At 60.6% G+C, this 56,479-nt stretch carries 52 protein-coding genes and 1 riboswitch (2 of these 53 only partly in view); of the genes, 21 read left to right on the top strand and 31 right to left on the bottom strand.

Going from position 1 to position 56,479, the window contains the following annotated elements:
* The 3 genes in view from cysW to ASD32_RS23535 are tightly spaced (at most 6 nt apart) and all read right to left on the bottom strand, a layout consistent with a single transcriptional unit that may run on beyond the window.
* Positions 1 to 826: the 5' portion of a sulfate ABC transporter permease subunit CysW gene (gene cysW, locus ASD32_RS23545; RefSeq protein WP_060640464.1), read on the bottom strand. The gene continues 62 nt to the left of window position 1, outside the view; only the first 826 of its 888 coding nucleotides appear in the window; it begins with the start codon at positions 824 to 826; its stop codon lies off the left edge, out of view.
* Positions 816 to 1,673 (bottom strand): sulfate ABC transporter permease subunit CysT, encoded by an 858-nt coding sequence (gene cysT / locus ASD32_RS23540; protein ID WP_060640463.1) that lies wholly within the window; start codon positions 1,671 to 1,673, stop codon positions 816 to 818. The genes cysW and cysT overlap by 11 nt, the downstream gene beginning before the upstream one ends.
* A 6-nt stretch (positions 1,674 to 1,679) precedes the next feature.
* Positions 1,680 to 2,705: a sulfate ABC transporter substrate-binding protein gene (locus tag ASD32_RS23535; protein WP_060640462.1), complete on the bottom strand. Its 1,026-nt coding sequence runs from the start codon at positions 2,703 to 2,705 to the stop codon at positions 1,680 to 1,682.
* Positions 2,706 to 3,156: 451 nt separating this feature from the next.
* On the opposite strand from ASD32_RS23535, the gene ASD32_RS23530 reads away from it, so the two are divergent.
* The 7 genes from ASD32_RS23530 to ASD32_RS23500 all read left to right on the top strand — a co-directional run bounded on the left by ASD32_RS23530 (position 3,157) and on the right by ASD32_RS23500 (position 12,923).
* Entirely contained in the window at positions 3,157 to 3,717 is a 561-nt protein-coding gene (locus ASD32_RS23530) for a DUF924 family protein (RefSeq protein WP_060640461.1), read from the top strand.
* Positions 3,718 to 3,866: 149 nt separating this feature from the next.
* Positions 3,867 to 6,455, top strand: a complete 2,589-nt coding sequence (locus ASD32_RS23525; protein WP_082546900.1) for a mechanosensitive ion channel family protein — start codon at positions 3,867 to 3,869, stop codon at positions 6,453 to 6,455.
* 207 nt (positions 6,456 to 6,662) lie between these two features.
* Positions 6,663 to 9,224 carry an FAD-dependent oxidoreductase gene (locus ASD32_RS23520; RefSeq protein WP_060640460.1) on the top strand — a complete coding sequence of 854 codons (2,562 nt, stop codon included), beginning with the start codon at positions 6,663 to 6,665 and terminating at the stop codon, positions 9,222 to 9,224.
* A gap of 448 nt (positions 9,225 to 9,672) precedes the next feature.
* The gene (locus ASD32_RS23515) at positions 9,673 to 9,909 is read left to right on the top strand and encodes a DUF6429 family protein (RefSeq protein WP_060640459.1); all 237 of its coding nucleotides are present in this window, start codon (positions 9,673 to 9,675) and stop codon (positions 9,907 to 9,909) included.
* A gap of 217 nt (positions 9,910 to 10,126) precedes the next feature.
* On the top strand, positions 10,127 to 10,390 hold the full coding sequence (locus ASD32_RS23510) for a hypothetical protein (RefSeq protein WP_060640458.1): 264 nt from the start codon (positions 10,127 to 10,129) through the stop codon (positions 10,388 to 10,390).
* A gap of 124 nt (positions 10,391 to 10,514) precedes the next feature.
* Positions 10,515 to 11,348, top strand: a complete 834-nt coding sequence (locus ASD32_RS23505; protein WP_060640457.1) for a response regulator — start codon at positions 10,515 to 10,517, stop codon at positions 11,346 to 11,348.
* A gap of 246 nt (positions 11,349 to 11,594) precedes the next feature.
* A complete protein-coding gene (locus tag ASD32_RS23500) occupies positions 11,595 to 12,923 on the top strand; it encodes a diguanylate cyclase (RefSeq protein WP_162252700.1) in 1,329 nt (442 codons plus the stop codon).
* Positions 12,924 to 12,971: 48 nt separating this feature from the next.
* Here the strand turns inward: ASD32_RS23500 and ASD32_RS23495 are convergent, their stop codons facing one another.
* The 3 genes from ASD32_RS23495 to ASD32_RS23485 all read right to left on the bottom strand — a co-directional run bounded on the left by ASD32_RS23495 (position 12,972) and on the right by ASD32_RS23485 (position 14,605).
* Positions 12,972 to 13,976 (bottom strand): GlxA family transcriptional regulator, encoded by a 1,005-nt coding sequence (locus tag ASD32_RS23495; RefSeq protein WP_037096584.1) that lies wholly within the window; start codon positions 13,974 to 13,976, stop codon positions 12,972 to 12,974.
* A gap of 62 nt (positions 13,977 to 14,038) precedes the next feature.
* The gene (locus ASD32_RS23490) at positions 14,039 to 14,323 is read right to left on the bottom strand and encodes a hypothetical protein (protein WP_060640455.1); all 285 of its coding nucleotides are present in this window, start codon (positions 14,321 to 14,323) and stop codon (positions 14,039 to 14,041) included.
* A gap of 87 nt (positions 14,324 to 14,410) precedes the next feature.
* Complete coding sequence (locus tag ASD32_RS23485) at positions 14,411 to 14,605, bottom strand: hypothetical protein (RefSeq protein WP_060640517.1); 195 nt, start codon at positions 14,603 to 14,605, stop codon at positions 14,411 to 14,413.
* Positions 14,606 to 15,193: 588 nt separating this feature from the next.
* Here ASD32_RS23485 and ASD32_RS23475 point away from each other — a divergent pair.
* On the top strand, positions 15,194 to 15,364 hold the full coding sequence (locus tag ASD32_RS23475; protein WP_156383310.1) for a hypothetical protein: 171 nt from the start codon (positions 15,194 to 15,196) through the stop codon (positions 15,362 to 15,364).
* A 302-nt stretch (positions 15,365 to 15,666) separates the two neighbouring features.
* Here the strand turns inward: ASD32_RS23475 and ASD32_RS23470 are convergent, their stop codons facing one another.
* The 6 genes from ASD32_RS23470 to ASD32_RS23445 all read right to left on the bottom strand — a co-directional run bounded on the left by ASD32_RS23470 (position 15,667) and on the right by ASD32_RS23445 (position 22,489).
* The gene (locus tag ASD32_RS23470; RefSeq protein WP_060640452.1) at positions 15,667 to 17,172 is read right to left on the bottom strand and encodes a tripartite tricarboxylate transporter permease; all 1,506 of its coding nucleotides are present in this window, start codon (positions 17,170 to 17,172) and stop codon (positions 15,667 to 15,669) included.
* Positions 17,173 to 17,181: 9 nt separating this feature from the next.
* Positions 17,182 to 17,643 carry a tripartite tricarboxylate transporter TctB family protein gene (locus tag ASD32_RS23465; protein WP_060640451.1) on the bottom strand — a complete coding sequence of 154 codons (462 nt, stop codon included), beginning with the start codon at positions 17,641 to 17,643 and terminating at the stop codon, positions 17,182 to 17,184.
* Positions 17,644 to 17,777: 134 nt separating this feature from the next.
* Complete coding sequence (locus ASD32_RS23460; RefSeq protein ID WP_060640450.1) at positions 17,778 to 18,761, bottom strand: tripartite tricarboxylate transporter substrate-binding protein; 984 nt, start codon at positions 18,759 to 18,761, stop codon at positions 17,778 to 17,780.
* A 203-nt stretch (positions 18,762 to 18,964) separates the two neighbouring features.
* Positions 18,965 to 20,320: a sigma-54 dependent transcriptional regulator gene (locus tag ASD32_RS23455; RefSeq protein WP_060640449.1), complete on the bottom strand. Its 1,356-nt coding sequence runs from the start codon at positions 20,318 to 20,320 to the stop codon at positions 18,965 to 18,967.
* The gene (locus ASD32_RS23450; protein ID WP_280139476.1) at positions 20,317 to 22,137 is read right to left on the bottom strand and encodes a sensor histidine kinase; all 1,821 of its coding nucleotides are present in this window, start codon (positions 22,135 to 22,137) and stop codon (positions 20,317 to 20,319) included. The genes ASD32_RS23455 and ASD32_RS23450 overlap by 4 nt, the downstream gene beginning before the upstream one ends.
* A 106-nt stretch (positions 22,138 to 22,243) precedes the next feature.
* Entirely contained in the window at positions 22,244 to 22,489 is a 246-nt protein-coding gene (locus ASD32_RS23445) for a hypothetical protein (RefSeq protein WP_060640448.1), read from the bottom strand.
* A gap of 119 nt (positions 22,490 to 22,608) precedes the next feature.
* Here ASD32_RS23445 and ASD32_RS23440 point away from each other — a divergent pair, with 119 nt between their 5' ends.
* Positions 22,609 to 23,493: a LysR substrate-binding domain-containing protein gene (locus ASD32_RS23440; RefSeq protein WP_060640447.1), complete on the top strand. Its 885-nt coding sequence runs from the start codon at positions 22,609 to 22,611 to the stop codon at positions 23,491 to 23,493.
* A gap of 18 nt (positions 23,494 to 23,511) precedes the next feature.
* On the opposite strand, the gene ASD32_RS23435 is transcribed toward ASD32_RS23440, so the two are convergent.
* From ASD32_RS23435 to ASD32_RS23390, 10 genes are all read right to left on the bottom strand, one after another.
* On the bottom strand, positions 23,512 to 24,537 hold the full coding sequence (locus ASD32_RS23435; protein WP_060640446.1) for a DNA topoisomerase IB: 1,026 nt from the start codon (positions 24,535 to 24,537) through the stop codon (positions 23,512 to 23,514).
* Positions 24,538 to 24,658: 121 nt separating this feature from the next.
* Positions 24,659 to 26,659 carry an ASKHA domain-containing protein gene (locus tag ASD32_RS23430; protein WP_060640514.1) on the bottom strand — a complete coding sequence of 667 codons (2,001 nt, stop codon included), beginning with the start codon at positions 26,657 to 26,659 and terminating at the stop codon, positions 24,659 to 24,661.
* Positions 26,660 to 26,727: 68 nt separating this feature from the next.
* Positions 26,728 to 27,066 carry a hypothetical protein gene (locus ASD32_RS23425; protein WP_244490247.1) on the bottom strand — a complete coding sequence of 113 codons (339 nt, stop codon included), beginning with the start codon at positions 27,064 to 27,066 and terminating at the stop codon, positions 26,728 to 26,730.
* A 16-nt stretch (positions 27,067 to 27,082) separates the two neighbouring features.
* A complete protein-coding gene (locus ASD32_RS23420) occupies positions 27,083 to 28,063 on the bottom strand; it encodes a methyltetrahydrofolate cobalamin methyltransferase (RefSeq protein ID WP_060640445.1) in 981 nt (326 codons plus the stop codon).
* Between the two features lie 94 nt (positions 28,064 to 28,157).
* Positions 28,158 to 29,252: a methylenetetrahydrofolate reductase gene (locus ASD32_RS23415; RefSeq protein ID WP_060640444.1), complete on the bottom strand. Its 1,095-nt coding sequence runs from the start codon at positions 29,250 to 29,252 to the stop codon at positions 28,158 to 28,160.
* Between the two features lie 2 nt (positions 29,253 to 29,254).
* Positions 29,255 to 29,836 carry a methylenetetrahydrofolate reductase C-terminal domain-containing protein gene (locus tag ASD32_RS23410; protein ID WP_060640443.1) on the bottom strand — a complete coding sequence of 194 codons (582 nt, stop codon included), beginning with the start codon at positions 29,834 to 29,836 and terminating at the stop codon, positions 29,255 to 29,257.
* Positions 29,829 to 30,131, bottom strand: coding sequence for a virulence factor (locus ASD32_RS23405; protein ID WP_060640442.1), 303 nt, complete (start codon positions 30,129 to 30,131; stop codon positions 29,829 to 29,831). The genes ASD32_RS23410 and ASD32_RS23405 overlap by 8 nt, the downstream gene beginning before the upstream one ends.
* A gap of 112 nt (positions 30,132 to 30,243) precedes the next feature.
* Positions 30,244 to 31,020 carry a formyl transferase gene (locus ASD32_RS23400; RefSeq protein WP_060640513.1) on the bottom strand — a complete coding sequence of 259 codons (777 nt, stop codon included), beginning with the start codon at positions 31,018 to 31,020 and terminating at the stop codon, positions 30,244 to 30,246.
* Between the two features lie 20 nt (positions 31,021 to 31,040).
* Positions 31,041 to 31,679, bottom strand: a complete 639-nt coding sequence (locus ASD32_RS23395) for an exopolysaccharide biosynthesis protein (RefSeq protein ID WP_060640441.1) — start codon at positions 31,677 to 31,679, stop codon at positions 31,041 to 31,043.
* A gap of 141 nt (positions 31,680 to 31,820) precedes the next feature.
* Positions 31,821 to 32,441: a DUF1638 domain-containing protein gene (locus ASD32_RS23390; protein ID WP_060640440.1), complete on the bottom strand. Its 621-nt coding sequence runs from the start codon at positions 32,439 to 32,441 to the stop codon at positions 31,821 to 31,823.
* Between the two features lie 35 nt (positions 32,442 to 32,476).
* Between ASD32_RS23390 and ASD32_RS23385 the strand changes: the two genes are divergently transcribed.
* Positions 32,477 to 32,635, top strand: a complete 159-nt coding sequence (locus ASD32_RS23385; RefSeq protein WP_060640439.1) for a hypothetical protein — start codon at positions 32,477 to 32,479, stop codon at positions 32,633 to 32,635.
* A gap of 78 nt (positions 32,636 to 32,713) precedes the next feature.
* Here the strand turns inward: ASD32_RS23385 and ASD32_RS23380 are convergent, their stop codons facing one another.
* Entirely contained in the window at positions 32,714 to 33,412 is a 699-nt protein-coding gene (locus ASD32_RS23380; RefSeq protein WP_060640438.1) for a B12-binding domain-containing protein, read from the bottom strand.
* A 368-nt stretch (positions 33,413 to 33,780) separates the two neighbouring features.
* On the opposite strand from ASD32_RS23380, the gene ASD32_RS23375 reads away from it, so the two are divergent.
* The 5 genes from ASD32_RS23375 to ASD32_RS23355 all read left to right on the top strand — a co-directional run bounded on the left by ASD32_RS23375 (position 33,781) and on the right by ASD32_RS23355 (position 39,698).
* Positions 33,781 to 35,352, top strand: coding sequence for a trimethylamine methyltransferase family protein (locus tag ASD32_RS23375; RefSeq protein WP_060640437.1), 1,572 nt, complete (start codon positions 33,781 to 33,783; stop codon positions 35,350 to 35,352).
* Positions 35,353 to 35,459: 107 nt separating this feature from the next.
* Positions 35,460 to 36,161, top strand: a complete 702-nt coding sequence (locus ASD32_RS23370; RefSeq protein ID WP_060640436.1) for a 4Fe-4S dicluster domain-containing protein — start codon at positions 35,460 to 35,462, stop codon at positions 36,159 to 36,161.
* 109 nt (positions 36,162 to 36,270) lie between these two features.
* Positions 36,271 to 36,996, top strand: coding sequence for a phosphodiester glycosidase family protein (locus tag ASD32_RS23365; protein WP_060640512.1), 726 nt, complete (start codon positions 36,271 to 36,273; stop codon positions 36,994 to 36,996).
* Between the two features lie 72 nt (positions 36,997 to 37,068).
* Positions 37,069 to 37,590, top strand: coding sequence for a sigma-70 family RNA polymerase sigma factor (locus tag ASD32_RS23360; RefSeq protein WP_060640435.1), 522 nt, complete (start codon positions 37,069 to 37,071; stop codon positions 37,588 to 37,590).
* On the top strand, positions 37,590 to 39,698 hold the full coding sequence (locus tag ASD32_RS23355) for a VWA domain-containing protein (protein ID WP_060640434.1): 2,109 nt from the start codon (positions 37,590 to 37,592) through the stop codon (positions 39,696 to 39,698). The genes ASD32_RS23360 and ASD32_RS23355 overlap by 1 nt, the downstream gene beginning before the upstream one ends.
* A gap of 78 nt (positions 39,699 to 39,776) precedes the next feature.
* On the opposite strand, the gene ASD32_RS23350 is transcribed toward ASD32_RS23355, so the two are convergent.
* The gene (locus ASD32_RS23350; RefSeq protein ID WP_060640433.1) at positions 39,777 to 40,124 is read right to left on the bottom strand and encodes a hypothetical protein; all 348 of its coding nucleotides are present in this window, start codon (positions 40,122 to 40,124) and stop codon (positions 39,777 to 39,779) included.
* 193 nt (positions 40,125 to 40,317) lie between these two features.
* Here ASD32_RS23350 and ASD32_RS23345 point away from each other — a divergent pair, with 193 nt between their 5' ends.
* Positions 40,318 to 41,337, top strand: coding sequence for a hypothetical protein (locus ASD32_RS23345; protein ID WP_060640432.1), 1,020 nt, complete (start codon positions 40,318 to 40,320; stop codon positions 41,335 to 41,337).
* Between the two features lie 66 nt (positions 41,338 to 41,403).
* On the opposite strand, the gene bmt is transcribed toward ASD32_RS23345, so the two are convergent.
* Together bmt and ASD32_RS23335 are read right to left on the bottom strand one after the other, a co-directional pair.
* The gene (gene bmt, locus ASD32_RS23340) at positions 41,404 to 42,423 is read right to left on the bottom strand and encodes a betaine--homocysteine S-methyltransferase (RefSeq protein ID WP_060640431.1); all 1,020 of its coding nucleotides are present in this window, start codon (positions 42,421 to 42,423) and stop codon (positions 41,404 to 41,406) included.
* Between the two features lie 80 nt (positions 42,424 to 42,503).
* On the bottom strand, positions 42,504 to 43,829 hold the full coding sequence (locus tag ASD32_RS23335) for an O-antigen ligase (protein ID WP_060640430.1): 1,326 nt from the start codon (positions 43,827 to 43,829) through the stop codon (positions 42,504 to 42,506).
* Between the two features lie 353 nt (positions 43,830 to 44,182).
* Here ASD32_RS23335 and ASD32_RS23330 point away from each other — a divergent pair, with 353 nt between their 5' ends.
* Positions 44,183 to 45,469, top strand: coding sequence for an acyltransferase (locus tag ASD32_RS23330; protein ID WP_060640429.1), 1,287 nt, complete (start codon positions 44,183 to 44,185; stop codon positions 45,467 to 45,469).
* 12 nt (positions 45,470 to 45,481) lie between these two features.
* Here the strand turns inward: ASD32_RS23330 and ASD32_RS23325 are convergent, their stop codons facing one another.
* The 4 genes from ASD32_RS23325 to ASD32_RS30365 all read right to left on the bottom strand — a co-directional run bounded on the left by ASD32_RS23325 (position 45,482) and on the right by ASD32_RS30365 (position 49,626).
* Positions 45,482 to 46,525 (bottom strand): glycine betaine/L-proline ABC transporter ATP-binding protein, encoded by a 1,044-nt coding sequence (locus tag ASD32_RS23325; RefSeq protein ID WP_060640428.1) that lies wholly within the window; start codon positions 46,523 to 46,525, stop codon positions 45,482 to 45,484.
* Entirely contained in the window at positions 46,518 to 47,426 is a 909-nt protein-coding gene (locus ASD32_RS23320) for a proline/glycine betaine ABC transporter permease (protein ID WP_060640427.1), read from the bottom strand. The genes ASD32_RS23325 and ASD32_RS23320 overlap by 8 nt, the downstream gene beginning before the upstream one ends.
* Before the next feature lie 294 nt (positions 47,427 to 47,720).
* Positions 47,721 to 48,719: an ABC transporter substrate-binding protein gene (locus ASD32_RS23315; protein ID WP_060640426.1), complete on the bottom strand. Its 999-nt coding sequence runs from the start codon at positions 48,717 to 48,719 to the stop codon at positions 47,721 to 47,723.
* 763 nt (positions 48,720 to 49,482) lie between these two features.
* Positions 49,483 to 49,626 carry a hypothetical protein gene (locus ASD32_RS30365; RefSeq protein ID WP_200953637.1) on the bottom strand — a complete coding sequence of 48 codons (144 nt, stop codon included), beginning with the start codon at positions 49,624 to 49,626 and terminating at the stop codon, positions 49,483 to 49,485.
* A gap of 245 nt (positions 49,627 to 49,871) precedes the next feature.
* Between ASD32_RS30365 and ASD32_RS23310 the strand changes: the two genes are divergently transcribed.
* Entirely contained in the window at positions 49,872 to 51,326 is a 1,455-nt protein-coding gene (locus tag ASD32_RS23310) for a cobyric acid synthase (protein ID WP_060640425.1), read from the top strand.
* Between the two features lie 12 nt (positions 51,327 to 51,338).
* Here ASD32_RS23310 and ASD32_RS23305 read toward each other — a convergent pair whose 3' ends face one another.
* The gene (locus ASD32_RS23305; RefSeq protein WP_060640511.1) at positions 51,339 to 53,129 is read right to left on the bottom strand and encodes a chloride channel protein; all 1,791 of its coding nucleotides are present in this window, start codon (positions 53,127 to 53,129) and stop codon (positions 51,339 to 51,341) included.
* A 132-nt stretch (positions 53,130 to 53,261) separates the two neighbouring features.
* Positions 53,262 to 53,660, top strand: a riboswitch (cobalamin riboswitch).
* A gap of 175 nt (positions 53,661 to 53,835) precedes the next feature.
* Between ASD32_RS23305 and cobU the strand changes: the two genes are divergently transcribed.
* The 3 genes from cobU to cobN all read left to right on the top strand — a co-directional run.
* Positions 53,836 to 54,360 (top strand): bifunctional adenosylcobinamide kinase/adenosylcobinamide-phosphate guanylyltransferase, encoded by a 525-nt coding sequence (cobU, locus tag ASD32_RS23300; protein WP_060640424.1) that lies wholly within the window; start codon positions 53,836 to 53,838, stop codon positions 54,358 to 54,360.
* Positions 54,361 to 54,363: 3 nt separating this feature from the next.
* Positions 54,364 to 55,428 carry a cobalamin biosynthesis protein CobW gene (gene cobW, locus ASD32_RS23295; RefSeq protein ID WP_060640423.1) on the top strand — a complete coding sequence of 355 codons (1,065 nt, stop codon included), beginning with the start codon at positions 54,364 to 54,366 and terminating at the stop codon, positions 55,426 to 55,428.
* A gap of 180 nt (positions 55,429 to 55,608) precedes the next feature.
* Positions 55,609 to 56,479, top strand: partial view of a cobaltochelatase subunit CobN gene (gene cobN / locus ASD32_RS23290; RefSeq protein ID WP_060640422.1) — the 5' portion only. It continues 3,287 nt past the right edge of the window; the window shows 871 of its 4,158 coding nt (coding positions 1-871); the start codon lies at positions 55,609 to 55,611; its stop codon lies off the right edge, out of view.

Raw genomic sequence — 56,479 nt, 5'->3', positions numbered from 1 at the left:
CGAGGGTGACGAGGGCCAGCAGGGCGAGAAGCGTTGCAACGGCAAAAGCGGCAACGAAATTATATTCATTGTAGAGGATTTCCACCTGCAGCGGCATGGTGTTCGTCAGCCCGCGGATATGTCCGGAGACGACGGAGACTGCGCCGAACTCGCCCATGGCACGGGCGTTGCAGAGCAGAACGCCGTAGAGCAGGCCCCATTTGATATTGGGCAGCGTCACATACCAGAAGGTCTGCCAGCCGCTTGCCCCCAGCGAAAGCGCCGCTTCCTCGTCGCTGGTTCCCTGTTCCTGCATCAGCGGGATCAGTTCGCGGGCAACGAACGGGAAGGTGACGAAGACGGTGGCGAGAACGATGGCGGGGACGGCGAACAGGATCTGGATGCCGTGGCTCTGCAGCCAGGGTCCAAGCAGGCTGTGGGATCCAAACAGAAGAATGAACACCAGGCCCGAGATCACGGGCGATACCGAAAAGGGCAGGTCGATCAGCGTGGTGAGGAACGCCTTGCCCTTGAATTCGAACTTGGCGATCGCCCAGGCGGCGGCGATGCCGAAGACCACGTTGAGCGGCACGGCAATCACGGCGACCAGCAGCGTCAGCCTGATCGCGGCAAAGGTCTCGGGATCGGAAAGCACCGTCAGGAACTCGCCGGGGCCGTTGCGCAGGGCTTCGGTGAAGACGGCTGCCAGCGGCAGGACGAGAAAGAGCCCGACGAAACAGAGGGCGAGGCCGATCAGCGTATAGCGTGCCAGCCGATGTTCCGACGTTGCGGTCCGGACCAGTTCGGTGTTGCCGCTGCCGGTCGATGTCGTGAGGTCATGCGCCATAGCCGTACCTCCTTCTGCTCCAGGCCTGTATCGAGTTGATGATCAAGAGCATGGCAAAGGAGATCATCAGCATGATCGCCGCAATCGCCGTTGCCGCCGGATAATTGAATTCCTCGAGACGAATAACGATCAGAAGGGGAGCGATTTCCGAGACATAGGGAAGATTGCCGGCAATGAAGATGACGGAGCCATATTCGCCAACGCCACGGGCAAAGGCCAAGGCAAAGCCGGTGAGAACCGCCGGTGCGAGACCGGGTAGAAGCACGCGGCGGATGGTCTGGAAGCGGTTGGCGCCAAGCGTGGCTGCGGCCTCTTCGACCTCCTTGTCGATCTCCTCCATGATCGGCTGCACGGTGCGCACGACGAAGGGCAGGCCGACGAAGACCAGCGCAAAAACGATACCCAGCGGCGTGAAGGCGATCTTGATGCCGAGCGGTGCGAACAGGCTGCCGATCCAGCCGTTCGGCGCATAGAGCGTCGTCAGCGCGATACCGGCAACAGCCGTCGGCAAAGCGAAGGGCAGATCGACCATCGCGTCGATGATGCGTTTTCCCGGAAAGCGGTAGCGCACCAGAACCCAGGCGAGGATGACGCCGAAGACGACATTGATCAAAGCTGCGGCAAAGGCGGTGCCGAAACTGATGCGCAAAGCGTTGATGGTGCGCTGGTCGGTGGCAAGCGTCCAGAAGGTGGACCAGCCCAGAGCGCTTGAGCGCCACGCGAGCCCTGAGAGCGGAATGAGGATGATGAGTATGAGCCATGACAAAGTAACGCCGAGCGCCAATCCGAATCCTGGAATGACGCTCGGCTGTCTGAATTGCCACAGCGAAGCTGTGCGTGCGGTCATAAAGTCTTATTGCCCCGGCTTGTAGATCTGGTCAAACAGTCCACCGTCTCCAAAATATTTCGGCTGAGCTTCTTTCCATCCGCCGAAATCGTCAATCGTGACGAGCTTCACATCGGCAAATCGCTTGATGTCATTCGGGTCTGCCACTTCAGGCTTGAAGGGGCGGTAGAAATGCTTGGCGGCGATTTTCTGGCCGACATCCGAATAGAGGTACTGCAGGTAAGCTTCCGCCACCTTGCGCGTGCCCTTGGCATCGACATTGCCATCGACCAGTGCCACCGGCGGTTCTGCCTTGATCGAGATCGTCGGTGTGACGATATCGAACTTGTCGGGGCCGAGTTCTTCGAGCGACAGATAGGCCTCGTTTTCCCAGGCAATCAGGACATCGCCCAGACCGCGCTGCACGAAAGTCGTGGTCGAGCCGCGTGCGCCGGTGTCGAGAACCGGAACATGCTTGAAGAGATCGGTGACATATTCCTGTGCCTTGGTGTCATCCCCGCCATTGGCGGCGCGGGCCCAGGCCCAGGCGGCCAGGAAGTTCCAGCGTGCGCCGCCCGATGTCTTCGGGTTTGGCGTAATCACCTGGATGTCGTCCTTGACCAGATCGCCCCAGTCCTTGATGCCCTTCGGATTGCCCTTGCGCACCAAGAAGACGATCGTGGACGTATAAGGCGCGCTGTTGTTTTCGAATTTCGACTTCCAGTCTGCCGGGATTTTGCCGGATTCCTTGGCAATGGCGTCGATATCGGCTTCCAGAGCCAGGGTCACGACGTCGGCTTCCAAGCCGTCGATGACCGAGCGTGCCTGCTTGCCGGACCCGCCATGCGATGTCTGGATCGTGACTGTCTCGCCCGTATCCGTCTTCCACTTTTCCGCGAAGGCCGCATTGAAATCCTTGTAGAGTTCGCGGGTCGGGTCATAGGAGACATTGAGAATCGTCGTGTCGGCAAACGCAACGCCGAGGCCGCCGATCTGGATGGCGGAGGCAAGAAGCGCCGCCGTAAAGAATTTCGTGAGTTGTTTCGCTCGCATGTCTACCTCTCCGTTGTTAGCAGGCATACTCTATTCATTGGGTAGGAAATTATAACGCAGAACTTTCCCTTTGCGCGCATAGCTGGAGAAAGTCCTGCTCTTCACCCGGTGTAATATCGAAATCATTTGCCTCACCATCCCCCGGGCGCTCCGTTCCCTAGAATAAGTTACCATGCATAGGCCGGTTGCGGAACGTCCATCCCCCGGCAAAACCGAGAAAATCACGGCGCCGCGTGATCAGCGCGAGCCTGCCGCCGGGTCTGACCAGGATACCGGCTGTCTTGCGCGAGTCTTGAATCCGCAGAACTTCAGCGATTGGCAGCATGGCAAATACGCACGAAGATGCTATTCGCCGTGGTAACGCCGGAATTGCATGGGAAACCGGCCACCGGCCAATGGAGCCGGGCGGCGATTTCAGGCCGGCTGACGTGAATGAAGAGGAAAGAGATGCATGGCAGACACTGTCGGGATAAGCACACCGGATGACATCCTGTCGTTCTGGTTCGGCGAGTTGCAACCGCAGGACTGGTTCAAGCCGCATCCGTCGCTCGACAGTGAATGCGAACAGCGTTTCCGCTCGACGCATCTGGAACTGGCGCGCGGTGTTCCGCCTGAGTGGCGGGCCACACCCAGCGCCCGGCTGGCCACCATCATCCTGTTCGATCAGATGCCGCGCAACATGTATCGTGGCACGCCGCTGGCGTTTGCGACCGACGGACTTGCCCTGCGGGAGGCGAACCTTGCGCTGGATGCGGGGGCGGATACCGGCCTTTCCGTCGATCAGCGCGTTTTCCTCTATCTGCCTTTCGAACATTCGGAGAACCTCGTCGATCAGTCACGATCGGTGGCGCTGTTCACCGAACTGGGCGATGCCAATTACCTGGACTATGCCATCCGGCACCGCGAGGTTGTCCTAAAGTTTGGACGGTTTCCGCATCGCAATGCCATTTTAGGGCGTGTGTCCACCCCGGCGGAGGTCACGTTTCTCTCTCAACCGGGATCAGGATTTTAAGCCGAAGGGCCTGCCAGATATAGCAAAGCCGTCAAATCGATTTTGCATCTGGCTACGGCCCGGCCTATGGAACGCCAAAAGCTCTGCGCACCGCGCGCACCGATTCTACTCTTCAGCGCGGTCTGGCGGAAAAGGATATGTGATTGCCGATGATGTCGAAACGTTTTGCCATCCTTCTCTGTTTGTCGATGTTTGCCGCATCCGGGCCTCTCATGGCGCAGCAGCCAGCCGCGCAGGCGACGCCGCAGCAGCAGCCGGCCGGACAGGCCACGCCGCAACAACCTTCGGGACAAGCGACGCCGCAGCAAACGGCAGCAGCAGCGGCCGCTAGTCCGCAGGCGCAGGCATCGGCGCAGCTCGAAGAGGCGCGCAAGAACCTGGCACGGCTGACCGACCAGACCAACGCTGCCAAGGATGACGATAGCCGTCTTGCCGAGTTGAAGGTCGAGGTCGAGGCGGCGACCAAGCAGATCATCGCGATATCGGTCGCCACCCGGCCACGGCTCGATGAAATCAAGGCGCGTCTGGCAGAACTCGGCGATCCGCCGGCCGATGGCGCGCCGCCCGAGACGGATGTCGTGGCGCAGGAGCGCAAGCGTCTGTTGGCGGAGCGCGGCGAAATCAATGCGCTCACGGGAACGGCGGAGGACCTGTCAATTCAGGCCACCAAGCTGTCGAATGGCATCACCGCCACACGGCGTGCCCTGTTCAGCAACACGCTTCTCAAGCATACCGATATCAACGGCCCGATGGTCATGGACGCGATGGCCTCGTTGACCCTGGAGCGGCAGGCCTTTGCGCGCACTGTCGGCAGCTGGTTGACCTTTGCGTGGAATTTCAAGCGGCTGCAGCTGCTGAGCGCCCTGTTTCTCTCCTTGTGCGCAGCGCTCGTCCTGTTGCTCGGCACGCGAAAACTGTTTTTCCCATTGATCCATCGGGAAGTGCTCAGCGAAGAGCCGGGTTATATCACCCGCCTGTCGGTGGCCTTCTGGTCGACGATGATCCCGACGGTGGCGATGGCGGTGTTTGCGGCCACCAGCTATTTCTTCCTGCAGGCCTTCAAGGTCCTGCGGCCTGATATCGCGCCGATCATTTCGATTACGCTGGCAATCTGCGTCGCGCTGCTGTTTGTCTCGACCCTGTCGAATGCGGTGCTGGCGCCCAAGCAGAGGGCCTGGCGGCTGGTGCGGGTTTCGGATCGCGGTGCACGCCTCTTGGCGCTGTCGATCTTTGCCATGGCCCTCGTGAACGGTCTCGACTATCTCGCCGGTGCGATCAGCGAAGTCATGGGTTCGCCCGTGGTCCTGACCGTCGTCAAAAGCCTGATCGCCACGATCATCATCGGTCTCATCCTGATGGCGATGGCGCTGATCAAGCCGATCGTTCCGAAAGGCGATAGTCTCGATGCGCGCGGCAAGCCATGGCCGCGGGCTGTGTCGCTGCTGTTCGTGTCCAGCGGTATATTGCTGATCGTGGCCGCGCTCGCCGGCTATGTCGGGCTTGCCCGCTTCATCGCCACGCAGATCGTGATGACCGGTGCCATTCTGGTCACGATGTATATCGGTATCCTCACCGGCAAGGCCGTGGCCAAGCAGAATGCGCTGGCCGACACGGTGGTCGGCCGCTATCTCGAAAAGCGCTTTCGGATGGAACAGGTTGCGCTCGACCAGACCGGTCTGGCGGCAGGACTGGGGATCTATGTCCTGGTGGTGCTGTTCTTCATTCCACTGATCCTGTTGCAATGGGGCTTCCAGACCGCCGATATCGAGGCGTGGGCCTACCGGATCTTTACCGACATCAATATTGGCAGCATCAAGATCTCCATTGTCGGAATCCTGGCCGGGATATTGCTTTTTGCCGCCGGTTACGTGGTGACACGCTGGCTCCAGCGCTGGCTCGACGGCAATGTGATGGCGCGAAGCCGCGTCGATACCGGCGTGCGAAACTCCGTCAAGACCGGCATCGGCTATCTCGGCATTGGCCTGGCTGGCCTGATCGGCATTTCTGCGGCGGGGTTTGACCTGTCGAACCTGGCGCTGGTTGCCGGTGCCCTGTCTCTCGGCGTCGGTTTCGGCCTGCAGAACATCGTCTCCAATTTCGTCTCGGGCCTCATTCTTCTGGTCGAACGGCCGTTCAAGGTCGGAGACTGGGTGGTGACCGGCACGACGGAAGGCTTCGTCAAGCGCATCTCGGTTCGCGCCACCGAAATCGAGACCTTCCAGCGCCAGACGATCATGGTGCCAAACTCGCTGTTCATCAATGCGTCTGTCGGCAACTGGACGCATAAGAACAAGCTCGGCCGCTCGGACATTCCCGTCACCGTCAGCTATGACAGTACGCCAAGATTGGTGATGGACACGCTGTTGCAAATTGCGGCCGCTCATCAGCTGGTCTTGAAAAATCCGGAGCCGCAGGCTGTCTTTACCGCCTTTGGCGAGGCGACCATGACCTTTGAATTGCGGGTATTCCTTGCCGATATCGTCAATGGCAACGGTGTGCGCAACGATCTGCGGCTGGCGATCTACGAGCGTTTCAAGGACGAGGGGCTTGGGGCACCGTTTTCCAAGGAGGAACTGGAGCCGGAGACGCCGCCGCCGGGACCGGAGGCCGATGCCGAAACTCTAAAAGCCGAGGCCGCCGGGCCGCCTGCTGCAACGCCACAGCCCATCGAGGCCTTCAAACGCAGCGGCACGCAACGGCGCCCGCGCCGGGTGACCGCTGACGGGGCGGCCGAATAGGATTGCGGTCTGGGCCAGCCCTGACTGGTCCACCCGTGCCGGTGATTCCGGTTATCGTTTGCAGCGGAGCCTGGGATAGCTGTGCCGGCAATTTGCGCCCATGGCGCTTCTGGTCGTGCAGCATGATGATTATGTCGTAGACAGGCTCTAGTCTGTGGGACGCAAACTCTAAAATCCGATTTCAGTCTTCAATCAGGGTCGTGGGCAATGGCAGAATTTCCGCAAAAGGCGAAGGTCGTTATCATCGGGTTGGGAGGGATCGTCGGCGCGTCGATCGCCCATCACCTGATCGAGCGTGGCTGGGATGATATCGTCGGCATCGACAAGTCGGGTATTCCGACGGATATCGGCTCGACCGCGCATGCTTCCGACTTCTGCTACACGACGAGCCACGATTACCTCTCGGTCTGGACGACCCAGTATTCGATCGATTTCTACGAGAAGATGGGCCATTACGCCCGCATCGGCGGCCTGGAAGTGGCGCGGACCGGCGACGATACCTGGATGGAAGAGATCAAGCGCAAGCTGTCCTCCGCCAAGGCCTTCGGCACCCGCGCGCATTATGTTTCTGCTGCGGAAATCAAGCAGATGTTCCCGCTGATCGAGGAAGATCAGGTGATGGGCGGCCTGTTCGATCCGGATGCGGGCCTGGTCATCCCGCGCTCGCAGACGGTTGCGGGCAAGCTCGTTGACGCGGCGGAGAAATCCGGCAAGCTTCAGGTCTATGGCAACACGCCGGCCAAGTCGCTGATCGTCGAGGGCGGCCGTATCAAGGGCGTCGTCACCCACCGCGGCACGATCATGGCCGACCATGTCATCGTCTGTGCCGGCATCTGGGGCCGTCTGATCGCCGAAATGGTCGGTGAAGACCTGCCGGTCATGCCGGTTGATCACCCGCTCACATTCTTCGGTCCCTACAACGAGTTTGAAGGCACCGGCAAGGAGATCGGCTTTCCGCTGCTGCGCGACCAGGGCAACTCCGCCTATATGCGCGACACCGGCGATCCGAAGACGACGGAGGGCGGCCAGATCGAGTGGGGTTACTACGAGACCACCAATCCGCGCCTCTGCCATCCGCGCGACATCCTGGAAAAGCACGAGGCACGCCTGTCGCCGTCGCAGCGCGATCTCGACATGGAACAGATCATCGAGCCGCTCGAGCGCGCCATGGAGCTGACGCCGATCCTCGGCGAACTCGGCTATAATGAGAGCCATTCCTTCAACGGCCTGCTGCAGGTTTCCGCCGGCGGTGGCGCTTCCTGCGGCGAGAGCCAGAAGGTGCGGGGCCTGTGGTACTGCGTCGCCATCTGGGTGAAGGACGGTCCCGGCTACGGCAAGCTCATTGCCGACTGGATGACCGACGGCCGCACCGAGGTCGATCACAATTCGATCGACTATGCACGCTTCTACCCGCATCAGCTGGAAGAAAAGTTCATTGAAGGCCGCACATACGAGGCGGCGCAGAAAATCTATTTCCCGGCCGTGCACAATCGCGAGCCCTATGCTTCCGGCCGTGGCGTCAAGCGCTCGCCGTTCCATGAGCGCGAAAAGGAGCTTGGCGGCTATTTCATGGAACTCGGCGGCTGGGAGCGTGCCCATGGCTACGCCGCCAACGAGCATCTCCTGGAAAAATACGGCGACAAGGTTCCCGTGCGCGAGAACGAATGGGACAACCGCCACTTCTGGCGCGTGTCCAATGCCGAACATCTGGCCATGACCGACGATTGCGGCATCGTCAACCTCTCGCATTTTCACATGGTGGATATCGAGGGTCCGGATCACGTCGAGCTGCTCGAATGGCTGTGTGCTGCGAAGATCGGCGGCGACGGCAATATCGGCAAGGGCATCTACACCCACTTCCTCGATGACGAAGGCATGGTGCGGGCCGACTTTACCGTCATCCGCATGGCCGACCGGTGCCGCCTGATCAACGGCGCCGATGCGGGCCCGCGCGACTTCCACTATATGCGGCGTGTCGCGCAGGATCGCGGCCTTGATGTCACCATCACCGATGTCACCGAAAAATTCATCACCATCGGCATCTGGGGACCGAATGCACGCGAGACGCTGAAGAAAGTCGTTGCCGATCCGTTGGGCCTCGATCCGGAAAACTTCGCCTTTGCGGCGATCAAGCCAATCGAGATCGGCGGCAAGCCGGTAACCGCCTTCCGCATTTCCTATGTCGGCGAACAGGGCTGGGAACTGCATATGAAATACGAGGATGGCCTGGCTGTCTGGGACGCGCTGCGCGCCACCGGCGTCATGGCCTTCGGTGTGGAAACCTATGCAAACTCGCGCCGCATGGAAAAGAGCCTGCGCCTGCAGAATGCCGATCTTCTGACCCAGTATAATCTGATCGAGGCGGATCTTGCCCGCCCGAAGGTCAAGGAAGCCGATTTCCGCGGCAAGGCGAAACATCTGGAATACAAGGCGCGCGAACATCAGACGGCGATGCTGTGCACGTTGGTCATGACTGAGAATACTGACAAAACCGGCGTGAAGCGCTACCCGCTCGGCAACCTGCCGGTCATAGACCCGGAAACCGGCGACGTGCTGATCGACGATCTCGGCCGCCGCTCCTACACGACCTCGATCGCGTTTGGCCCGACCATCGGCAAGAATATCGCGCTCGCCTATCTGCCGCAGGCCTATTGCCAGGTCGGCCGCAAGCTGAACATCGAATATTTTGCGGAAACCTACCCGGTCGAGGTGGTCGGGATCGGCTACAAGCCGCTCTACGATCCGGAAAACCTGAAGCCGAAGAGCTGATCGTCATTCGGTTGTTTGGAGCGATAAGGCGCATCCGCTCAATCGAGCGGGTGTGTTTAGATTGCTGACAAAGGTATTTTTTTGACAATCCGCAGGTCACTCGGGAAATTGAACGGGTTGCCCAATTCCCCTCATCCTCCCCTCGGGTTTAACCCGAGGGCTTGTGGCGGGAATCCAGTCAGCTCAAGTCCTTGATTTGAAAAAGTCTTTTGACCCGACGGACGTCGGGTCACTGGATCCCCGCCACAGGGGCGGGGATGACGGAGAGTGGGGAATCGCTCTCGTTAAACAACGCGCGTTCAAGGATGTCAGCAGTCTGGGCGCGCTCGCTCCAGCAGGAGGCATCTTTTTCAGTTCGCCAAAAAGCTTTCGATTTGCGGGTTGGGGCTTTTCGATCTATCTTCCGGAAGGCTATAGATTTTGGTTATATCTGGGGTGAGGCCGCCGCATGGATATCGACACGGACAAGATCGACGACGTGGTTCTGGCGCTGTTGAGGCTGACGCTTCACGACGAGTGCTACGCCTGGAAAGGCTTGGACTGGGAAACGACGGGCCGCCTTCACGAGAAGGGCTTTATCCGCGATCCCGTCGGTAAAACGAAATCCCTGATCCTGACGAAGGAGGGCCTGCAGCGGTCGGAGGAACTGTTCCAGCAACTGTTTACCCGGCAGTCAAAAGGCTGAGGCTTTCTGCGGTTTACGGTCCTATTGCACCGCCTTCCAGATGAACGCCGGTTATCCCCGCCATTCAGCCTCTATTCAGCCGTCCCATCATATTTCTCATGCAATTCCTCCCGCGTGCGCTAGTCTGGTGCGGGGTGAAGCGGCATCTTGTTCTGACCAGACCTGTCGTCTGGAGTGCAACTGCCAAAAAGGGGCGGCGCAGAGGCGCTGATGGGCAATGAAAACATTCGTAAGTGCATGTGTTTTGACTGTCATGATGGCCCTTCCGGCGTGGTCCGCGACGGTGACCAACAAGGATGCCGACGCTGCGGTGCTTGTCGTGGTGGAGGGCGAAAGCCGCATGGAAGTCGCCATCAGCGCAGGCGGCACGGAATCGATCTGCCCGAGCGGCTGTTTCATCACGACGCCGAGCGGCGACCGCGTCGGCCTGCAGGGCGATGAAACGATAGAGATCGTCAACGGCTCGGCCGTCTTCAAATAAGAGCTGCGTTTGCCGGTTTCGCATTGGCCCAAAAGTGGTCTTCCATTCGGGCGCGCGATTAACGACTGCGAAAACCTTTCTGCGTAGCTTGGCCTCGGGGACAATCTTTTCAGATAGGCAATCAATGTCATTTTTTGGCGTGTCCGGAATGTACTATTCCGGTGAATCGTTGCAGCAGCATCGCATCGTGCTTGCCGAGGATTCCAATCTTTTCGCCGCCATGGTCTCCAAGAGGCTGAAAGAGCTTCTCGATATCGACGTGATCGTCTGCCGCGACTATGACGATCTGCAATTTTCGATCGAGAACGCCTCTTTTCCGGCCACGCTCGCCATTTCCAACATCAATCTTCCGGGCGCGGAAAACGGCGAGGCTCTGTCCTATCTCATCGACATGAGCGTGCCGACGATCGTCTTCACCGGCACTTTCCAGGAAAGCACCCGAGAAACCATCCTTGCCAAGGACATCGTCGATTATGTCATCAAGGACAGTGTTTTTGCCGTTGATATGCTGGCGGAAGCGGTCTGCCGGTTTCTGACCAACCACAAGCACCACGTGCTGATCGTCGATGACAGCCCAACGGCGCGCGCGCTTTTGACGACGCAGCTGAAGCGCTACAATTTCCGCACCAGTTCGGCGGAAAGCGGCGCTGCGGCACTCGAACTCCTGAAGAAGCATCCGGATATCGGCCTTGTGATCACCGATTACAACATGCCTGATATTGACGGCTTCGAGCTGACCCGCCGCATCCGTGGCGCCTATGGTCCGCATCAGTTGCGCATCATCGGCGTGTCGTCCTCGGCCAACCGGCTCTTGTCGGCGCGCTTCCTGAAGGCCGGCGGCAATGATTTCATGTTGCGGCCGTTCGTCAACGAGGAGTTTTATTGCCGGGTGAACCAGAACCTCGATACGCTGACCAAAATCCAGACGCTCGGCGCCAAGATCGCCAAGACGGCCTGAACATTTCGGCGTAGCTAAATTAGAATTTTGGCTGCCGGAAATGTGACATTTTTGTGTTCCCGGTGGCAAAACTTGATCAACCGGCCGGCTGCTTTAACCAAATCGCAAGTGCCTGGCGGTTGAATGCGCGGGGGACAAAAGTCCTGCTCTCATTTGAGCGGGGCCGCCAATTGCATAATGCCAATATTTTTTTAAGAGCCCGAATGGTCATAAGGCCGCCTTGGCTCACTATGGGATTGATGGGACGTGAGCTTTCGCAAGGCGCCAGCGCGGGAAAACCACATCCAGAAGCATTCGGGCAAGCGAATGCTGCTGGTCGAGGACTCCCGTATGTTTGCCACCGTTCTCAAGCACGGACTGGAGACTGCGCACGGTGTCGATGTCACCCATTGCGCGTCCCTGGAGGCACTTCGTCAGGCCGTTGAAGCGGGCGACGGCGCCTATTGCGTCGCGGTTCTCGACCTCAACCTGCCGGATGCGCCCAACTGCGAAGCGCTAGAATATGTGATTTCCCAGAACATCGCCGCGATCGTGTTTACGGGGTCGTTCAACAACAGCACGCGCGAGGATATCCTCTGCCGCCAGGTCATCGACTGCGTCATCAAGAGCCAGCCGGATTCGATCAGCCATGTGATTTCGCTCGTTGACCGCGCCTTGACCAATATGAAGACGACCGTGCTGCTGGTGGATTCGGACCCCACGTCGCAGGCCGTTGTGTTGAGCCAGCTGCGGCAGCAGCAGTTCTGCGTCACGACGGCGGCGGGCGGAAAAGAGGCGCTGCATCTCATGGATACTGGCGGCTGCTTTGATCTGGTCGTCACCGATTTTGCGCTTCCGGACATGACAGCCTATACGCTGCTGGCGGAGCTGAGGCAGCGATGTGGCGAGGATACGCTGGGGGTCATAGCCCTTGCCGGCGATGGCGACCGCCAGCATGCGGCGCGGTTTCTTCAGCGCGGCGGCACCGAATTCATACCGAAACCGTTTCCGGTCGATGAGTTCAACAGCCGGGTGTTTCAGGTCGCCAGCATCCAGAAGCGGATCCAGGCGCTGCATGGCATTGCCGCCCGCGATTATCTCACCGACATCTACAACAGGCGTTATTTCTTCCAGCACGGGCCAAGGCTGGTCGAACAATGCCTGCGCCGTGGCGAGACGACCTCGATTGCCATTCTCGATATCGACCATTTCAAGCGGCTGAACGATACCTACGGCCACGAGGTTGGCGACCTGGTGCTGAAAGCCGTTGCCAAGCGCCTGCGCGGGCTTGTGGGTGAGGAGCACCTTCTGGCCCGCCTGGGCGGCGAAGAGTTCGGCGTGCTGTTCAACGGGCTCGATGTCAATGCTGCCAGCGATTTCTGCGAAATGCTGCGGCTTGATCTGGCACAGGCAAAGGTGATTGCCGATGACGAGGAACTGTCGGTGACCGTGTCGATCGGCCTTGCCACGATCGAGGGGCTCGAGACCTTCGAGAATTACCTGAACGCTGCCGACCAGTTTCTCTACATGGCGAAATATGACGGGCGAAACCGGATCGTCTCGGAACTGACCCTGCTTAAATCCATGGCGTCGTAAAAGAACGGCGGCGCCAGCATTTTTGCCGCGCCGCCGTAGATCATGTGTTTATCGGGCTGCCTGCAGGGTCAGCTTGCGCTCGGCACGCTCCTGCTGCGGCGAGCGGTTGTAGAGTTCGCGATAACACTTGGAGAAATGCGAGGCCGACACGAAGCCGCAGGCGACGGCGACTTCGACCACCGGCATGGCCGACTGCACCAGGAGGTGGCGGGCGCGGTCGAGACGGATTTCCAGATAGTAGCGGGCAGGGGAGCGGCCCATCTCCTGGCGGAACAGGCGCTCGATCTGGCGGCGCGACAGGCCGGCGCCATCGGCGATTTCCAAAAGCGAGAGCGGCTCGGACAGGTTGCCTTCCATTAGCTCGATGATCGACAGAACCTTGGCATTCTGCACGCCAAGGCGGGCGCGCAGCGGCAGGCGCTGGCGGTCATGCGGCCCGCGCACGCGGTCCGTCAGTGCCTGTTCGCAGACACGGTTGACCAGGTTCTCGCCAAAGTCCTGGTCGATCAGGTTCAGCATCATGTCCAGCGAGGCGGTGCCGCCGGCGCAGGTATAGATATTGCTGTCGATCTCGTAGAGATCGGCATAGACATCGACCTGCGGGAAGGTTTCGGCAAAGCCCGGCAGGTTTTCCCAGTGAATGGCGCAGCGCTTGCCCGTCAGCAGGCCGGCAGTGGCCAGCACATGGGCGCCCGTACAGAGGCTGCCCACCGAGACGCCGCGATTGTAGACCTCGCGCAGCCAGGCATTGACGGATTTATTGTTGAAGTCTTCGACATAGATGCCGGAACAGACCAGCACCATCGAGGGACGGTTTTCGCCGCCGAGAAATTTCCGTTCATCTGCAAGCGAGGTGTTGACCTCCAGGCCGATGCCGCTCGACGACAGGACCTGCGTGCCATCGGTCGAGGAGAGGCGCCATGTATAGGCCTCATAGCCCAGCATGCGGTTGGCGATGCGCAGCGTCTCGATCGCTGCGGAAAAGGGCAGCATCGAGAAGTTGGGCACGAGAAAGAAGACGAGAGATCGCTTTTTGGTCAGTGGCTTGTTCATCGAAGGTCCCATGCGCCGCAGATGTCGCATTTGTCACGTGGAAAAGCGTCATCGGGCTTTCCTTAATGCGACATTGGCATGGATGCCAGCGACTGGGAAGAAATAAATACCCGTCTGCTGTGGCGGCATGGCGCTGAAAACAGCAGAATGGTCAGAAAACGGCCAAAAGCTTCGTTATCAATGCCGGAAATGTCGCATTCGCATCTTGCCTCTCCGAGTTGCAGCACGGTTTTTTGACGCGTTTCCGGACGTATTCCCGGCAGTTTTGCGACTAGCGGATGCGGAAATCTTATGTGTCGGAAATAGGCCATGCCGGATTTTGCGATCCCGGCAAACAAAAAGGGCATTCCGCCTTCATGGCCGAAATGCCCTTTGTTAAACGCAGCTCATGGTTCTTCGACACCGTTGCCTGTCACAGGCCATTCCATACCGCATCATCGTGCGGGTTTGGATCCGTTGGTGCGATCGGCGGATGGGAAGCCGATATCCTTCAATGTGTCGTAGGAGAGGCCCTCAAGCGCACGCTCGGCACGGCGGCGCTTCCACGAGGCGACGGCACGCGACCGCAGGCCAAGAAGGGCTGACGCGAAGGACGAATGGCGTGACTTGGTGCTCTGTTCTAAACTCAGGAATGTCATTGCTCTGGTTCCTTTTGAGTGGGAGGCATCAAAGGTCGCGACCATGAAAGAGTAATGCCGGATGGCCCCTCATCATTCAAGCGAATATAATTGATCTCTTGCATCAATAAACATGATGTATCTGGCTGCGGAAATGCCTGTGCGCCCGCACGTCAAAAGCTGGAAAAAACGCTTACTCCCGGCAGCGTTTCCTAGAATTTTTCGCTGTTTTTGGGGTGCTGTCTTCGGCCGGTAAAAGTGGAGCCTGGCCGGCATTTTGTGCGTGCATGGTTGCCTTGACTAGTTCCAAAGTCTCTTCCGGCGGCGTTCCCTTGGACATTTCAGTGTTAACGCGCCGCAGCCAAAGTTTAAGCTGCGCATCGGTGAAAATTGGGCCGGGTGTCATCTGGGGTTCTCAGGGAAGGATGCGGGACAGGACTTATCGTGATTGCGAAATATGAAATATGCGCAAATCCCCTAAAATTATAGGGGTGTTTTGCACCTCAACTGGCAACTCTCACCGATGATTATACGCAGTTGAAACTTATGATCAAAATAGACAACGATAGGGTGTCACTTCTGACAGGACTGGAGTACACCATGAAACCAAAGTCTCATATCGTCGATCTTCTCAGTGCAGCAAAGCTTCTGGCCGATGATCAAAGTAAGGTCCTGTTGAGCTATATCATCAACATGGCGATGATAGAAGCCACGACAGGGGCTGCCTATGCAAGGAGCAAAGACGGCAAGACCGACGTCAATGCAGCGTAACAGCAGAGTGACTATTGTGGCTGTAGCACCCCCGCGTCATTCCTATGCGTCGGTCGCTGCAGCATTTTAAATAACTGCATAATTTTTTCCTTGATCGATTATTATGCGGTAACGAGCAGGTGGCCGTTAAACACCGATAGCTGATGGATATCATCGGGACTTTTTGAAGGGCTGGTCGAGAGACCGGCCTTTGTTCGTTACGGACCTTGTTCGTTTCGGCGCAGTCTCTCTGCGGGATCGCCGGCAGGAGAGCCTGCCGGCGATCGTCGCAACTTCATTCCGGCGCCTGTTAAGGCTGGGGATCAATCCTCTTCCTGGAACACCGCTTCGCGCTTGGCCTTGACGGATGGGAGGAAGACCACGGCAAGGACGGCAAGCGCGATCAGGAGCAGGATGGCACTGATCGGCCGGGTGACGAAGGTGGTGGCATCGCCGCGCGACAGGATCATGGCGCGCCGCAGGTTTTCTTCCAGCAACGGTCCGAGCACGAAGCCGAGCAGGAGCGGCGCGGGTTCGCAGCGCAGTTTGACCAGCGCATAACCGGCAAGACCGAAGAAGGCGACGGCATAGAGGTCGTAGACGTTGGAATTGACGCTGTAGACCCCGATCGAGCAGAAGGCCATGATGATCGGGAAGAGCACGTAATAGGGGATCGTCAGCAGCTTCACCCACAGCCCGATCAGCGGCAAGTTGAGGACGACCAGCATCAGGTTGCCGATCCACATCGAGGCGATGATGCCCCAAAACAGCGCGGGCTGTTCGACGGCGACATTCGGGCCGGGCACGATGCCCTGGATGATCATCGCGCCGACCATCAGCGCCATCACCGGGTTGGCGGGAATGCCGAGCGTCAGAAGCGGAATGAATGATGTCTGGGCACCGGCATTGTTGGCCGATTCCGGACCTGCGACGCCTGCAATGGCGCCATGGCCGAATTCTTCCGGATGCTTGGACACGCGCTTTTCCACCGTATAGGAGGCGAACGCCGCCAGGATCGCGCCGCCGCCCGGCAGGATGCCGAGCGCCGAGCCGATGATCGTGCCACGAATGACCGGCGCAAACATCTGCTTGAAGTCGTCACGGGTCGGCAACAGGCCGCTGACCTTGGCCATCAGCACGGTCCGGGTCTTTTCACCCTCAAGGTTCCTCAGGATTTCAGCGACGCCGAAGACGCCGACGGCGACGGCGACGAAGTTCAAACCATCGGCATATTCCCGGATGCCGAGCGTGAAGCGCGGGGCGCCGGTATAGATATCGGTGCCGACGAGACCGAGCAGAAGCCCGAGTGCCACCATCGCCAGGGCCTTGACGATGGAGCCGTGGGCAAGCGCGATCGAGGACACGAGGCCGACGATCATCAGCGAGAAATATTCCGCCGCGCCGAACTGAAGGGCGATTGCCGTCAGGGGCAGGGCGAAGATCGCCACCAGGAAGGTCGAAACAGTACCGGCAAAGAACGACCCGAGCGCTGCGATCGACAGGGCAGCACCGGCGCGGCCTTTGCGGGCCATCTGGTAGCCGTCGATGGCGGTGACGGCGGAGGAGGATTCGCCGGGCATGTTGATCAGGATGGCGGTGGTCGACCCGCCATATTGTGCGCCGTAATAGATGCCGGCCAGCATGATCAGCGAGGAGACGGGCTCAAGCTGGAAGGTGATCGGCAGGAGCATGGCGATGGTCGCGGTGGCGCCGATGCCGGGCAGCACGCCGATCAGGGTGCCAAGCAGCACGCCGATCAGGCAGAAGAGAAGGTTTTCCGGCGAGCCGGCAGTGGTGAAGCCGAGGGCGAGATTACTGAAAAGATCCATCGTGATGTCCTAGAATCTGACCCAGGGGCCGAAGCGCTGGAAGGGCAGGCCGAGTGCGTAGCTGAACACACCGACCGAAAAGATCGTCAGCGCCAGGGAGAGCGCGAGCGCCGTCAGCGGCTTCATGCGCTGCGAGGCGAAACAGGCGATCAGGGCGGTGAAGAACAGCGACGGCACGAAGCCGAGACCGCGCACGGTCAGTCCGAAAAAGATCGGCGCCGGCAGGATGAACAGCAGGCCGCGCCAGGCGACAGGTCCGAGCGGTTCGCCTTCGATCTGGGTGGACTGAATGACGATGACGACGCCGAGCAGCACAAGGATGCCCGCCAGGAACAGCGGGAAGAAACCGGGTCCCATCCGGAATGCCGTGCCCAGTTCAAGGTTGAGGCTCTGATAGATGAAAAAACCGCCGAGCGCGATGAAGAGCCCGCCGCACAGCGCATTGGTGGTGTCGAAGGATAAGGATTTCATGGTACCTCCTTTATTCAGCCCGCTTTTTTCTGACCGCCATCCCTCCGCATTACGGTTGAACAGATGTTGGGCAGACGCCTTCCTCTTTTGCGAAAGAGGAAGGCGGGAGGGCATTGGCCTTATCGTGGTAATAATCAGTCGGCGTATTGGCCGGCAGCTTCGATCACCGGCTTCCAGCGGGCGATCTCGGTTTCCAGCTTGGTCTTCAGTGCGGCCGGCGTTGCATCCGCTTCCGGCGATGGAACCGTGCCGAGCTCGGCGAAGCGGGCGACCACGTTCGGATCCTTCAGGGCAACCTGAAGCGCCTTCGACAGGCGCTCTGTGGCCTCTGCCGGCGTGCCCTTCGGCGCATAGACGCCGTGCCAGATGCCGACCTGGAAATCAGCAAGGCCGCCTTCGGCCGCAGTCGGCACATCCGGCAGGACCGGCAGGCGTTCCGGCGAGGTGACGGCATAGGCCTTGATGGTGCCGCCAAGGATCTGCTTGGTGGTGTTGGTGGTCTGGTCGCACATGATATCGACCTGGCCGCCGAGAAGGTCGGTCATGGCCGGGCCGGTGCCCTTGTAGGGAACGGTGACGAGCGGCGTGTCGATGGCGCTCATCAGCATCATGCCGCACAGATGCGAGGCAGCGCCGATACCGGCATTGGCAACGGTGACCGTGTCCTTGTTGGCCTTGACGTATTCGATCAGGCTCTTCAGGTCAGCCGGCTCGAAATCCTTGCGGGCGACGATCGTCATCGGCACGTCGGTGACGAGGCCGACATAGTCGAAGGCGTTCAGCGTGTCATAGGCAAGCTTGCGGTAAAGCGTGGCGCTGGTTGCCATGCCGATATGGTGGAGCAGAACCGTGTAACCGTCCGGATCGGCCTGGGCCACGCGGCCGGCGCCAAGCGAACCACCGGCGCCGCCGACATTTTCGACGACGATCTGCTGGCCGAGATCCTTGGACATGGATTCGGCCACAAGGCGCGCAACCGTATCGGTCGGGCCACCGGCCGAGAACGGGACGACCATGGTGATCGTGCGGTCCGGATAGGTCTGGGCGCTGGCGGAAAGGGAAACGAGGGAAACGGCAGCAAGCGCCGTCATACCGAAAATGGCTGTCAGGGTTTTCATCAAAGTCCTCCCGGATGAAAATGTTGCCAGCTGGCGCAGCTCCTCCCGCGCCGATTCTGGATGGGCCATTTGTGGCTGAGGACACCAAAGCGGCAACCTTTCAGCGAAGATATTCTGACAATATCGCGGATGTTGCGGCGCAGCATGGGTAAGTTCGGGAACATATGCATAAAAGCATGGGTGGATTTCCACCCATCGTATGGTCAGCGTGCGTAGTCGTCATCCAGAACTGAGATTTTTTTATCGAGTCCGTATTTCTGCATTTTCTCGTAAAGCGTCTTTCTGGAGATGCCCAGAAGCTCGTAGACGGGCCTGAGCGCGCCGCCATGGGCGGCAAGCGCGCTGGCGATGATGCCGCGCTCATAGTCGGCGACCTTGTCGGCGAGCCTCTGTTTTTCAGGCGATGCCTGTGCCTCGTCCGGCTTGAGGTCGAGGCCAAGCACCAGCCGGTCGGCGGCGTTGCGCAGTTCGCGGACATTGCCCGGCCAGGCGCGCTCGGCAATCTCGGTGATCAGGCTCGGCGCCACATCGATATCGTTGCGCACGTAGCGGGCGGCAGCCTCCCGGACCAGCTGCAGGAAGAGCAGCGGAATATCGGCCTTCCGCTGCGCCAAGGCCGGCACATGCAGCGTCGCGACATTCAGGCGGTAGAGAAGATCGGCGCGGAACCGGCCGGCGGCGACTTCCGCTTCCAGGTTGACCTTGCTGGTGGCGACGAACCGCACGTCGAGCGGCACGATCTCATTGGACCCTAGCCGGGTGATGACCCGGTCCTGCAGGACCCGCAGGAATTTCGCCTGCAGGTCGAAGGGCAGGGAGCCGATCTCATCCAGCAGGATGGTGCCGCCGCGGCCATGTTCGAACTTGCCGTAGCGCGGCCGGAGCGCCCCTGGAAAGGCGCCGGCCTCATGGCCGAACAGTTCGCTTTCGATCAGGTTTTCCGGCAGGGCGGCGCAATTGATGGCGATCAGCGGCCGGTCGGCGCGCGCGCTGATATCGTGCAAAGCCCTGGCAACGACCTCCTTGCCGACGCCGGTTTCGCCGATGATCAGCGTGTCCGCATCGGTCGCGCCGATGGCGCGCAGCCGGTAGCGCAGCTCGACCATGGCCTGTGTCCGGCCGGGCAGCCTTGCCTCGATATCGTCCCGCTTGCCGGCAACGGCCCGCAGCCGCCGGTTTTCAAGGACCAGGCTGCGGCGGTCAAGCGCCCGTCGGGCAATGGCTGCCAGATGCTGGGCGGTGAACGGCTTTTCGAGGAAATCATAGACACCCTCGCGCATCGCCTTGACGGCCAGTTGCACGTCGCCGTGGCCCGTCACCAGAATGACCGGGATTTCGGCATCCATTTCGCGGATGCGCTGCAAAAGCGTCATGCCATCCATGCCGGGCATGCGAATATCGCTGATGACGACGCCGGAAAAACTGTAGCCGATCAGCTCCAGCACGTCCTCGGCGCTGGAAAACGTATCGACATCGAGGCCGAACAGGCCGAGCGCCTGCGCGGTGGAGCGGCGCATGTCCTCCTCATCATCGACCAGAAGCACGCGCGCATCACTCACTCGGCAGCCTCCTTGGCGGCGGCCGCAGCCTCAAGCTCGATGCGGAAGACAGCGCCGCCGTCCGGATGATCGGTGACGGAAAGGCTGCCGCCGAAATCCTTGACGATATTATAGGAAATGGAAAGGCCAAGCCCGAGGCCCTTGCCGACGCCCTTGGTGGTGTAGAACGGATCGAAGATGCGCTCTGTAATCGCGGCCGGCACGCCCGGTCCATGATCCCTGATCGTCAGGATGATCTTGTCTGCCAGACGTTCCGCACCGACGTGGATGCGCCGGTCGGCGAGCCCTTCGACCGCATCCGCCGCATTGGTGATGATATTGACCAGAACCTGCTGCAGCCGGACAAAACCCGCATGGACCATGACGGCATCGTTGCCAAGTGCGATCAAGAGATCGGCGTCGGCGGTCTTCAGGCGGGCGGAGACGATCTCCAGCGTGTCGGCGATGACGGCATCCAGCGCCACGGGGCCGAGCTTTTCATTCGGCTTGCGGGCAAAATTGCGCAGGTGGCGGCTGATCGAGGCCATGCGGTCGATCAGCCCGGAAATGCGGCGGACATTATCGCGCGCCTCCGGCACGCGCTCCAGATCGATCAGCATCGCCGCGCTGTCGGCATAGGTCTTGGCGGCGGCAAGCGGCTGGTTGAGTTCGTGGGAGAGGGCGGCGGACATTTGTCCCAATCCAGCCAGCTTGCCGGCCTGGATCAGGTCGGCCTGTGTCTTGCGCAGCTCAAGCTCGGTCAGGCGCCGCTCGGCAATCTCTTCCTCGATGCGCTGATTGACGAGGGCAAGGTCGGCCGTGCGCTCCTCGACCCGATGTTCCAGCTCGTTTCGCGCTTCCGTCTGCATGCGCATCCGCTCGGCAAGGCGGGCACGGCGCTGCAGGACGATCGCCAGCGCAAGTCCGGCAAGGCAGAGGAAAAGCACGATGGCGATGATGGTGGTGCGGGCCTGCGCGCGGACGGAGGCGGTGTCCATCAGTACATTCACGGTCCAGTCGGCCTCAGGCATATATTGCGACAGGACGAGATATTCCCGGCGGTCGGCGGTGGTCATGGTCATCAGCGTGTGATCGCCAAGCCTGCTGCGGGTGATCGGCAAGGGTTTCAGTTCCGCTTCGGCGTAGCGCCGCGAGGCCTGCGTCCTTTGCAGGCGGGCACTGTTGAGGGGCAGGGTGCTGGAATAGAGCCATTCCGGGCTGCCCGTCATGAAGACGATGCCTTCCGGGTCGGAGACGAAGAGCTTGTATTCGCCGCCGCGCCAAGAGTTTTCGATCGAATCAATATCGACCTTGAAGACGATGACGCCGCGGATCTGGCCATCGACGCGGATCGGCGACGAGAAATAATAGCCGCGGACAAAAGAGGTCGTGCCGCGTGCGTAAAAACGCGACTGCATTCCCCTGGCTGCCTCCTGGAAATAGGGGCGGTAGCTGAAATTCTCGCCGATGAAGCTTGTCTTGCTCTCATAGTTGCTGGCGGCAATGGTATTTCCGTCGAGGGTCAAGACATAGACATCGGCGGATTCCAGCAGGCTGTTGATCTCTTTGAGATAGATATTGGCCGCATCGCGCAAGGCCTTGTCGCTGGGATGGCTGATCAGGTCCTTGATGTCGTCATGTTCGGCGATCAGGGCCGGCAACGGCTCGTAGCGGCTGAGATGCCCGCTCAATGCAGAGACGGCCAGGCGCAATGCCGAGCTTGCTTGCAGCGATGCCTCGTCCATATAGCTGCGCGTCGCAAAAGCGCCGCCCTGGAAAACCACGGCAAACAGCAGAAGCGGCGCAAGACACAGGGCGGCAAGCAGGCGGTATTTCACGGACGAACAGCTCCTCCCTCATTCGCAGCCAGCGGCTATCGTGCCGCTGGAAACGAGTTTAGAGCCCTGCGCGACAGTTTCCAAGCGGAGTTATCGCGCAGGTTGCCTAATGCTGTAAAAATGGGATCACCGTGCCATCGGAAAAGGCCAGATCCTGTTGTAGACTGGACGGCAGGTGGGAGATTTCGCGCCGTGTTGCCTTGCGGGTTTCCGCCACCTGGTAGGCATGGTGGCTTTCGCTCAGCTGCTGGATGAGCGGTTCAAACATCTGGCGCACCGAGAAAACAAAACCGCCAGCGCGCACCCGGACAGTGTTTTTATCCATCTCTGTCGTGTCGTGTTGCAGGGACATGGGAGGCTCCTTTCATCACGTCTCTAATGTTTGCAACTTGACTATCGCGCCTGTTTAAGGTTCAATCAAACGAAATGAAGTGATGCTGTCATTCAATAAATCTGATCCGTGAGGCTCCCATGAACATGATGCTGCGGCATGTCCTTCCGCTTCTCGAACTGGACATCCTGAAAACCTTCGTCGCCATCGCCGAGACCGGAAACTTCACCACGGCGGCCGAGACCGTCTACCGGACGCCATCGGCGGTTTCGATGCAGATCAAGAAGCTTGAGGAGATGCTCGGCTGCGTTCTCTTCCTGCGCGATGCCCGCTCGGTCTCGCTAACGCCGAAGGGCGAGGTGCTGCTCGGGTTCGCGCGGCGCATGCTGGCGCTCAACAACGAGGCGGTATCGCGCTTCCTTTTGCCCGATATGAACGGCGTCGTGCGTGTCGGCGCGCCGGAAGATATCGGCGAGCGTATCCTGCCTGAAGTGCTGAAGCGGTTTTCGGAATCCTATCCGAACGTCACGGTCGATGTGACCATCGGCACCAGTTCCGTCATGCGCAAGCGTGTCGATGAGCACCGCATGGACATTGCCATCTTCAACAGCATGGCCGGCGAAAATACCGGTGGCGGCGAAATCCTGGTGTCCGAGCGGCTCGTCTGGGCCGGCACCAAATGCGGAACGGCGCATACGCGCGAACCGCTGCCGATCTCGATGTGGGAAGATGGCTGTGTCTGGCGCGCCGATGCGGTGGAGCAGTTGACCCAGTCCGGCCGTAAGTTCCGCGTCGCCTTCCTCAGCGCCCATACGACCGGCCAGCGCGCCGCCATCCAGGCGGATCTCGCGATCGCGCCGCTGCCGCGCTATCTCGTCCAGGGCGATCTCGTGGCGCTCGGCGAGGCCGAAGGGCTGCCGGAGCTTGGCCATTACAATATTGGCCTGCAGGTCGTGGAAAATGCCTCGCCGCCGGTTCTCGCCGTGGCCGAACACGTGCGCACGGCCTTCGTAGGGCTGCAATAGTCCAGGGAAGCGCGACGCTTAAGCGCCGCTCTTCTTCAGCCAGCGCTGGACGCGGATTTCATCGTCGTCCATCCAGCGCGTCAACGTCTCGCTGCGGCTTGGCCGCAGCTTGGCAAGATCGGCAAGCGCGCCGCTTTCGAAATCTTCAAAGACCCTCGGATGGATATAGGACGAGCGGCAGACGGAGCGGGTATTGACCAATCTCGCAGCGACCGCATCGACGACGTCGTTGATCTGCCGCTTGATCTGCCGTTGGCTCGGTCCCGGTTCAACCATGGACAATGCCTTGGCGGCCATGCGCGTCGCCCCCCAGGTGCGGAATTGACGTGAGGAAAAATCCGCACCGGACGCCTCGCGGATATAGGCATTGACATCCTGCGAGCGGATCGCGTGGCGGCCGCCGTCCTCGTCGAGATACTGGAACAGCTGCTGACCCGGCAATTCCTGCAGCATCCGGATCGATTTGGTGATGCGCCGGTCGCTGTGACTGAGGCGCCATTCCTTGCCGGATTTTCCCTTGAAGTTGAAGTGGACGCTGGAGCCTTCGATCTTCACATGCCGGTTGCGCAGCGTGGTCAGACCGTAGGAGCCGTTCTCCTCGGCATAGGTGGCGTTGCCGACGCGGATGTAGAGATTGTCGAGCAGCCAGACGATCGTCGCCAGCGCCTTGTCCATGCCGGGTTTTCGCAGGCGCAGATCGGTATCGACCTTTTCGCGTATTTTTGGCAAACGCGCCGCAAAATCCGGCAATTGCGCGAATTTCGTCTTGCCCCGTTCGGCCGACCATTCGGGATGGTAGCGGTATTGTTTTCGCCCGCGCGCGTCGCGGCCGGTTGCCTGCAAATGCGATTTCGGATCAACCGAGATCAGCACATCGGTATAGGCGGGCGGGATGGCAAGGGCAGCGATCCGGTCGAGTTCCTCGCGATCCGTGATGCGCTGGCCATCGGTGCCGTAGTAGTTGAAGGCGCGCTTGCCGGGCTTGCGGCTGATGCCGCCTTCCAGGTTTGACAGATAGACGAGTTCGTCGGCCGCCTTCTGCATGGCGCTGCGCGGGGACTTGGCGGGCTTTTGAGAGACAATCTGATCCACAGTGACGCAAAAACGCCGCTGCTGTCATTTGGTTCCCGCCGATTGAACCGTTCGGCCCGGCAATTTTTTCCCGCTATTCGCGGCTGCGGCGCCTGCGCCTGCCGCCGCCCTCGCCACCATCGTCCGAGAGCAGCTTGCGTTCGGGTAAAGTGACGGCAGCCGAGAGTTTCGGGAAGGTATCGACCTTGTTGGGAAGCGCCATCGCATAGACGAAATGCTCCTGAAACTTTGATTCAAGTGCCGTCTCTATCTTCTCGATTTTGCTGACGGTTTGCTCGATCTCGCGGCGGTGGCCGCGGTTGAGGAGCGCCATCAGAGCGCCGGTTCCGGCCGCATTGCCGACGGCCTTGACCTCGGCGAGATCGCAATCCGGGATGAGGCCGAGGACCATCGCGTATTTCGGATCGATGAAGGAGCCGAAGGCGCCGGCAAAGCGGATCGTATCGACATGCTCGATCTCGAGCTTTTCCATCAAAAGCTTGATACCTGCATAAAGGGCGGCCTTGGCCAGCTGGATGGCGCGCACGTCGTTCTGCGTTACCGTGATGCGCTGATCGCCATCATGCAGGAGATAGGAGAAGGTGCGGCCGTTCTGCAGGATGCGCGGGCTTTTGGCCGCCATGCCGCCATCGACGACGCCGTCTTCCGAGATGATGCCGCTCAGATACATTTCCGCAACGACCTCGATGATCGCCGAGCCGCATATGCCGGTCACGCCCACCGTCGCGGCTTCCTCCGCAAATCCTTCTTCATCCGACCATTTTTCGACGCCAATAACGCGGAATTTCGGTTCCAGCGTTTCCGGGTCGATCCGCACGCGCTCGATCGCGCCGGGGGCCGCCCGCTGTCCGGAGGAAATCTCGGCACCCTCAAAAGCAGGGCCGGTCGGCGAGGAGGCGGCAACGACGCGGTCCTTGTTGCCAAGCACGATTTCGGCGTTGGTGCCGACATCGACCAGAAGCATCATGCGGTCCTGCCGATAGGGGCCCTCCGCCAGTGTCGCACCGGCGGCATCGGCACCGACATGGCCAGCGATGCAGGGCAGCATGTAGAGGCGGGCACCGCGGTTGACGTCGATATCGATCTCATGCGCCCAATATTGCAGCGCGCCGGAAACGGCGAGCGCAAATGGCGCCTGCCCAAGCTCGGTCGGGTCGATGCCGAGGAACAGGTGATGCATGATCGGATTGCCGACGAAGACCATGTCGAGAATGTCGTGGCGATCGACCTCACCTTCGGCGCAGACCTTGCCGATCAGCACATTGATGGCTTCGCGTACCGCCTTGGTCATGGCTTCCCGGCCATCCGGGTTCATCATCACATAGGAGACGCGGCTCATCAGGTCTTCGCCGAAGCGGATCTGCGGGTTGGATGTGCCCGAAGAGGCGACGATGCGGCCCGAGAGAAGCGATACCAGATGCATGGCAATGGTGGTCGAGCCGATATCGCAGGCGACGCCGTAAGCTTCGTTCTTCAGTCCGGGCCACAGACCGACGATGAAGGGGCGCGAGGAGTCCATGTCGCGGTGGATGGCGGCGGTCACGCCCCAGTTCCCCTTGCGCAGGATGCCCTGGATCTGCGGAATCAAGTGCGGCGCGATCAGCAGATCCTTCCAGCCCCAGTCCTTCTCCAGCATCACCTTCAGCCGGTCGAGATCGCCGAGCGGCTTGTGCATGTCGGGCTCATCGACCTCGACATAGCAGAGCTGCACGGCGGCATTGCGCTCGATCACCCGGTCGGTCGCGGCCTTGCGCACCACCTGCGCATTGATGACCGTATCCTGCGGCACATCGATGACGAGGTCGCCGAGGATCTGCGACGAGCAGGAGAGGCGGCGGCCGTCCGGCAGGCCGCGAATGCTCTCGTAACGCTCTTCCTTCGGCCCCTTGGCGGAAATGTGATCGAGCGAGGAGACGATCTTGTGCTTGGCGAAATTGCCTTCCTGCACCGAGACCTGACAGCGCCCGCAGGTGGCCCGGCCGCCACAAACGCTTTCGACGTAGACGCCGAGCGTGCGTGCCGCATCGAGCACCGGCGTACCGATGGGAAAACGTCCGCGCTTGCCTGAAGGCATGAACAGGACGAGGGGATCGCTTTTGTTTTCCTGGGCGGACACGGTCAGTTCATCCTATGCAGTTTGGCCTATTCGCTGAGCCGCTGCGCATTGGCGCGGACCCGCTTGCCATATGGTTTCAGTGCCGCAACGGCGACCCGGTCGGAGGCTCCGGCAAGGCCGGCGCAGGTCCCGGTGGCCAGCGCGGTGGCCGCGATCATGCCTTCGTTGACCATCGCGACGCTGACGGCCATGACGCTTTCCGTGGCGGCCGAAAGCTTCTCGGTGATCATCCGGCTGACTTCCGCCGTGCCGCTCGCGGACCCGCCCGAAAGCGCGAAATCCTGCATGCGCGAGGATATGACCATCGGGGCCTGAAACCAGAGGCTGGCGAACTCGTCGATGAGATCGGCACTGAAAAACATCATGTCTCTTTTCTGGCGGTTATTCCGCCTTTTCACCGGCAGGCTCTTCAGCCCTTGCTCCGGCGCGTCCAGCACGGCCACCGCGGCGGCCACTGGAGGCGCCGGGTGCTGCTGCGGCCGGGGCCGCATGGCCACCCGCCGGATTGTGATCGCGATAGGTCATGATCCAGGTGCCGCAATTCTGGTCGGTCCCGTTCAAGACATTGGCCGCGCGAACGGCTTCCATTTCCTGCGGACGGCAGGGATTCATGATCGCCGACGTCATGCCCGCACCGATCACCATGGGGATGAAGCCGGCATTGATGCCGTGGCGATGCGGCAGGCCAAACGAGATGTTCGACAGACCGCAGGTGGTGTTGACCTTCAGTTCGTTGCGCAGACGGTGCAGAAGCGCAAAGACCTGGCGGCCGGCATCGCCGAGCGCGCCGATCGGCATGACCAGCGGATCGACCACGATGTCGTGCGGCTTGATACCATAATCCATGGCCCGTTCGACAATTTTCTTCGCAACTGCGAAACGAACGTCCGGATCCATCGAAATGCCGGTTTCATCGTTGGAAATCGCGACCACCGGAACGTCGTATTTCTTGCAGAGCGGCAGGATGGCCTCGAGTTTTTCTTCCTCGCCGGTCACCGAGTTGACCAGAGGGCGGCCCTTGGCGACCTTCAGCGCGGCCTCGATGGCGGCCGAGACGGAACTGTCGATCGACAGCGGCACGTCGACCAGGCCCTGGACGATTTCCAGCGTGCGCACCAAAAGGGCAGGCTCGGTCTCGTTCGGATTGACGGAGGTGACACCGGCATTGACGTCGAGCATGGTGGCGCCCGCCGCCACCTGTTCGAGCGCATCCTTGATCACCGTGTCGAAATTGCCTTCGATCATCTCGGCGGCCAGTTTCTTGCGGCCGGTCGGGTTGATGCGTTCACCGATGACGCAGAAGGGCTGGTCGAAGCCGATGATGATTTCGCGGGTGGCGGAAGCAACGATGGTGCGGGTCATGTCTGATCCTTCGGGTCGGTGAGCGCTGCTTGATCGGCGCCGGGATGGTTGGTCAAAGGCAGGGCTTGAGGGCCGCACCACAGATGCTTTTTATTCAATGCTGCCGGTGCGCTGCGACGTCGGCCATTTCCTCTTGGTTTTCCTGCTTGCCGTCGCGGATCGCGTCGAGCCTTTCGGCAACGCGGCTGTCGCCGGGATTGGCTTCGCGCGTCCAGGGCGTGCGGCCTTTGAGGACGCCGGATTCATGGACGATCTCGGCGACATATTCTTCCTGCCGGTAGGCCATCACATGCAAGCCGGAAACGCCCTTGATCTCCTTCACCTCGTTGATGATGTCGATGCAGAGCTGCTTGCCTTCCTTCTTCTGATCCTGCGCGCCTTCCAGCCGCTTGATGATCGCGTCCGGAATATGGATGCCCGGCACGTTGTTGCGGATCCAGTTGGCTGTCTTGGCGGATGCCAGCGGACCGACGCCGACGAGGATGAAGCATTTTTCATCGAAGCCGAGATCGCGCACCTTGTTCATGTAGTCGCGGAACATCGGCACGTCGAAACAGTACTGGCTCTGAACGAACTGGGCACCGGCCTCGATCTTCTTGCCGAGCCGGTAGGGGCGGAAATCATAGGGCGGCGCGAAGGGGTTGATCGCCGCACCCAGAAAGACCTGCGGCGGTGTGGTCAGCTTGCGGCCCGACAGGAACTTCGAATTGTCGCGCATGACGCGCACCGTCTCCAGCAGCGACATGCAGTCGAGGTCGAAGACGGGTTTGGCGCCCGGCTGGTCGCCGGCCTGGACGCCATCGCCCGTCAGGCACATGATATTGGCAACGCCCATGGCGGCGGCACCCAGAACGTCGCCCTGGATGGCGATGCGGTTCTTGTCGCGGCAGGCGATCTGCATGATCGGCGCATAGCCCATTCGGGTCAAAAGCGCGCAGATGCCGACGGAGGACATATGGCAGTTGGCACCGGAGGCATCGACCGCATTGATGCCGTCGACCCAGCCCTCGAAGATTGCGGCCCGCTCGTAGACGTCTTCCGGGTTGGCGCTGTCGGGCGGGTTGAGTTCGGCGGTAACGGCGAATTCGCCGCGGCGCAGAACGCGCTCCAGCCGGCCGCGCGAGGAATGGCCGGGCAGGGGATCGAGCGGGAGATGGCGGCCAAGCGGATTTTCGTCGATATGGGCCATGCTCAGGCGTCCTTTGCAGCGGCAGCGGCGGCTTCGCGGGCTTCGGCGGCCTGCGCGGTGACGCGCAGCCAGGACGAGGTTTCGCGCAGCGACTGATTGACGGGTTTCTGCACGTTCAGGATCGCGTCTCCCTTGACCATGTTGCGCGAGCCCTCCCAGGCCTTGACCCAGACACAGGGCATATCAGGCTCGACCTCGCAATTGCCGTTGGCGCGCACGCCGCCGCAGGGGCCGTTGCGCAGCTGCTTGGGGCAGTTCATCGGGCAGGACATGCCGGTCGATGACAGAGCGCACTGGCCGCACATGCGACAGTCGAACAACAGGCCTTTGACATTACGCTCGATGAAGGTGACCGGCGCTTCCACGCGATTGTAGCCGATGGCCTTCCACAGGGGATGCAGCAGCAGGAAGACGTCGGCGAAGCGGTGATAGAACCATTCGAGGAACCGCGAATGGCGAACGGCCCACAGCCGGATCGTATAGCTGCGGCGCGAACGGCGGTTGGGCGAAACGCTGGCGGGCGTATAGGCGCCGGTGGCGGCCTTTTTCGCAGGCGCGGCATTGCCGGGTTTTGCGTCAGCCATTGTCTTTGCCGCCGGATTTGACCAGGGCGACCAGGCGCTCCCTGTCATAGGCCGCTTCCAGCTCGGCTGCGGCCTTATCGGCCTCTGCCTCGAGGTCGTCGGAGACCGGTGTCGGGTCGGCCTTGCGCCATTCCGCCAGATAGTCGCCGCTGTCGGCAGCGCCGGTTCGCATGGCGCACATATCGATGGCTTCGGTAAAGCGCAGGGTCAGCTCGCGCTTGGCGGTCTTGCGGCCCTGCTTGATGATGACCTGCGCCGGAATATCGCGCCAGTAAACGATAATGCGATCTGCCATATGCCCGAATTCTCCTCTTGCCCGACAATGCGCATCTTGCCACGTCATGGCTCACCTTGGCACGACGCGCGTCATGCTCAAAAGCGACTTGTCCCCGGCGTTGGCACTATAACTACCAGATGCCGCGTGAGAAGCCATTCCAGAGCCATGTCCAGATCGGCGGGTGATACCATTGGCGGGAATTGCCGTTTGGCGGCAGAGGTTTGAGATTGTCCGAAAGCGCATCCTCGACGGCGCTGAGGACAATGCCGGTGGACGCTGCCGTCTGCAGCAGCGGATAGGTGTGCATCGTGTCGTTTTTCGACGGCGTCATGCGCGACTGGTAGAGAATGCCACCGGTATCGACACCGGCATCGACCAGGTGCATGGTCGCACCGAAATTTGCCTCGTCATTTTCAACGCGTGCCCAATATCCGCCCATCAGGCCACGATATTGGGGATTGATGCCGGCATGGAAATTGATGACCGGGCAGGGCATGGCTGCCAGCGTCGTGACGGAGAGCATGCGGCAGCTGACGAGAAAGACGACTGCCGGGCTGATGGCGCGGATCTGTTCGACTGCCTCCGGCGTGTTGATCGAATCAACCGCGATCACAGGAATGGCCGGATTTTCACGGTCATCGGCCTTGTAGTCACCCAGAATTTCCGCGCTGCGGGTCTCGGTCAAACGCTTGCCGAACCTTGAGGCTGCCATGGTGGCAAACTGACCGGCGGCTGTGATCGGCCCCAGCTTGCGGATGCGGCGCTTGAGAAAGAGCTTTTTTGATTCCGGCTGTTCCAAGAGAACGGTCACATCGCCAAAATGGCTTTCGATCGCATTGATCAGGATCTGGGGATTGCGGCCGCCGGCCGTGACGATGACGATCTTCCGGTTGGCGGGTGAGCTCATGTCGGTGATCACCGTCCGTCTCAGATCATGAAGGCGAGGACTGCGCCGGCGGCGAGGATGACGCTGGCGGCGACAGCAAGCGAAATGATGCCGATCAGGGCGCCTGCCACAAGTCCCAGTTCATCCCGCTCCATATGGGCAAAGCCGATCACGGCGAGCGCGAAAGCCGGCAGCCAGTTGCCGAAGGGAATGGGCAGGAAGATCACCACCGCCAGGACAAGCGCCAGAAGGCCGATCAGCCGTTCGGCCAGACGGCTGCCCAAAAACCAGCCACGCGGCCTGATCAGCGTTTCGGCGCGCTGGAGCCAGGGCGAAATGCGGTTGACGAAGACGAAGAACGTAGCGTTGTCAAAGGCATAGTCGCCCATGCGTTTCGGCAGCCAGATGCGGCTGCGCCGGGAGGCAAACATCTGCCAGGCGACGAAAATCAGCGGCAGGCCGAGAATGAAGGTGGCACCCGGCGGCAGCGGGATGAGGTTGGGAAGGGCAAAGACGACGAGGAAGGCACCGAAGGAGCGGTCTTCCATGGCAATCGCAAGGTCGCGCAAGGTAATTTTCGAACCGGCATTGAGCGACAGATTGCGCAGGAGCTGGGACAATTGCTGCGGATGGTGGCTCTGTGCCCTTGCCGGAAGGTCCGTTGCGAAAATGTCCGTCATCCCCGTCACCTATTCTTGTGGTTGTTCGGGCGACTTTGACGGCAGGCCGTTACGATGCACTTAAATCAAATGCAGCGCTTGAAGCAAAATTGTGAGCAAGGCTAACAGAAGGTTTCCAGATGCCAGAAGGTTTCAGGGCGCTTAAGCGTGCAGAAGTGCGGGTGTCAGGTCGCCGTAACCGGTAAACCGGTATTCATAGTCAAGCCCCAGCATTCCGGCGGCCTTGCGGGCCTTTTCCTGCAGCTTTTCGTCTTCTACCTGCGAGAGATAGATGAGCTTCTTGTAATGGCCGAAATACATGTCGCGCAATTCCGGATGGCGATCGAGGCCGAGCGGTTCGATGACGAACGCCTCGAATTGGCGGGCCAGGAAATCCGTCAGGAAAAACGACGTGAAATCCTCGTCCCACCCGGCCTCGAAGGCGGCATTGCCGGCGAAAAAGGAAAAACAGTGCGGTCCGGCGATGCGCTCGACCTTTTCCTCTTCGCAAAGCCTGTCAAGCAACCCGCCGGTGCCGCAGTCGGCATAGGCGACGAAGATGCGGCCGAAGCCTTCGGCGCGGGCCTTGTCGATGGCGGATTTGATGCCGGGCGTGATCTTGTCGGGGGTATTGTGCCAGATGGCGGGAAGACAGGCGAGGTCGATATGGCCGAGTTTATTGGCTTCGCAGACGGCCAGAATTTCACGGGCAATCGCGCCACACGCAATGACGTGAACTTTTTCCGTTTTCGTGCGTTCCATAGCCGAAGATCTTTCTTCCATGCCAACGTTATCCGTCACAATAAGGAACCCGACCCATGACCGCAAAGACAATCGCCACAATCGGTCTCGTGCTTTTTTCCGTCACCACGCTCGCTTCGTGCGGCAATACCATTCGCGGCATGGGTGCTGATGCAGCCAATACCGTGGATGCGACCCAGGATGCCGGCCGCAAGGTCGATCGCGCTGCCAACTAAACGGTTGGGTTCGATATAAGAAAACCGGCCGCGCTGTTCATCAGCGCGGCCGGTTTTTGCATGCTCAAATTCGCTTGATCAGGCGCCGGCCAGCTGATTGTGCTTGCGCTTCATGAATTCCTTGGCTGTTTCGACGGCAACAGCCGCGTCACGGCAATAGGCATCGGCGCCGACAGCCTTGCCGAATTCCTCGTTCAGCGGTGCGCCGCCGACCAGGATGACATAGTCGTCGCGCATGCCCTTTTCCTTCATCGTGTCGATCACGACCTTCATGTAAGGCATGGTCGTGGTCAAAAGGGCGGACATGCCGAGGATATCCGGCTTTTCGCGCTCGATCGCGTCGAGATAGTTCTCGACGGGGTTGTTGATGCCGAGATCGATGACGTCGAAACCCGCACCTTCCATCATCATGCCGACCAGATTCTTGCCGATGTCGTGGATATCGCCCTTGACGGTGCCGATGACCATCTTGCCCTGTTTTGGTGCGCCGGTGGCGGCGAGAAGCGGGCGCAGGATGAACATGCCGGCCTTCATGGCATTGGCCGAAAGAAGCACTTCGGGAACGAACAGGATGCCATCGCGGAAATCGACGCCGACGATCCGCATGCCTTCGACCAGTGCCTGGGTGAGGATGTCGTAGGGAACCCAGCCGCGCTTCAACAGAATGTTGGTCGCGTCCTCGATCTCTTCCTTCATGCCGTCATAGAGATCGTCGTGCATCTGCTGCACGAGTTCGTCGTCGGAAAGATCCTCGAGAATGATTTCGTCGTCTGCCATGATGGTTTTCCTCGGTTCCTGGCGCTGTCAGGCTCAAACCTCCCCGACGCAGCTACTATACTTAGCTTTACCGGCGGCAAAAGCTCTTTTCGAAAGCGACGCCGCATACGATGAAAAACGACGGCAGGGCGATCGCTCCGCTTCACCACTCGCCGCATTGGGTAAAACAGTCTATTGCCTGATGCCGAGGCTAGAAAATATGATATCGGCACTGAAGACCTGCTGGGCCCTTGAAGCCGGATCAGGTTGCGCGCGCGATCGTGTTCGAGTTGCGCCACCCGTTGGCGCATTGAGAACCGTTCGGATGTGAAGGCTTGGTAGCATAGGCTCGAGATGTGCGCCGGTGAGGCGCGGGAGAGGACAAAGACATGGCAGATGTGACCGAGCAAACGGAAGATACCGGCGGACGCCGTTCGCGCGGCGAGGGCCGGGGGGCCGCAGCCCGCCGTGCTTCGCGCACCGGCGGCGGCGCACCGCCATCGCTTCCCTATATCACCCGCAAAATTCGCGAGTATGAGGTTCTCGACGAGGAAGGCCTGGCGCTGATCGAGGCCAATGCCGACCTTATCCTCGAGGAAATCGGCATTGAGTTCCGCGATGACGAAGAGGCACTGGCATTGTGGAAACAGGCCGGAGCCGATGTGCGCGGGCAGCGCGTGCATTTCCCCAAGGGCCTGTGCCGTCAGCTGTTGAAAACCGCGCCGTCCACCTTCACCTGGCATGCGCGCAACCCTGAGCGCAACGTCCAGATCGGCGGCAAGGCGACGGTGTTCGCACCGGTCTACGGCCCTCCCTTCGTGCGCGATCTCGAAGGCCAGCGCCGCTATGCGACGATCGAGGATTTCCGCAATTTCGTGAAGCTCGCCTATATGGCGCCGTCGATGCATTCGTCCGGCGGCACGGTCTGCGAGCCGGTCGATATCCCGGTCAACAAGCGCCATCTCGACATGGTCTACAGCCATATCAAATATTCCGACAAGCCGTTCATGGGCTCAGTGACGGCGCCGGAACGCGCCGAAGACACGATCGCCATGGCCAAGCTGGTGTTCGGCGACGAATTCGTCGAAAACAACTGCGTTACCCTCAACCTGATCAATGCCAACTCGCCGATGGTTTTCGACGAAACGATGGTCGGCGCCTTGAAGGTCTATGCACGGCACAATCAGGCCTGTGTTGTCTCGCCGTTCATTCTGTCCGGCGCCATGAGCCCGGTGACGGTTGCGGGAACGCTGACGCAGATTCTTGCCGAAGTGCTGGCCGGTGCCGCCTTCACGCAGCTGATCCGGCCGGGTGCGCCGGTGCTGTTCGGCACGTTTGCGGCCTCGATTTCCATGCAATCGGGCGCGCCGACCTTTGGCACGCCGGAGCCGTCGCTGGTGTCCTATGGCGCAGCCCAGCTTGCCCGCCGCCTCGGCCTGCCGTTTAGAACCGGTGGCTCGCTCTGCGGGTCGAAGGTTCCAGATGCCCAGGCAGCCCACGAATCGGCCAACACGCTGAACATGACGCTGCTTGCCGGCACGAACTTCGTCCTGCACGCCGCCGGCTGGCTCGAAGGCGGTCTGGTCTCGTCCTATGAAAAGTTCATGATCGATCAGGACCAGCTTGGCATGATGCAGAAAATGGCCGAGGGCGTGGACCTGTCCGTGGATGCGCAGGCGCTCGACGCCATCCGCGAAGTCGGCCCCGGCAGCCACTATCTCGGCTGCGCCCATACGCAGGCCAATTTCCAGACGGCGTTCTACCGTTCGGCACTCGCCGACAACAATTCGTTCGAACAGTGGGAAATCGAGGGCGAGAAGCGCGTCGAGCAGCGCGCCAATGCGCTCGCCCGCAGCTGGCTGGAACATTACGAGCGCCCGCCGCTCGATGCCGCGATCGACGAGGCCCTGCTCGATTTCATCGCCAAGAAGAAGGATTCGATGCCCGACGCCTTCACTTGAAGAGAGCCCGAACAAGCCAGGGAGCAAGGCGGAGCGGCGCAAGTAGCAGACTTCATCCAAAAGGAAGTCTGGCGCCCACATTACGACAGGCAGGGGCCGAAACCGAAATGAGCGGTCCCGTGGCATCCAGCGATGTCTTGAACGAACTCCGTGCAGCGCTTGCGCCGCACGGAGTTTTTTTGCGCGGAACGGTCTCGTTTGCCGACGGCGAACCGGCACCTGTGCTGACCAACGGGCAGGCGGCCAGAACCATTGTCCTCATGGGAAACATCGGGGGCTCGATCTGGCCGGCCTTTGAGCGCTGGCGCAAGGGTCTTCCGGATCGCGGCGGGGACAATCCGCTGGATCTCTGGTCGAAAACGGTGATCACGCCTGTGGCACGGCAACTCGGCGCCACCGCTTATTTTCCGTCCGATCCGCCCTTTCAGCCGTTCCAGCAATGGGCGATGCGGGCGGAAGGGCTGAAGGCGTCGCCGCTCGGCATTCTCATTCATCCTGACTATGGCCTGTGGCATGGATATCGCGGCGCTCTCGGTTTCGACCGTCATCTTGTGGCGGATACTTCCGTCAGTCAGAGTCATCCCTGCGACCACTGTCTCGACAAGCCGTGCCTTTCAACCTGTCCGGCAAACGCCATTCTCGCGGCAGGATTCCAGGTTATGCCGTGCCGTACCCACCTGAAAAGCTTGGTGGGCCAAGCCGGGTGCATGCAGACCGGCTGCATCGCCCGCAACGCCTGTCCGGCCGGCAGCACCTATCGCTACAGTGCACAACAGCTGCGTTTTCATATGGATGCGCTGGGTTTATAGAGTGTCTGCCTCCATTTTGCTGTTGTCGCGCGACAGGATCGTGTGCGTGTGACATGAGGTGAGCATGTTTGGTTCTTTATCGTACGCAGCTGTCAGCATCGGACTGGCCATGACCGCATCCATACTTGCCGCCGGGAAAGCCGAGGCCGCCTGCCGTAAGGTTATGCACCTGACGCAGAGCTATGCCGTCTGCAGCTTCGATCCGGCCGCGAGCGACATCCGCATCGTTCATAGCGGCCGCGATGGCCAGCCTTATGGCGGCTTTGAACCGCTTCTGCGCGATCTGCGCCAAGAGGGCGAGTACCTGGAATTTGCCATGAACGGCGGCATGTACGAGCGTGACCTGTCATCGGTCGGGCTGCTCGTGACGGATGGTATCGAGCGCAAGGCGCTCGACCGGGGACATAGCTGGGGCAATTTCTATCTGAAGCCCAATGGCGTGTTCTTCCTGGAAAAGGGCCGGGCCGGTGTGCTCGAAACCGAGGCCTATGTGGATGCGGCGATGAAGCCCGATTTTGCCACCCAATCCGGACCGATGCTTGTCATCGACGGTCAATTGCATCCGGCGTTTCTGCCGCAAAGCGACAGCCTGCAGATCCGCAATGGTGCCGGCGTCGATCAGAACGGCATGGCAATCTTCGCCATGTCGCTGCAGCCGGTACGCTTCCATGATTTCGCGACGCTGTTTCGCGACGGACTCGGTTGCACCAATGCGCTGTTTCTGGATGGGTCGATCTCCAGCCTGTTTTCACCGGCACTCGATCGCTACGACAATATCCATCCCATGGGGCCGATCATCGCTGTGACGCGAAAAATGCCGGGCTTGCAAAAATAATGTCGATCCGGCCCAAGGATTGGCCAAGACCGAACGTCTCATACTTAATTGCAATGGAACCGGGCGGCGAATTTGGATGAGGACCTGATCGAACGGGCGCAAAACGGCGACCGGCATGCCTTCGGCCTGCTGGTGGAGCGGCACTATGATTTCGTCCATTCCATCGCCTGGCGCTGGTCCGGTCATGCCGTCGATGCCGAGGATATCGCCCAGACGGTGTGCCTGAAGCTTGCTCAGGCGATCCGGACCTTTCGCGGCGCCAGCCGTTTTCGCACCTGGCTTTATACGCTGACCGTGAATGCGGCGCGCGACCACCAGAGAAGCCAGTCGCGCGAACGGCGCAATGCTGCAAACTACCTTGCCGACCCGACCAGCGACGCCGCCAACGACAACCACGATCAGGCCGAGGCGCTTTGGGCGGCCGTGCGGCAATTGCCGGAAAAACAGGGCGACGCCGTGCTGCTCGTCTATGGCGAGGGATTGTCGCATGCTGGCGCTGGAGATGTCATGGGATGTTCGGAGGCAACCGTGTCCTGGCATGTGCATGAAGCCCGCAAGCGTTTGAAAATCCTGCTCGGCAGGGAGACGGTGTGATGAACGACGATCTGAAAAACCTGGGTCGGATGCGCCCGCCAGAGCCTTCGCAGGCGGCACGCGCCCGTGCGCTGTCGCTGGCGCGGGCCGCCTATGACGAAGCCGGAAATACTGCGCAGGCCACCCAAGGAAATGCCGCTGGCCGGCGTCGAAGCTCCATGATCAACAGACTATGGAGTTCCGTCATGAACAGAAAATTCCTCTCAGGTTCGGCCCTTGCGACGTTTCTGGTGGTGCCAGCCGCCGCTTTTCTCACGCTGGAGCTGACGCGGCAGGGTTTGCCGGTGGCGACAGGGGAACAGCAGGTCGAGCCGGCAACCGGCGTTCAGGCACAACAGACTGACGCAAAGACAATGGCGCCGGCGAAACCCTTAACCGAATCCACGTCAGAGACGCTCGCTGAGCGGAGCAAGACGGCAGCCGAGCCTTCCGGCACCCTGGCTGATCAGGTTGCCGAAAAATTGGCGGTCGAACGGGAAGCGCGGCGCAAAGGCGGTATTAAAGTCATGATCGGCAACCCGGCAGCCGAGCCTGCACAGCAGGAGGCCGAATTCGACGCGGCGCGCCAGTCGCTGAGTAAGCAATCTGCGGCACCGCCTGCGATCGCGACGCAATCGATGGCCGGTGGATCGGGTGCCGGCATCATGCGGTCACCCGCACCGGTCGATACCCTCGCGCAACCGGCGGAAAACCGGGACCGGTTCACTTCGGTGGACGCCAATCCGGTCAAATCCGTCGCCACCGATCCGGTCTCCACCTTCTCGGCCGATGTCGATACGGCGTCCTATTCGCTGGTGCGCAGGTCGTTGATGGCCGGGCAGATGCCGGACCGCGACAGCGTGCGGGTCGAGGAGATGATCAATTATTTCCCCTATGACTGGCCGGGTCCAGACAGCAAGGATGCGCCGTTCAAGGCCACCGTCACAGTCCTTCCGACACCGTGGAATACGCATACGCGGCTGATGCATGTGGCGATCAAGGGGTACGATGTGGCTCCGGCCACCGCGCCGCGTGCCAATCTGGTTTTCCTGATCGATGTCTCCGGCTCGATGGACGAGCCGGACAAGCTGCCGCTCCTGAAAAGCGCGTTCCGGCTTCTGGTGGAGAAACTGAAACCGGAAGATACCGTCTCCATCGTTACCTATGCCGGCAATGCCGGCACGGTGCTTGAGCCGACAGCGATCAGGGACAAGGCGAAGATCCGGACGGCGATCGACACGCTGCAGCCGGGCGGCTCGACGGCCGGTGCGCAAGGGCTTGAGGCGGCCTATGATCTGGCCCAGCAGGCTTTCGTCAAGGGTGGCGTCAACCGGGTCATGCTGGCGACCGACGGCGATTTCAATGTCGGTCCGTCGAGCGATGAGGCGTTGAAGGCGACGATCGAGGCCAAGCGCAAGAGCGGCATCTTCCTGTCGGTGCTCGGCTTTGGCCGGGGGAACTACAACGATGCGCTGATGCAGACGCTGGCGCAGAACGGCAATGGCACCGCCGCCTATATCGATACGCTGGCCGAAGCGCAGAAGTCACTGGTCGAGGAGGCGGGATCGTCGCTCTTTCCGATTGCCAAGGATGTGAAATTCCAGGTGGAGTTCAACCCCGATCAAATCGCCGAATACCGGCTGATCGGCTATGAGACCCGCGCGCTGAAGCGGGAGGATTTCAACAATGACAAGGTGGATGCCGGCGATATCGGCTCCGGCCACCGCGTCACCGCTGTTTACGAGATCACGCCGAAGGGGAGCCCGGCGGTATTGAACGACGACCTGCGCTATGGCGCGGCGCCAGCGCAGGCAACTCAGCCATCCGGCGAGCTGGCATTCCTGAAAATCCGCTACAAGCAGCCGGATAGCGAGACAAGCAAGCTCATCACCACGCCGGTGACGGAAAGCAATGCGGTGGCTACGCTTGCTCAGGCTGGCGAGGATATCCGCTTCTCCATCGCCGTCGCGGCCTTTGGCCAGAAGCTGCGCGGAACGGATGCCGTATCCGCCTATCCCTATCGTTCGATCCTCGACCTTGCGTCCGGCGCAAGGGGTGGCGATGCCTATGGCTACCGGGCGGAATTCCTCAATCTGGTGCGGCTCGCCAAAAGCCTCAGCGGAGAGTGAGGCACCGGTTTGGATGGTAGCAAACGCCCTCTGGTCAAACGGAGGGAGTCTTGCGTTCAGCCGATGGCTCTCATGCATTCACGCTTTCGGATAGGCCTTTTCCAGTCCGCCGGAACGCACCAGGCCTGTGCGAAGTGCCTGGTAGGCCGCATGCTGGCTGGATTTGGCCGCCTCCATCAGCCGGATCTGCAGCCGAGCAGGGGCGTTCGACCCCAGCCATTCGCCGAGTTTTTCGAGCTTGAGGGAATTCAGCAATTTCGCGGTCGAGGCCAGATCGAGCTGGCGGTACAGGCTTTCGATCAGGTTTTCATCCTGTGCGGCATTTTCCATCAGCAGCAACAGATAGGATTTCTCGCTGTCGCCAAGAGCTGCCAGCTTTTCGGCAACGGCATCGCGGGCGGGAAACGGGGCGGCTGTACCGTTCATCTCTTGGCTTTCTCTCGTGATCGGCGGGTCAATTGTGAGGAACTTTACGGGCCGAGGCTGGGGCAAAACTGGATTGAGGCGCGGCAAGCAAGGCTGGCACATCCTTGGCAGTGCTAATAAAGCAATGTTCTGGTCCCATAAGCGGCGGATTTGCCGAAAAGGCGTCCGGGCGTCTTCAGGGACGGAGAGACCAGTGGCCCAGCTTTCGATCTGCATGCCCAGCAACCGGCCTCTGACGACATCGCGCGCTGCGATCGAGAGTGCGCTCGCCTATGCCGGGAAAACCGGCGCGAAACTGATCGTGTCCGACAATTCCCGTGATCCGGAAAAGCGGGCGTTTCTTCAAAACCGTTCGGCCGATCTGGTCTATCATTGTTCACAAAGCGCAGATGCGTCCGGCAATTGGCTGGAAGCGATGTCGCTGGCTGATACGCCGTTCCTGCTGCCGATGGGGGACGACGATGAAATCCATTTCAGCGCCGGCGAAACACAGGTCGATCTGTCGTCGCTGCCGCAGGACGTGGCGGGTATTCGTCCGCAAACGCAGATCTGGACGGCTGCAGGCGGGGTCTGCCAGACGGAGCGCTATACGATCGATGCGCCAAATCCTGCCGAACGGTTGCAGGAATTCTCCCGCAAGGTGATGGGCAATAACAGCATATTCTACAGCATATACCGGACGAGCACGTTCGTGCCGTTGCTCCAGTTCTTCACCCGCGCACATCCGACCAGGGGCGGCTATTGCGACTGGAGCCTGTCTTTCGCACTGATCGCCAGCGGCCGGATGATCCATGATCCGTCGCTGATCTACCGCTACGATCTCGGCAAATGGGTGACGGAAAGCGGCATCGCCGCCGCCTCAAGCGATCTTTATGAAAAGGCGGGACTGCCTGCGGACAGTGAAAAATATGCCGCTCTCCTGCGTTTCCTCGACATCCACATACTGGCGCTTCGCCGCTCGCTGCAATTCACTGCAGCGGAGCGCGGCGAGGTGCTGTTGATGAACGGACGGCTCGCCATGGCGGAATTCTTAAAGAGCGTGCGGACCAATGCTCAAGTTTATGACGAGGTGGTGGTCTATCTCGCCGGACTGATCGAGCAGGAGCGCAATATCGATTCGATATTTCATCTGGCGTTGATGATGACGGATCGCATCAAGCCGGGCCTGAAGGATGGCTATATCCGCTTCTTCCAGGCTGCTGCCACGGCCTGAAACAAAGAGAGCCTAAAAATCATCCGATTTTCAGGCTCCCTGATTTTGGGCGTAGGTCGAGATGTCTCAGCCGCGGCGGCGGCTTCCGCGTTCGCGGGCCGGGGCCGAGGGGCCTTCGTTGGCGGTCTTGTTGCGCATCGGGCCGATGCGCTCGACGATGGTTTCAACGGTCGGCCGTTCGCCCGGCACGTAGCTGTCGAGCGCCACGCGCATCGCGGCCAGATGCTCGCACGAGGTGCCGCAGCAACCGCCGATGATTTTTGCGCCGGCATCGCGGGCAAGACGGGCATAGTCGGCCATCAGCGGCGGCGTGCCGGAATAATAGATTTCCGAGCCGCGGAATTCCGGAATGCCGCAATTGCCCTTGATGATGATATTGGCCTCCGGGTTGGCATCGGTCATGTCGAGCAGCGACGACAGGATGTCGGACGCGCCGACGCCGCAATTGGCGCCGGTTGCAACCGGACCGCTGCCAATGTCCTGGGCGACCGCGAACATATCCTTCGGATGCAGGCCCATCATGGTCTTGCCGGCCGTGTCGAACGAACCGGTATAGACATAGGGCAGTCCGACCTTGACGGCGGCTTCTGCGGCCGCACGGATTTCGTCTGCGGCCGACATGGTTTCGATCCAGGCGACTTCGGCGCCGCCGGCCTTCAGACCCTCGATCTGCTCGACGAATGCTTCGACCGCATCCTCATAGCTCATGGCGCCCAGCGGGATCAGCAACTCGCCGGTCGGGCCGACCGAACCGGCCGTGATCACCTTGCGCGGCGCCTTGTCGGCAACGGCACGGGCGATTTCGGCTGCGCGCTTGTTGAGATCGTAGACGCGATCCTGGGCCTGGTGCAGTTTCAGGCGGTGGCGCGTGCCGCCGAAGGAATTGGTGAGGATGATGTCGGCGCCGGCATCGACGAAATCCTGATGCAGCTTGGTGATGTTGTCAGGCTTGGCTTCGTTCCAGAGTTCCGGGGCCTCGCCCGCTTCCAGACCCATCGCAAACAGCGAGGTTCCGGTCGCACCGTCGGCGAGAAGCACGCCTTTTTCGGCGAGCAGGTCGGAAAGCGGATTGGCGTGCACGGTCATGGGAAATCCTGATCTCATCGGGTTTTCCAATCATATAAAGATATCCTTATATGATTGCAACCCTGCAAAACCGGATGTTCTCAATCCGCACTGCGCCGCAGATTGCAATGCGCTGCCATGTTCAGGCCGAAAACCGCCAGCGCCAGCAGCATCCATTGCGGATCGGCGCGGTTGAGGATGAAGGATTCCATCATGCCGTTATAGGTCATGAAGATGATGACCATCATGCAGAACTCGGAGAAATTGCGGCTGCCGCTACGGCGGGCGGCGCGCAGATAGTCGATGAGCGGCTTGACGAACAGAAGCAGGATCATCACCGCCCCGCCGGGAATACCGAAGGTCAAGAGCGCATCGAGAAAGGTATTATGCGCCGATACGATGCCGCGTACGTCCCAATCCGCTTCGACATTGGCTTCCATGCCGCGAATGACCGGGGATTGCCAGAAGCTGGCATAGCCATGGCCGAACCAGGGATGGGCGGCAATGCTCTCGGACGCAAACTGCCAGATCGCATCGCGGCCGGTGAAGGTCGGATCCTCCAGAACGGCTGCCGTCATGGCGTGCAAACCGGGCGAGTAGATCGTGCCGACAGTCAGGCAGGTAACGAGCGCGGCGAAACACAGGTGCACGGCGACGATGGCCCCGGCGCTGCGGATGGCGCTGCCGCACAGCACGATGCCGATTGCCAGCGGCAGGAAACCGATCGTCGTCTTCGAGCCGGTATGCAGAACGAAGATGACGGCAAGCAATGTGATCGCCCAGCCGCGCAACCGCGCGCCGGAGCGAAGGCAGTAGATGCCGAACATGGCGAGCACCGAAAAGACCGGGGCCGACACGTTCTTGTGGGAGAGATGGCCGCGCCAATAGCCGGCATGCCAGGACTCCAGCGCAGACGCCTGATGGATCGCTCTTTCGGGCAGGAGAACAAGGGCGGCATAATTGATGACGAGCAGGAGCAGCACCGCGTTGGCACAGGCCTCGACAAATTCCTTCTCGCTGCGTGGCAAGACCAGCACGCCGGCAACGATGAGCATGGCGACCAGGCTGAGCGTCACGCCGCGCGCCGAAGCGGCCGGATCATAGGATTGCATGCAGGAGAAATAGGCGATGGCAAAAATGATCAGCCAGCTCGGCGAGACCAGTTGCAGCAAGGTGCGCGGGGCAACGGTGGCCAGCATGAAGAAAATGAACAGGGCGCCGAGCCCGATATAGCCGATCTGGTTGACGACATTCGCCGTCGTCCCGGGATTGCCGTCAGATACGACGTCGCCCATGAACGGATTGAGACTGAAGATCATGATGAACAGGCCAAAGCCCGACAGGAATGTCGTTGCAGCCCGCATCATTGCTGCGGCCCCTTCGGGCGCTGCCTGCGGTATGATGGTTCTGGCGTCTGCTTGGCGCAAGGCGGTTATCCGTGGCTGGCGGCGAAGAGGCTGGCGGCTTTTGCCATTCATCCACCGCCCAGAGCGATCCGGACCCGGCTGCGCGGCGCGCGTCTGAAAGCGGTTCTGGATTGCAGCTCGCACAGTGCCTCGACAGGGTTAAATCGCGGTAAAGACCGGTCCTGCCGTTCATCCAGATGTCTGCAATCGCCGCGCTTAGCGATCGAATTCGTTTACCTATCTGCCGGATTTACAATGCGGGTTCCCCTCCGGTTAACGCAAAATTTCGGGGCGTTGCCTAACGCTCGCCCGATCCTTTTTTTCGTGCGCGCTGCGTGCGCATGGTTTGCGTCGTCGATGGAGCAAAGAGCATCATGACCAGTTCCGAAATCCGCAATCCTGCCGCCGCAACATCGGGTGGTGCTCAGAACCCATCGCGGGTTCGCTTCGCGGTGCTGGATTCGTGGCGCGGGATTTGCGCGCTGCTGGTTGCGATCATGCACTTTCCAGCCTCCGGGCCGCTGTCGGAAAGCCTCATCATCCGCAATGCCTATCTGTTCGTGGATTATTTTTTCGTTCTGTCCGGTTTTGTCATCGCGCACCGGTACCGTTCCAGCATTTCCAGCCGCGCTGCCTATCTGCGCTTTGCGATCGTGCGGCTCGGCCGCGTGTATCCGCTCCATCTTGCCGTGCTTGCGGTGTTTGTTGCTTTCGAATTGTTGAGGCTGACGGTCCCGGCGCTTCGGGGTGACGGCGCAGCGCCATTTTCCGACGGCAACACAATAGGCGAGCTGATCAACAGCCTGCTGCTTTTGAACGGGGCCGGCATGGATGTGCGCCTGACCTGGAACAGCCCGAGCTGGAGCATTTCGGCGGAGGTCTGGACCTATTTTCTGTTCGGTCTTGCCGTGCTTACGCTTGGCCGGCGCCACTGGATCGTGTTCATTCCGGTGATTGCGGCCGGCATGGCGGCGATCTATGCCTGGTCGCCGGACCATATGGACACGACATGGCATCTCGGCCTTGTCCGTTGCCTCTACGGTTTTTCGCTGGGCGCGCTGCTCTATCATTTCCTCGGGCCGGTGCTGGTCGCCCATCACCTCAGGGCATCTTCGCCACGCGTCACGTCTCTTTGGGCAACAGGCGTGGAATTGCTGACGCTGGCTGCGATCCTCGGCTTTGTCGCGCTGGCCGGCAAGGGAGCGGTCAACATTCTTGCGCCATTCGTGTTTGCGCTGGCCATCTGCGTGTTCAGCTATGAAGGCGGCGCGCTCAGCCGCTTGCTGAACCGCCGGATTTTCCTGTGGCTCGGGACATTATCCTACGGCATCTACATGGTGCACATCTTCGTGCAGGCCCGCATGATCAATGCGGCCAGCCTTGTCGAGAAGCTGACGGGACAGGCATTTGTCGGCCCGTTTTCGATCGGGCAGGAGGCGTTCTTCGGGTTTGGCGTTCGCGGCGCGGCGTTCGGCGTGGTCATGACCATGGTGATGGTCATTCTCGTCGTCGTGACGGCGCTCGTGGCGCATTTTCTGATTGAAAAGCCCGGTATCCGCCTGTCGAAGGCGATCGCCGATCGGGTGGGCGGCGAGACCCGCGCGGAAGCGACGGGCAAAAAGGGGGCGGGACAGGCCGGTTTGTCCGCCCTGTCCCGGTGAGTAAGGCAGACGTCAGGCTGCCTGCAACTCGTGGCTGATCGGCGTCACCATGGCGGAAATGATCGTGCCGAGATCGATCGAGCCGACCGGGCGGCCATTGCCATCGACGACATGGGCCACATTCTGATTGGCCAGCGTCATCATCCGGGCCGCACTTTCCAGCACGGTTCCGATCGTCACAGGCATGCCTTCCGGGTTGCCCGAGAGCGGCTTCATGATGGTTTCGACATTGATGACCCGGCCGCGGTTCACTTCCTTGACGAAGGCCGTGATGTACTCGTCCGCAGGCTTCAACACGATGTCCTGGCCGGTTCCCTGCTGGATGACCTTGCCGTCGCGCAGGATGGCGATCTTATCGCCGAGCCTCAGCGCCTCGTCGAGATCGTGGGTGATGAAGACAACGGTCTTCTTCAGTTCCTTCTGCAGGTCGAGCAGCACCGTCTGCATGTCGACACGGATGAGCGGATCAAGCGCCGAATAGGCTTCGTCCATCAAAAGAATGTCGGCATCGTTGGTGAGCGCGCGGGCAAGTCCGACGCGCTGCTGCATGCCGCCCGAAAGCTGGTTGGGATAGTGATTCTCGAACCCCTTGAGGCCGACCCGCTCGATCCAGCCCTGTGCCCGCTTGCGGCTTTCCGCCTCTGGCACGCCCTGGATTTCCAGGCCGTAGACGGTGTTTTCGATGATGGTTCTGTGCGGCAGGAGCGCAAATTTCTGGAACACCATCGCCGTCTTGTGACGCCGGAATTCGCGCAGGGCGTTTTCGTTCATCTTGCAGACGTCGACGCCGTCATAGAGCACTTCGCCGGCGGTCGGATCAATCAGGCGGTTGATGTGGCGGATCAGCGTCGATTTGCCCGAACCGGACAGGCCCATGACCACCATGACGCCACCGGCGGGCATGGAGATGTTGATATCCTGCAGGCCGAGAACATGACCGTGCTTTTCATTGAGCTCGGTCTTTCCGAGCCCGGCCTTGACCTGATCGACATAGTCACGGCCGCGCGGTCCGAAGATCTTGTAGAGGTTCTTCACCTCGATTGCGTGACTAGCCATGGATCACCTCCGAATGCTTTTGCAGGCGCCTGCCGTAAGCTTGGCTGGTGCGGTCAAAAATGATGGCGATTGCAACAAGTGCAAACCCGTTGAAGAAGCCGACGGTGAAGAACTGATTGTTGATCGCCTGGAGGACGTTGCGGCCAAGACCGCCGACGCCGACCATGGATGCGACCACGACCATGGCGAGCGACATCATGATGGTCTGGTTGATGCCGGCCATGATGGTGGGCAGCGCCAGCGGCATCTGAACGTTTTTCAGCCGCTGCCAGGGGGAGGACCCAAATGCGTCGGCCGCTTCCAGCACTTCCTTGTCGACCAGCCTGATCCCGAGATTGGTAAGGCGGATCATCGGCGGCACGGCGTAGATAACGACGGCGATCAGACCTGGGACTTTGCCGATACCGAAGATCATCACCACTGGAATGAGGTAAACGAAGCTCGGCATCGTTTGCATGACGTCGAGGATCGGGTTGATGATTGACTGGGCGCGCTCGGAGCGGGCCATCAGGATACCGATGGGAATACCGACGATGATGGCGATGAACGTACAGACCGTGACCATGGCCAGGGTCACCATCGTGTCGTTCCACAGGCCGACAAGGCCGATCAGGAGCATGGAGACGATGGTGCCGATGGTGATCCGCATATCGCGGCTGCCGTAATAGACGATCGCGACCATAACGGCCAGAATGATGATCCAGGGCGAGCTTACGAACAGCTTTTCAAGAAAATTCAAGAATACCTGGAGCGGCTGGACGAGAGCGTCGATAATATTGACATATTCGCGCACGAGGGCCTTGAAGCCGTCATCGATGCTTTTGCGCGCCATTCGTATCGTCGTGTCGTCGATCGCCGGAAATTTACAAAGCAGATCTGGCAAGTAACTGCATATTGCCATGTCGTTCCCCTTTTTGCCGGAAGTTTTATAGTGCCGGCCACGTCGTCAGGCCGTTAGGCCTTCGCGCAGACTTGGGTGGTTTCTCCGAACCCCGGCATGTCGAAAATGTGACAGCTTTTCATCACAAGCGACTATGCCGTTTGCGACGATTTTCGTTTTCTTATCCCGTATCTGACGGAAATACCGGCGGCATTTCGGGTCGCCGGCATCGGGATCGACTGTCTTGCGGTGTCATGGCAGCATTGCCGGCGGTAAGCCGGCAGCGGAGAGGGCTCCGCTGCCGCAGGCAATGCCTTAAAGGGCTGCCTTGACCTTTTCGGCGACATCCGGTGCGACCCACTTGGTCCACATGTCCGGATAGGTTTCCAGGAAGTACTTGGCCGCGTCTTCGTTGGTGCCCTGGTTGTCGGTCATCCAGGCAAGAACCTTGTTGACGGTGCCGTTGTCCCATTTGCGGACCTTGACATAGTCCATGGCAACGCCGGCTTTCTCGGAGAATGCCTTGGTCACGACGGTGTAGACGTCGGAGGTCGGGTAGGAATTGACCTTCGGATCGGCGCAATCTGGAACCGCCGTGCAGGCATCCCAGTCCGCCTTGTTGTGATCGACGCCAAAGCTCAGGCGGGTCATCTGGTACTTACCGAGGATGGCCGTCGGAGCCCAGTAGTAGCCGAGCCAGCCAGCTTTCTTTTCGAAGGCGTTGGAGATCGAGCCGTCAAGGCCGGCGGCCGAGCCGGTGTCAACCAGTTCGAAGCCATCCTTGTCGGCGTTTAGCGCCTTGTAGAGGTTTGCGGTCGAGACCTGGCAGTTCCAGCCCGACGGGCAGTTGAAGACGGCGGCCTTCGACGGATCTTCCGGAGCCGGGAACAGTTCCGGATGCTTCAGGGCGTCCTGCACGGTCTTGATGTCGGGATGCGCGTCGGCCAGGAACTTCGGAATCCACCAGCCTTCGACGCCGCCTTCGCTCAGCAGCGGGGCGGCTTCGATCAGACGGCCTTCCTTGATGGCGGCATCGAGCGGCGTGCGCACGGCATTGACCCACAATTCGGGCGCCATGTCGGGCTGGGCCTTCTCGTTCATGGAGGTGAAGGTCGGCATCGTGTCGCCGGTGACAAGCGTTACCGTGCAGCCATAGCCATTTTCAAGAATGTACTTATCGACATGCGCCGCGACGCCTGCCGAGGCCCAGTTCATTTCTGCGATGCTGACTTCGCCGCAGTCTGCGGCTTGAGCGGAACCGGCAAGCGCATAGACGCCGGCGGCGAGAATGGTGGAAGCGAGGAGCTTCTTCATGTTTAAGACCTCCCAGTCTTATTGCAGACAAAATCGTGGGGTCCATCGGGATACTGCATCTCCCGCAAACCCAATCGTACAGGTTGAAGCAGGCCGGGGGGCTCTTGTGGCAAGGCCAATCTTTCATCCCCGCTGCGACGGCGTTGGAGTTTTCTTGTCTGGCTGCGGAACTCTGTCGTCAGCCATCTCTCTTTTTACCGTTAGGGGCAGCGTAAGTATTCCACAGGAGAAATCAACCTCCGGAATCGTTTTAAGCCGTTCCGAGAGCATTTCGGCAACCGCCGGAGGCCTGCGCAACCTGTTGAAATTTAATGAGCCGGGCAAGATTTTTGTGCAAACACGCCGCTCTGTGGCGTAAAATTAGCACTGCTTCACACAAGAGTTGCAGAGCGTGTTTTATCCCAGACAAATTGTGTTCCGTATGCGTCTTCACGCGGATTTTCATCCGCCGTGAAAAAAAGTAAAAAAAAGCGCGAATTCACCTTTGGTTAAGCTCTCACTAACCATCCGGTAACACTGTCAGGCTAATTGTTTTCCTGCGGCGGGGGAGACTTGGCCGCCCGGCCGGATCAGGTTTTGCGTCCCGGCTGGAGCGATCTCCGGGTGTATGCCGGAGCGGCCATGTGTTTGTTTTGGCAGACCGCACGGTTCCTTGACGGGAGCGGGTGCGGTTTTCGCATGTGCGGCACTCTCGTTCAGGCATAAAAAAACCGCGCCATCTTCAAAGAGCGGCGCGGTCTTGAAGTGTCAGTCCGGGAGAGTATCAGCCGACGCTGCGGGTACGGATGAAGCCCAGCGGGCCGAAGGGGCTGGCCATGACCGTGTTGCGCACGCGCGACTGGCTGTCGGGAACCTTGGAGTTCCAGGCGATCTGAACGAAATTGGGCTTGCTGAAGATGAACAACATCTGGGTTTGACCTTGGGTGTGGAGCGCCTATCGCTCCGTGCTTTGATGGTGCTGATATAATCCTGTTTTGGCGGAATACAACGAGTATTTTTGCCATGCGATGTCGCTTTCCGGATAGTTTTAGCGCCGTGCCGTACAAGCCTTGCAGCGGCCTGAAATATCGCGTGAAAACCGCCGTCAAACGCGGCGGAAATGCGGCGGAATAAGGCTTTTCTTGCGGTGGCCGCAATGCTAGATCAGGCGCCATGACAAAGACGATCATGCTTCAGGGAACCGGCTCCGATGTCGGAAAAACGGTACTCGTGGCGGGGCTCTGCCGCATCGCTGCCAATCGCGGCCTCAAGGTCGCGCCCTTCAAGCCCCAGAACATGTCGAACAACGCGGCGGTTTCGGATGATGGCGGCGAGATCGGCCGGGCGCAGTGGCTGCAATCGATGGCGGCGCGCATTCCGTCATCGGTGCATATGAACCCTGTCCTCTTGAAGCCGCAGTCGGAAACCGGCAGCCAGATCATCGTGCAGGGAAAGGTGGCCGGCCAGGCGAGGGGGCGCGATTATCAGGCCTTGAAGCCGAAGCTGATGGGCGCCGTCCTGGAAAGTTTCGAGATCGTCCGGTCGGGCAAGGATCTGGTCGTCGTCGAAGGGGCGGGGTCACCCGCCGAAATCAACCTGCGGGCCGGCGATATCGCCAATATGGGCTTTGCCACGCGCGCCAATGTGCCGGTCGTGCTGGTCGGGGATATCGACCGGGGCGGCGTCATCGCCTCGCTGGTCGGCACGCATGCCATCTTGCCCGGCGAAGACTGCGCCATGATCAGCGGCTATATCATCAACAAGTTCCGGGGCGACGTGTCGCTGTTTGACGATGGCATTGCGGCGATCGATGGATTTACCGGCTGGTCCTGTTTTGGCGTCGTGCCCTGGCTTAAGAGTGCGGCGCGTCTGCCGGCGGAAGATTCGGTCGTTCTTGAAAAACTGACGCGCGGGACGGGCAGGGCCTTGAAGATTGCGGTGCCGGTTTTGTCGCGCATCGCCAATTTCGACGATTTTGATCCGCTGGCCGCCGAGCCGCAGGTCGATCTCATCTTCGTGCGGCCGGGCGAACGCATTCCGGCCGATGCCGGCCTGGTCGTCATTCCCGGATCGAAGGCGACGATCGCCGACCTCTTAGATGTCCGCGCGCAGGGGTGGGACCGCGATCTTCAGGCGCATGTGCGCCGCGGCGGCCGCGTCATCGGTATTTGCGGCGGCTACCAGATGCTCGGAGACCGCGTCACCGATCCGCACGGTATCGAAGGCAATGTCAGCGAGATCGCAGGGCTTGGCCTTCTGGCGGTCGAAACGGAAATGGCGCCGGAAAAGACGGTGCGCAACATAAGCGCCCGTTCGGCAATCTACGATGTGGCGCTGGAAGGCTATGAAATCCACCTAGGCCGCACAATAGGCGCCGATTGTGCCCGTCCGGCTGTCATCATCGACGGCCGTCCGGACGGGGCGGTCTCGCCGGATGGTCTTGTCAGCGGAACCTATCTGCACGGCCTGTTTGCCAGCGACGCCTACCGCGCAGCGCTGCTTAAGAGCTTCGGCATCGAAGGCGGCGGTGAAAATTACCGGCTCTCGGTCGACCGGGCGCTGGACGATGTCGCAGCCGAACTGGAATCGGTGCTTAATCCGCGCTGGCTGGACGGTCTGATGTCCTGAAGCAGGGCCGGTTCAAATTTCTCCGGATGCTTCGCGGCGTCTGCGGTCGAGTTCTTCGCTGTAGCGGCGCAACGTATGGCTTTCGGTCAAGAGGCCGATGACACGCCGTTCGATGAGGTTGTTGACCACGGCCAGCGCATCGCTCTCCGTCGTGTCGAACAGGGACGCCGCCTGCTTGGCATTCATGTTCGGCTGCAGGAAATCATTGCCCAGCCGGATGAAGGCGGACAGGTCCTGTTTTTCGCCGCTGGCCTCAACAGGGCTCGCATAGACCTCCGGCACCTGGATGATACCCGCATATTTCGCGCCATCTACAACCACGACCCGCTGCGTCGATCCCAGCGGAAAGTCGCGGCGGAAATCGTCGAGCGTCGCTTGCGCGTCGATCGTTCGGACATCGGTGCGCATCAGGCGGCCGACGGTAAGGTTGCGGATCCAGCCAACATCGTGGGCGCTGCGGATGCTCTCGCCGCGCAGGTGAAAACGCCATGTGGCAAACGAGTAGCCGAAGGTGGTGCGCACCACGAGCGAGGAGGTGATCACGGCGGCAAGAACGAGCACCGTGATGGGAAAGTCGCCGGTGATTTCGAGCGCCAGGAACGTCATGGTGAGCGGTCCGCCGATGACGGCGACCGCCAGCGCGCTCATGCCAACGACCGCATAGATGACCGGGGTCAGCGTCGCCTGGGCAAAGATATAGGGTGCGGAAAAGGCAAACAGCTTGCCTAGCAGTGCCCCCATGAACAGCGAGGCAAAGAACAGGCCGCCGCGAAAGCCGGAGCCGATCGAGATCGCCGATGCCAGCGATTTCATCAGGAACAGGCCGATCAGCATCGGGATCGCGGGAGAACTCGCAAGATTGAGATGCAGGGCACCGTGACCGGCCGACAGGACCTGCGGCGATATCAGTGCGAGAAGCCCGACCACGATGCCGCCGAGGGCCGGCCGCAGCGGAGCCGGGATGAAGCTGCGGCGGGCAAACCCTTCGACCAACGAGACGCCCTTCATCAGCAGGATGCCCATGCCGGCGCAGAAGCAGCCGAGCAGCAGCGCCGGCAGATAGTCAGCCGGAACGACTGCGCCGAACTGACCGACATCGATGGTGAAATCACCCGCATAGAGCCATCTCGCGATGAGGTTTGCGACGAGGGCGGAGACGACGACCGGGGTGAGGGAGACGATCGTATAGGTGCCGATGATCAGCTCGAAGGCATAGAAGGCACCGGTCAGCGGCGCATTGAACGCGGCGGCAATGGCGCCTGCCGCGCCGCAGCCAACCAGGGTGCGCAGGTCCGAGCGGCGAAGCTGCAGCGAAATGCCGAGCTTGGAGGCGATGCCGGACGCCAGCTGCGTATAACCGGCCTCCAGCCCGACGGAGGCGCCGAAGCCGTTGGAAATCAGGTTCTGGACTGCGACGATAATGCTGTCGGTGAGCGACAGGCGGCCGCCGTGCAGGGCGTTGGCTTCGATGGGATCGACCATCGGCTTCTTGCGCCAGGAGGCCAGAAGCAGCATCAGCAGGCCCAGAAGGATGCCGCCGACAATGGGCGCGATCAACACGGAGATTTCGCCTGTCAGATTGCTGGAGCTGAGTCGCTCTGCGTCGGAAATTCCGAAAATCAGGCTGTGCAGACGGCTGGATATGATGCTCATCGCCGTAACCGCCAGGCCAGACGTGACGCCGACGATGATGCCGGCCGTGACCAGCCCCAGTTCGCTTCGCCGCGCAAAGGCGCGTATTCGCCCGATGTCGAAAAGCAGGGAGAGAGAGCCGAGCCGCCGCAGGTCGAGTTTCGGTATCATTTTCAGCTTCATGGCTTGGCCGTCCTGTCTCTGACCCGTCGTAAAAGGCATGGCAGCGGAGATCAAGCCTCGTCTGCCGATGTGCGGGTGTCCGCAGATGCGCCGCAATTGACTTGATCCGGGCGAGCGCCTAATCATCAGCCGTTGGATGGTTCCCGGTATGCCGCTGCATGCCGGGAGTAAATGGGAATGCGACGGGCCGGACCCATGCCGGGCGTCCTTATCGCAGCCGACCCCGCGACTGTAGAACGGTCAGGGTTCGCCATCCGGGAAAGCCGATACGTCCGGACTGTCCGCATTCGCGGCGGCGGACAGGACCGGCCCAACCGGAAAAGCCACTGGAGCGGCATTGTGATCAGCCGGGGCTGGACGCCTCTATGTCTACGAATCGTCCACCTCTTCACGATGCCCGCCGATTGCGGTCACGCAATGCGGCGCAAAAGCTCCGGGAAGGCGAGGCGGACCCGTTCGTCCCCTGATAAGGACGTGGCGCCGTGAGCCAGGAGACCTGCCACCCTCAAGGACGCCATCTTTATTTTGGGGTCCGCCCGATCCAGGGAGAAATGCTCCCGATGCCAGCACGGAGGTTGTCATGGCTTTATCATCCCGTTCCCGGAACGGACCGTTTCGCGTTGCCGCACAGGCCGTCACGCGCCGTGCACCAATCGCACTCTCTTCCGGCGCGCGCTGAGGCCGGGATCATTTTATGACATCGATACAGTCAGGCAGCGTGCTGGTCTTGGGCGGCGCCCGTTCCGGCAAATCCGCTTTCGCCGAGAAACTTGTCGTGGCGTCGGGTCTGCGCATGCATTACGTCGCGACCGGAAGGGCGTGGGACGGCGAAATGCAGGCAAGGATTACCGAGCATCGCGATCGCCGCGGGGACGACTGGCAAACCCATGAGGAACCGCTTGAACTCGCCTCCTGCCTGAAAGCGATCGACGCGCCCGATCGTATCATCCTCATCGATTGTCTGACGCTCTGGGTCACCAATCTGATGATGGAGAATCGGGATATACAGGCGGAATTTGAACGGCTGGCGGCCGATGTGCCGCAGGCCAAGGCCAGGCTGGTCTTCGTCTCCAACGAAGTCGGGCTGGGCATCGTGCCGGAGAACCGGATGGCGCGCGACTTTCGCGACCATGCCGGCCGGCTGAACCAGATCATTGCGGCGATATCCGCAGACGTCTATTTTATCGCGGCCGGATTGCCGCTGAAAATGAAGGGTTGATCCATGACCATTGAAAAAGCCGCCCACGGCAAGATCCCGGCCACCGTCATCACCGGCTTTCTCGGTGCCGGCAAGACGACGATGATCCGCAACATCCTGCAGAATGCCGGCGGCCGACGCATCGCGCTGATCATCAACGAATTCGGCGATCTCGGCGTTGATGGCGACGTGTTGAAGGGCTGCGGCGCGGAAGCCTGCAGCGAGGACGATATTATCGAGCTGACCAATGGCTGCATCTGCTGCACCGTCGCCGACGATTTCATCCCGACCATGACCAAGCTCCTGGAACGCGAAAATCGCCCGGATCACATCGTCATCGAGACATCCGGCCTTGCACTGCCGCAGCCGCTGATCGCCGCCTTCAACTGGCCGGATATCCGCACGCAGGTGACCGTCGATGGCGTGATCACCGTGGTCGACAGTGCTGCGGTTGCCGCCGGACGCTTCGCCGACGATCACGACAAGGTCGATGCTCTGCGCGTCAACGACGACAATCTCGATCATGAAAGCCCGATCGAGGAACTGTTCGAGGACCAGCTGACCGCTGCCGACCTGATCATTCTCAACAAGACCGACCTGCTCGATTCGACCGGCCTTGCCTTTGTCCGCAACGAAGTCGCCTCGCGCACCAGCCGCAAGCCGACGATGATCGAAGCGAAGAATGGCGAAGTTTCTTCAGCCGTTCTGCTCGGCCTTGGCGTCGGCACCGAAAGCGACATCGCCAACCGCAAGTCCCATCACGAGATGGAACATGAGGCGGGCGAAGAGCACAGCCATGACGAATTCGACAGTTTCGTGGTGGAACTCGGCCCGATCGCCGATCCGGCCGCCTTCATCGAAAAGCTGAAGCCGATCGTCGCCGCGCATGACGTGCTGCGGCTGAAGGGCTTTGCCGATATACCTGGAAAGCCGATGCGCCTTTTGATCCAGGGCGTCGGCGCCCGGATCGACCAGTATTTCGACCGCCCCTGGGCTGCCGGCGAAGTGCGCCGCACCCGCCTGGTCGTCATCGGCCTGCACGACATGGATGAAGCAGCCGTTCGGGCTGCCATCGCTGCGGCGGTTTGAGGGTATCTTGACCGGGCGCGAGAATTTTCCCTCTCCAACCCCTCCCCACAAGGTGGAGGGGTTCGGATTGCGTTTGCCGCAAATTTGGTGCGCCACCATAATCGCGTGGGCTGAATTTCGCGCGGGAACTCGTAAGCTTGGCAAGCCGGCACGGACTTTGCCCCGTCTCAAGGAGGGACCATGCATCTCCTCCTAGCCCAGAAGGGCACGATCACCGACGGCGAAGAGGCGATCGATCTCGGCCAGTCGCCAGGCGATATCCTGTTTCTGTCGGCTGCCGATACCGAGCTTTCGTCAATCGCCGGCGCACATCGCATGCGCGACGCACAGCCGAGCCTTCGGGTCGCGAGCCTGCTCACGCTCAAGCACCCGATGTCGGTCGATACCTATGTCGAGCGCACGGCCCGCCACGCGAAACTGATCATCGTGCGGCCGCTCGGCGGCGCCAGCTATTTCCAGTATGTCCTGGAGGCGCTGCATGCGGCGGCCGTCACCCACAGGTTCCAGATTGCCGTGCTGCCCGGCTGCGACAAGCCCGATCCCGGGCTCGAGCCGTTTTCGACCATTGGCGTCGAAGACCGCAATCGGATGTGGGCCTATTTCACCGAGGGCGGCGCCGACAATATGGGCCGGCTGCTGCGCTATGCCGAAGCCCTGATCGACGGCGCGGAAAAACCGCAATCGGCCGCACCGCTGATGAAGGCCGGTATCTGGTGGCCAGGGCAGGGTGTGATCGGGGTTGAGGCCTGGAAGAAGGCGGCTGGGTTTGGTGCTTTCGGAGAGATACCCCCCGCTGCGCTGCCGGGCATTTCCCCCTCAAGGGGTAAGATTGGCGCGGGGCGCCTGCACCAATCCCTAACCGAATTTGAGATCGCTGAGTCTGACCTGGGATTGCGAGAGATTGCCCCAGCGATCTCCCCCCTTGAGGGGGAGATGCCCGACAGGGCAGAGGGGGGTATGCGTCCCCAAAACGAGAGCGTCCCATCCCGTTCGAACTCGGTAACGGGAGAAAGCCTCCAACCCCCAACCGTCGCATTGTGCTTCTACCGCG

It is taken from the genome of Rhizobium sp. Root483D2 (assembly GCF_001426685.1).
Taxonomy (GTDB): Bacteria; Pseudomonadota; Alphaproteobacteria; order Rhizobiales; family Rhizobiaceae; genus Pararhizobium; species Pararhizobium qamdonense.
Note: the sequence above shows the minus strand (reverse complement) of the source record. Positions and strands in the feature narration are given on the sequence as shown.

Bases quoted from the DNA above. Each gene is read 5' to 3' on its own strand.
- ASD32_RS23400 (WP_060640513.1), bottom strand. From the start codon at position 31,020: ATGAGCTCACCCGCCAACCGGAAGATCGTCATCGTCACGGCCGGCGGC.
- ASD32_RS23495 (WP_037096584.1), bottom strand. From the start codon at position 13,976: ATGAACAAGCCACTGACCAAAAAGCGATCTCTCGTCTTCTTTCTCGTG.
- ASD32_RS23330 (WP_060640429.1), top strand. From the start codon at position 44,183: ATGACCAGTTCCGAAATCCGCAATCCTGCCGCCGCAACATCGGGTGGT.
- ASD32_RS23435 (WP_060640446.1), bottom strand. From the start codon at position 24,537: ATGCAGAAGGCGGCCGACGAACTCGTCTATCTGTCAAACCTGGAAGGC.
- ASD32_RS23315 (WP_060640426.1), bottom strand. From the start codon at position 48,719: ATGAAGAAGCTCCTCGCTTCCACCATTCTCGCCGCCGGCGTCTATGCG.
- ASD32_RS23475 (WP_156383310.1), top strand. From the start codon at position 15,194: ATGAAACCAAAGTCTCATATCGTCGATCTTCTCAGTGCAGCAAAGCTT.
- ASD32_RS23365 (WP_060640512.1), top strand. From the start codon at position 36,271: ATGACCGCATCCATACTTGCCGCCGGGAAAGCCGAGGCCGCCTGCCGT.
- bmt (WP_060640431.1), bottom strand. From the start codon at position 42,423: ATGACCGTGCACGCCAATCCGCTTTCCGACCTGCTCGCCGAAAAAGGC.
- ASD32_RS23390 (WP_060640440.1), bottom strand. From the start codon at position 32,441: ATGGAAGAAAGATCTTCGGCTATGGAACGCACGAAAACGGAAAAAGTT.
- ASD32_RS23445 (WP_060640448.1), bottom strand. From the start codon at position 22,489: ATGTCCCTGCAACACGACACGACAGAGATGGATAAAAACACTGTCCGG.
- cysT (WP_060640463.1), bottom strand. From the start codon at position 1,673: ATGACCGCACGCACAGCTTCGCTGTGGCAATTCAGACAGCCGAGCGTC.
- ASD32_RS23350 (WP_060640433.1), bottom strand. From the start codon at position 40,124: ATGAACGGTACAGCCGCCCCGTTTCCCGCCCGCGATGCCGTTGCCGAA.
- ASD32_RS23440 (WP_060640447.1), top strand. From the start codon at position 22,609: ATGAACATGATGCTGCGGCATGTCCTTCCGCTTCTCGAACTGGACATC.
- ASD32_RS23535 (WP_060640462.1), bottom strand. From the start codon at position 2,705: ATGCGAGCGAAACAACTCACGAAATTCTTTACGGCGGCGCTTCTTGCC.
- ASD32_RS23405 (WP_060640442.1), bottom strand. From the start codon at position 30,131: ATGGCAGATCGCATTATCGTTTACTGGCGCGATATTCCGGCGCAGGTC.
- ASD32_RS23375 (WP_060640437.1), top strand. From the start codon at position 33,781: ATGGCAGATGTGACCGAGCAAACGGAAGATACCGGCGGACGCCGTTCG.
- ASD32_RS23460 (WP_060640450.1), bottom strand. From the start codon at position 18,761: ATGAAAACCCTGACAGCCATTTTCGGTATGACGGCGCTTGCTGCCGTT.
- ASD32_RS23425 (WP_244490247.1), bottom strand. From the start codon at position 27,066: ATGATGTTTTTCAGTGCCGATCTCATCGACGAGTTCGCCAGCCTCTGG.
- cobU (WP_060640424.1), top strand. From the start codon at position 53,836: ATGACATCGATACAGTCAGGCAGCGTGCTGGTCTTGGGCGGCGCCCGT.
- ASD32_RS30365 (WP_200953637.1), bottom strand. From the start codon at position 49,626: ATGTTGTTCATCTTCAGCAAGCCCAATTTCGTTCAGATCGCCTGGAAC.
- ASD32_RS23430 (WP_060640514.1), bottom strand. From the start codon at position 26,659: ATGCCTTCAGGCAAGCGCGGACGTTTTCCCATCGGTACGCCGGTGCTC.
- ASD32_RS23385 (WP_060640439.1), top strand. From the start codon at position 32,477: ATGACCGCAAAGACAATCGCCACAATCGGTCTCGTGCTTTTTTCCGTC.
- ASD32_RS23525 (WP_082546900.1), top strand. From the start codon at position 3,867: ATGATGTCGAAACGTTTTGCCATCCTTCTCTGTTTGTCGATGTTTGCC.
- ASD32_RS23305 (WP_060640511.1), bottom strand. From the start codon at position 53,129: ATGATACCGAAACTCGACCTGCGGCGGCTCGGCTCTCTCTCCCTGCTT.
- ASD32_RS23355 (WP_060640434.1), top strand. From the start codon at position 37,590: ATGAACGACGATCTGAAAAACCTGGGTCGGATGCGCCCGCCAGAGCCT.
- ASD32_RS23310 (WP_060640425.1), top strand. From the start codon at position 49,872: ATGACAAAGACGATCATGCTTCAGGGAACCGGCTCCGATGTCGGAAAA.
- ASD32_RS23410 (WP_060640443.1), bottom strand. From the start codon at position 29,836: ATGGCTGACGCAAAACCCGGCAATGCCGCGCCTGCGAAAAAGGCCGCC.
- ASD32_RS23520 (WP_060640460.1), top strand. From the start codon at position 6,663: ATGGCAGAATTTCCGCAAAAGGCGAAGGTCGTTATCATCGGGTTGGGA.
- ASD32_RS23530 (WP_060640461.1), top strand. From the start codon at position 3,157: ATGGCAGACACTGTCGGGATAAGCACACCGGATGACATCCTGTCGTTC.
- ASD32_RS23415 (WP_060640444.1), bottom strand. From the start codon at position 29,252: ATGGCCCATATCGACGAAAATCCGCTTGGCCGCCATCTCCCGCTCGAT.
- ASD32_RS23505 (WP_060640457.1), top strand. From the start codon at position 10,515: ATGTCATTTTTTGGCGTGTCCGGAATGTACTATTCCGGTGAATCGTTG.
- cobW (WP_060640423.1), top strand. From the start codon at position 54,364: ATGACCATTGAAAAAGCCGCCCACGGCAAGATCCCGGCCACCGTCATC.
- ASD32_RS23395 (WP_060640441.1), bottom strand. From the start codon at position 31,679: ATGACGGACATTTTCGCAACGGACCTTCCGGCAAGGGCACAGAGCCAC.
- ASD32_RS23510 (WP_060640458.1), top strand. From the start codon at position 10,127: ATGAAAACATTCGTAAGTGCATGTGTTTTGACTGTCATGATGGCCCTT.
- ASD32_RS23515 (WP_060640459.1), top strand. From the start codon at position 9,673: ATGGATATCGACACGGACAAGATCGACGACGTGGTTCTGGCGCTGTTG.
- ASD32_RS23380 (WP_060640438.1), bottom strand. From the start codon at position 33,412: ATGGCAGACGACGAAATCATTCTCGAGGATCTTTCCGACGACGAACTC.
- ASD32_RS23320 (WP_060640427.1), bottom strand. From the start codon at position 47,426: ATGGCAATATGCAGTTACTTGCCAGATCTGCTTTGTAAATTTCCGGCG.
- ASD32_RS23465 (WP_060640451.1), bottom strand. From the start codon at position 17,643: ATGAAATCCTTATCCTTCGACACCACCAATGCGCTGTGCGGCGGGCTC.
- ASD32_RS23325 (WP_060640428.1), bottom strand. From the start codon at position 46,525: ATGGCTAGTCACGCAATCGAGGTGAAGAACCTCTACAAGATCTTCGGA.
- ASD32_RS23370 (WP_060640436.1), top strand. From the start codon at position 35,460: ATGAGCGGTCCCGTGGCATCCAGCGATGTCTTGAACGAACTCCGTGCA.
- ASD32_RS23490 (WP_060640455.1), bottom strand. From the start codon at position 14,323: ATGCCCTTTTTGTTTGCCGGGATCGCAAAATCCGGCATGGCCTATTTC.
- ASD32_RS23420 (WP_060640445.1), bottom strand. From the start codon at position 28,063: ATGACCCGCACCATCGTTGCTTCCGCCACCCGCGAAATCATCATCGGC.
- ASD32_RS23470 (WP_060640452.1), bottom strand. From the start codon at position 17,172: ATGGATCTTTTCAGTAATCTCGCCCTCGGCTTCACCACTGCCGGCTCG.